General features: G+C 65.2%; 56 protein-coding genes and 2 tRNA genes (2 of these 58 only partly in view). 26 read left to right on the forward strand and 32 right to left on the reverse strand.

Features of this window, described 5'->3' with window-relative positions; genetic code table 11:
* A protein-coding gene (locus KOE53_RS01635) for a quaternary amine ABC transporter ATP-binding protein (protein ID WP_370566926.1) crosses the window boundary here: on the reverse strand, window positions 1–450 show its start. The gene continues 885 nt to the left of window position 1, outside the view; 450 of the gene's 1,335 nt are visible here — the first part of the coding sequence; the start codon lies at window positions 448–450; its stop codon lies off the left edge, out of view.
* Between the two features lie 495 nt (window positions 451–945).
* Here KOE53_RS01635 and KOE53_RS01640 point away from each other — a divergent pair, with 495 nt between their 5' ends.
* The 7 genes from KOE53_RS01640 (at window position 946) to KOE53_RS01670 (ending at window position 8,097) form a co-directional block, all read left to right on the forward strand.
* A complete protein-coding gene (locus tag KOE53_RS01640; protein ID WP_353055550.1) occupies window positions 946–1,770 on the forward strand; it encodes a phosphatase PAP2 family protein in 825 nt (274 codons plus the stop codon).
* Between the two features lie 5 nt (window positions 1,771–1,775).
* On the forward strand, window positions 1,776–4,172 hold the full coding sequence (locus tag KOE53_RS01645) for an ATP-binding cassette domain-containing protein (protein WP_188057141.1): 2,397 nt from the start codon (window positions 1,776–1,778) through the stop codon (window positions 4,170–4,172).
* A 106-nt stretch (window positions 4,173–4,278) separates the two neighbouring features.
* Window positions 4,279–5,256, forward strand: coding sequence for a thioredoxin-disulfide reductase (gene trxB / locus KOE53_RS01650; RefSeq protein ID WP_188057142.1), 978 nt, complete (start codon window positions 4,279–4,281; stop codon window positions 5,254–5,256).
* The gene (gene trxA, locus KOE53_RS01655) at window positions 5,253–5,576 is read left to right on the forward strand and encodes a thioredoxin (RefSeq protein ID WP_188046503.1); all 324 of its coding nucleotides are present in this window, start codon (window positions 5,253–5,255) and stop codon (window positions 5,574–5,576) included. Before trxB ends, trxA begins: the two co-directional genes overlap by 4 nt.
* A gap of 44 nt (window positions 5,577–5,620) precedes the next feature.
* Complete coding sequence (arsB, locus tag KOE53_RS01660; RefSeq protein ID WP_188057313.1) at window positions 5,621–6,673, forward strand: ACR3 family arsenite efflux transporter; 1,053 nt, start codon at window positions 5,621–5,623, stop codon at window positions 6,671–6,673.
* A complete protein-coding gene (locus KOE53_RS01665) occupies window positions 6,670–7,674 on the forward strand; it encodes a metalloregulator ArsR/SmtB family transcription factor (RefSeq protein WP_251364043.1) in 1,005 nt (334 codons plus the stop codon). The genes arsB and KOE53_RS01665 overlap by 4 nt, the downstream gene beginning before the upstream one ends.
* A 15-nt stretch (window positions 7,675–7,689) precedes the next feature.
* A complete protein-coding gene (locus tag KOE53_RS01670; protein WP_188057143.1) occupies window positions 7,690–8,097 on the forward strand; it encodes an arsenate reductase ArsC in 408 nt (135 codons plus the stop codon).
* Here KOE53_RS01670 and KOE53_RS01675 read toward each other — a convergent pair.
* Both KOE53_RS01675 and KOE53_RS01680 read right to left on the reverse strand, forming a co-directional pair.
* Window positions 8,051–9,169, reverse strand: a complete 1,119-nt coding sequence (locus KOE53_RS01675) for a flavin-containing monooxygenase (RefSeq protein WP_353055551.1) — start codon at window positions 9,167–9,169, stop codon at window positions 8,051–8,053. The genes KOE53_RS01670 and KOE53_RS01675 overlap by 47 nt on opposite strands.
* A complete protein-coding gene (locus tag KOE53_RS01680; protein WP_370566916.1) occupies window positions 9,157–10,470 on the reverse strand; it encodes an NAD(P)-binding domain-containing protein in 1,314 nt (437 codons plus the stop codon). Before KOE53_RS01680 ends, KOE53_RS01675 begins: the two co-directional genes overlap by 13 nt.
* A gap of 87 nt (window positions 10,471–10,557) precedes the next feature.
* On the opposite strand from KOE53_RS01680, the gene KOE53_RS01685 reads away from it, so the two are divergent.
* Window positions 10,558–10,908, forward strand: coding sequence for an ArsR/SmtB family transcription factor (locus tag KOE53_RS01685; RefSeq protein WP_215401646.1), 351 nt, complete (start codon window positions 10,558–10,560; stop codon window positions 10,906–10,908).
* 479 nt (window positions 10,909–11,387) lie between these two features.
* Here KOE53_RS01685 and KOE53_RS01690 read toward each other — a convergent pair whose 3' ends face one another.
* The 4 genes from KOE53_RS01690 to trpD form a co-directional block, all read right to left on the reverse strand.
* Window positions 11,388–11,627, reverse strand: a complete 240-nt coding sequence (locus tag KOE53_RS01690) for a VOC family protein (protein WP_251364044.1) — start codon at window positions 11,625–11,627, stop codon at window positions 11,388–11,390.
* 190 nt (window positions 11,628–11,817) lie between these two features.
* A complete protein-coding gene (locus KOE53_RS01695) occupies window positions 11,818–12,255 on the reverse strand; it encodes an SRPBCC family protein (RefSeq protein WP_188057147.1) in 438 nt (145 codons plus the stop codon).
* Between the two features lie 23 nt (window positions 12,256–12,278).
* Entirely contained in the window at window positions 12,279–12,704 is a 426-nt protein-coding gene (locus tag KOE53_RS01700) for a YbaK/EbsC family protein (protein WP_353055552.1), read from the reverse strand.
* Window positions 12,705–12,793: 89 nt separating this feature from the next.
* Window positions 12,794–13,861: an anthranilate phosphoribosyltransferase gene (gene trpD, locus KOE53_RS01705; RefSeq protein WP_188057316.1), complete on the reverse strand. Its 1,068-nt coding sequence runs from the start codon at window positions 13,859–13,861 to the stop codon at window positions 12,794–12,796.
* A gap of 173 nt (window positions 13,862–14,034) precedes the next feature.
* Between trpD and ctaE the strand changes: the two genes are divergently transcribed.
* The 5 genes from ctaE (at window position 14,035) to KOE53_RS01730 (ending at window position 18,781) form a co-directional block, all read left to right on the forward strand.
* A complete protein-coding gene (ctaE, locus tag KOE53_RS01710; RefSeq protein ID WP_188046520.1) occupies window positions 14,035–14,649 on the forward strand; it encodes an aa3-type cytochrome oxidase subunit III in 615 nt (204 codons plus the stop codon).
* Window positions 14,650–14,668: 19 nt separating this feature from the next.
* Window positions 14,669–15,469, forward strand: coding sequence for a cytochrome bc1 complex diheme cytochrome c subunit (qcrC, locus tag KOE53_RS01715; RefSeq protein WP_188046521.1), 801 nt, complete (start codon window positions 14,669–14,671; stop codon window positions 15,467–15,469).
* A gap of 47 nt (window positions 15,470–15,516) precedes the next feature.
* Window positions 15,517–16,590 (forward strand): cytochrome bc1 complex Rieske iron-sulfur subunit, encoded by a 1,074-nt coding sequence (qcrA, locus tag KOE53_RS01720; RefSeq protein ID WP_188046522.1) that lies wholly within the window; start codon window positions 15,517–15,519, stop codon window positions 16,588–16,590.
* Entirely contained in the window at window positions 16,587–18,194 is a 1,608-nt protein-coding gene (gene qcrB / locus KOE53_RS01725; protein ID WP_188046523.1) for a cytochrome bc1 complex cytochrome b subunit, read from the forward strand. The genes qcrA and qcrB overlap by 4 nt, the downstream gene beginning before the upstream one ends.
* A gap of 98 nt (window positions 18,195–18,292) precedes the next feature.
* The gene (locus KOE53_RS01730; protein WP_188057149.1) at window positions 18,293–18,781 is read left to right on the forward strand and encodes a GNAT family N-acetyltransferase; all 489 of its coding nucleotides are present in this window, start codon (window positions 18,293–18,295) and stop codon (window positions 18,779–18,781) included.
* A 252-nt stretch (window positions 18,782–19,033) separates the two neighbouring features.
* On the opposite strand, the gene KOE53_RS01735 is transcribed toward KOE53_RS01730, so the two are convergent.
* From KOE53_RS01735 to erpA, 5 genes are all read right to left on the reverse strand, one after another.
* On the reverse strand, window positions 19,034–19,477 hold the full coding sequence (locus tag KOE53_RS01735; protein WP_188046525.1) for a GNAT family N-acetyltransferase: 444 nt from the start codon (window positions 19,475–19,477) through the stop codon (window positions 19,034–19,036).
* A 4-nt stretch (window positions 19,478–19,481) separates the two neighbouring features.
* The gene (locus KOE53_RS01740; RefSeq protein ID WP_188046526.1) at window positions 19,482–19,904 is read right to left on the reverse strand and encodes a cytochrome c oxidase subunit 4; all 423 of its coding nucleotides are present in this window, start codon (window positions 19,902–19,904) and stop codon (window positions 19,482–19,484) included.
* Window positions 19,905–19,922: 18 nt separating this feature from the next.
* Entirely contained in the window at window positions 19,923–21,572 is a 1,650-nt protein-coding gene (gene ctaD / locus KOE53_RS01745; protein WP_188046527.1) for an aa3-type cytochrome oxidase subunit I, read from the reverse strand.
* A 7-nt stretch (window positions 21,573–21,579) separates the two neighbouring features.
* A complete protein-coding gene (gene ctaC, locus KOE53_RS01750) occupies window positions 21,580–22,431 on the reverse strand; it encodes an aa3-type cytochrome oxidase subunit II (protein ID WP_188046528.1) in 852 nt (283 codons plus the stop codon).
* Window positions 22,432–22,584: 153 nt separating this feature from the next.
* The gene (erpA, locus tag KOE53_RS01755) at window positions 22,585–22,950 is read right to left on the reverse strand and encodes an iron-sulfur cluster insertion protein ErpA (RefSeq protein WP_188046529.1); all 366 of its coding nucleotides are present in this window, start codon (window positions 22,948–22,950) and stop codon (window positions 22,585–22,587) included.
* A 174-nt stretch (window positions 22,951–23,124) separates the two neighbouring features.
* On the opposite strand from erpA, the gene KOE53_RS01760 reads away from it, so the two are divergent.
* Window positions 23,125–23,703 carry a DUF3043 domain-containing protein gene (locus KOE53_RS01760; protein ID WP_188046530.1) on the forward strand — a complete coding sequence of 193 codons (579 nt, stop codon included), beginning with the start codon at window positions 23,125–23,127 and terminating at the stop codon, window positions 23,701–23,703.
* A gap of 85 nt (window positions 23,704–23,788) precedes the next feature.
* Here KOE53_RS01760 and KOE53_RS01765 read toward each other — a convergent pair whose 3' ends face one another.
* Genes KOE53_RS01765 through KOE53_RS01780 form a run of 4 tightly spaced genes read right to left on the reverse strand, consistent with a single transcriptional unit; the run spans window position 23,789 to window position 28,325 of the window.
* Window positions 23,789–24,835 carry a quinone-dependent dihydroorotate dehydrogenase gene (locus KOE53_RS01765; protein WP_188057150.1) on the reverse strand — a complete coding sequence of 349 codons (1,047 nt, stop codon included), beginning with the start codon at window positions 24,833–24,835 and terminating at the stop codon, window positions 23,789–23,791.
* Between the two features lie 7 nt (window positions 24,836–24,842).
* The gene (nrdR, locus tag KOE53_RS01770) at window positions 24,843–25,328 is read right to left on the reverse strand and encodes a transcriptional regulator NrdR (protein ID WP_188046532.1); all 486 of its coding nucleotides are present in this window, start codon (window positions 25,326–25,328) and stop codon (window positions 24,843–24,845) included.
* Between the two features lie 12 nt (window positions 25,329–25,340).
* Entirely contained in the window at window positions 25,341–26,657 is a 1,317-nt protein-coding gene (gene hisD, locus KOE53_RS01775) for a histidinol dehydrogenase (RefSeq protein WP_188057151.1), read from the reverse strand.
* Between the two features lie 12 nt (window positions 26,658–26,669).
* Complete coding sequence (locus tag KOE53_RS01780; protein WP_188057152.1) at window positions 26,670–28,325, reverse strand: class I SAM-dependent methyltransferase; 1,656 nt, start codon at window positions 28,323–28,325, stop codon at window positions 26,670–26,672.
* Between the two features lie 77 nt (window positions 28,326–28,402).
* Between KOE53_RS01780 and KOE53_RS01785 the strand changes: the two genes are divergently transcribed.
* A complete protein-coding gene (locus tag KOE53_RS01785) occupies window positions 28,403–29,203 on the forward strand; it encodes a hydroxymethylpyrimidine/phosphomethylpyrimidine kinase (protein WP_188046535.1) in 801 nt (266 codons plus the stop codon).
* A 256-nt stretch (window positions 29,204–29,459) separates the two neighbouring features.
* A complete protein-coding gene (locus tag KOE53_RS01790) occupies window positions 29,460–30,077 on the forward strand; it encodes a DNA-3-methyladenine glycosylase I (RefSeq protein ID WP_188057153.1) in 618 nt (205 codons plus the stop codon).
* A 39-nt stretch (window positions 30,078–30,116) separates the two neighbouring features.
* Here the strand turns inward: KOE53_RS01790 and KOE53_RS01795 are convergent, their stop codons facing one another.
* Window positions 30,117–30,884 (reverse strand): SDR family oxidoreductase, encoded by a 768-nt coding sequence (locus KOE53_RS01795; protein ID WP_188046537.1) that lies wholly within the window; start codon window positions 30,882–30,884, stop codon window positions 30,117–30,119.
* Window positions 30,885–31,047: 163 nt separating this feature from the next.
* On the opposite strand from KOE53_RS01795, the gene KOE53_RS01800 reads away from it, so the two are divergent.
* Window positions 31,048–31,413: an RNA polymerase-binding protein RbpA gene (locus KOE53_RS01800; RefSeq protein ID WP_188046538.1), complete on the forward strand. Its 366-nt coding sequence runs from the start codon at window positions 31,048–31,050 to the stop codon at window positions 31,411–31,413.
* On the opposite strand, the gene lnt is transcribed toward KOE53_RS01800, so the two are convergent.
* From lnt to KOE53_RS01840, 8 genes are all read right to left on the reverse strand, one after another.
* A complete protein-coding gene (gene lnt / locus KOE53_RS01805) occupies window positions 31,370–32,995 on the reverse strand; it encodes an apolipoprotein N-acyltransferase (protein ID WP_188057154.1) in 1,626 nt (541 codons plus the stop codon). The two genes, KOE53_RS01800 and lnt, sit on opposite strands and share 44 nt — an antisense overlap.
* On the reverse strand, window positions 32,995–35,478 hold the full coding sequence (locus tag KOE53_RS01810; protein WP_188057155.1) for a DEAD/DEAH box helicase: 2,484 nt from the start codon (window positions 35,476–35,478) through the stop codon (window positions 32,995–32,997). Before KOE53_RS01810 ends, lnt begins: the two co-directional genes overlap by 1 nt.
* Window positions 35,475–36,260, reverse strand: coding sequence for a twin-arginine translocase subunit TatC (gene tatC / locus KOE53_RS01815; protein ID WP_188046541.1), 786 nt, complete (start codon window positions 36,258–36,260; stop codon window positions 35,475–35,477). The genes KOE53_RS01810 and tatC overlap by 4 nt, the downstream gene beginning before the upstream one ends.
* A gap of 172 nt (window positions 36,261–36,432) precedes the next feature.
* Window positions 36,433–37,437 carry a helix-turn-helix transcriptional regulator gene (locus KOE53_RS01820; protein WP_188057156.1) on the reverse strand — a complete coding sequence of 335 codons (1,005 nt, stop codon included), beginning with the start codon at window positions 37,435–37,437 and terminating at the stop codon, window positions 36,433–36,435.
* Entirely contained in the window at window positions 37,427–38,449 is a 1,023-nt protein-coding gene (locus tag KOE53_RS01825; protein ID WP_188057157.1) for a helix-turn-helix transcriptional regulator, read from the reverse strand. Before KOE53_RS01825 ends, KOE53_RS01820 begins: the two co-directional genes overlap by 11 nt.
* 55 nt (window positions 38,450–38,504) lie before the next feature.
* Complete coding sequence (locus KOE53_RS01830) at window positions 38,505–39,419, reverse strand: peptidylprolyl isomerase (RefSeq protein ID WP_188057158.1); 915 nt, start codon at window positions 39,417–39,419, stop codon at window positions 38,505–38,507.
* Window positions 39,420–39,481: 62 nt separating this feature from the next.
* On the reverse strand, window positions 39,482–40,537 hold the full coding sequence (locus tag KOE53_RS01835) for a tRNA (adenine-N1)-methyltransferase (RefSeq protein WP_188057159.1): 1,056 nt from the start codon (window positions 40,535–40,537) through the stop codon (window positions 39,482–39,484).
* Window positions 40,534–41,244, reverse strand: a complete 711-nt coding sequence (locus KOE53_RS01840; protein ID WP_188057160.1) for an HAD family hydrolase — start codon at window positions 41,242–41,244, stop codon at window positions 40,534–40,536. Before KOE53_RS01840 ends, KOE53_RS01835 begins: the two co-directional genes overlap by 4 nt.
* Before the next feature lie 86 nt (window positions 41,245–41,330).
* On the opposite strand from KOE53_RS01840, the gene KOE53_RS01845 reads away from it, so the two are divergent.
* Window positions 41,331–42,335 carry a PAC2 family protein gene (locus tag KOE53_RS01845; protein WP_353055553.1) on the forward strand — a complete coding sequence of 335 codons (1,005 nt, stop codon included), beginning with the start codon at window positions 41,331–41,333 and terminating at the stop codon, window positions 42,333–42,335.
* A gap of 7 nt (window positions 42,336–42,342) precedes the next feature.
* On the opposite strand, the gene mshC is transcribed toward KOE53_RS01845, so the two are convergent.
* The 3 genes from mshC to KOE53_RS01860 form a co-directional block, all read right to left on the reverse strand.
* The gene (gene mshC, locus KOE53_RS01850; RefSeq protein ID WP_188057161.1) at window positions 42,343–43,650 is read right to left on the reverse strand and encodes a cysteine--1-D-myo-inosityl 2-amino-2-deoxy-alpha-D-glucopyranoside ligase; all 1,308 of its coding nucleotides are present in this window, start codon (window positions 43,648–43,650) and stop codon (window positions 42,343–42,345) included.
* On the reverse strand, window positions 43,647–44,489 hold the full coding sequence (locus tag KOE53_RS01855; protein ID WP_188057162.1) for an undecaprenyl-diphosphate phosphatase: 843 nt from the start codon (window positions 44,487–44,489) through the stop codon (window positions 43,647–43,649). Before KOE53_RS01855 ends, mshC begins: the two co-directional genes overlap by 4 nt.
* A 119-nt stretch (window positions 44,490–44,608) precedes the next feature.
* Window positions 44,609–45,934 (reverse strand): M20/M25/M40 family metallo-hydrolase, encoded by a 1,326-nt coding sequence (locus KOE53_RS01860; protein WP_188057163.1) that lies wholly within the window; start codon window positions 45,932–45,934, stop codon window positions 44,609–44,611.
* A gap of 128 nt (window positions 45,935–46,062) precedes the next feature.
* Here KOE53_RS01860 and KOE53_RS01865 point away from each other — a divergent pair.
* Together KOE53_RS01865 and KOE53_RS01870 are read left to right on the forward strand one after the other, a co-directional pair.
* Window positions 46,063–46,145: transfer RNA gene (locus tag KOE53_RS01865), tRNA-Leu, on the forward strand.
* Between the two features lie 147 nt (window positions 46,146–46,292).
* Window positions 46,293–47,126: a class I SAM-dependent methyltransferase gene (locus KOE53_RS01870; RefSeq protein ID WP_188057164.1), complete on the forward strand. Its 834-nt coding sequence runs from the start codon at window positions 46,293–46,295 to the stop codon at window positions 47,124–47,126.
* On the opposite strand, the gene KOE53_RS01875 is transcribed toward KOE53_RS01870, so the two are convergent.
* A complete protein-coding gene (locus KOE53_RS01875) occupies window positions 47,127–48,569 on the reverse strand; it encodes a flavin monoamine oxidase family protein (protein WP_188057165.1) in 1,443 nt (480 codons plus the stop codon).
* Between the two features lie 214 nt (window positions 48,570–48,783).
* Window positions 48,784–50,583: a DEAD/DEAH box helicase gene (locus tag KOE53_RS01880; RefSeq protein ID WP_188057318.1), complete on the reverse strand. Its 1,800-nt coding sequence runs from the start codon at window positions 50,581–50,583 to the stop codon at window positions 48,784–48,786.
* Window positions 50,584–50,690: 107 nt separating this feature from the next.
* Between KOE53_RS01880 and KOE53_RS01885 the strand changes: the two genes are divergently transcribed.
* Window positions 50,691–51,479, forward strand: a complete 789-nt coding sequence (locus KOE53_RS01885; protein WP_188057319.1) for an SGNH/GDSL hydrolase family protein — start codon at window positions 50,691–50,693, stop codon at window positions 51,477–51,479.
* Window positions 51,480–51,579: 100 nt separating this feature from the next.
* Complete coding sequence (locus KOE53_RS01890) at window positions 51,580–52,191, forward strand: dihydrofolate reductase family protein (RefSeq protein WP_188057166.1); 612 nt, start codon at window positions 51,580–51,582, stop codon at window positions 52,189–52,191.
* On the opposite strand, the gene gluQRS is transcribed toward KOE53_RS01890, so the two are convergent.
* Window positions 52,140–53,093 (reverse strand): tRNA glutamyl-Q(34) synthetase GluQRS, encoded by a 954-nt coding sequence (gene gluQRS / locus KOE53_RS01895; protein WP_188057167.1) that lies wholly within the window; start codon window positions 53,091–53,093, stop codon window positions 52,140–52,142. The two genes, KOE53_RS01890 and gluQRS, sit on opposite strands and share 52 nt — an antisense overlap.
* A gap of 58 nt (window positions 53,094–53,151) precedes the next feature.
* Here gluQRS and KOE53_RS01900 point away from each other — a divergent pair, with 58 nt between their 5' ends.
* From KOE53_RS01900 to KOE53_RS01910, 3 genes are all read left to right on the forward strand, one after another.
* On the forward strand, window positions 53,152–53,484 hold the full coding sequence (locus KOE53_RS01900; RefSeq protein ID WP_188057168.1) for a hypothetical protein: 333 nt from the start codon (window positions 53,152–53,154) through the stop codon (window positions 53,482–53,484).
* A gap of 77 nt (window positions 53,485–53,561) precedes the next feature.
* Window positions 53,562–53,635 (forward strand) — tRNA-Val (locus tag KOE53_RS01905).
* Between the two features lie 92 nt (window positions 53,636–53,727).
* Window positions 53,728–53,913 (forward strand): LPXTG cell wall anchor domain-containing protein, encoded by a 186-nt coding sequence (locus tag KOE53_RS01910; protein ID WP_188046555.1) that lies wholly within the window; start codon window positions 53,728–53,730, stop codon window positions 53,911–53,913.
* Between the two features lie 74 nt (window positions 53,914–53,987).
* Here the strand turns inward: KOE53_RS01910 and KOE53_RS01915 are convergent, their stop codons facing one another.
* Window positions 53,988–54,452 (reverse strand): peroxiredoxin, encoded by a 465-nt coding sequence (locus KOE53_RS01915; protein ID WP_188057169.1) that lies wholly within the window; start codon window positions 54,450–54,452, stop codon window positions 53,988–53,990.
* Window positions 54,453–54,730: 278 nt separating this feature from the next.
* Between KOE53_RS01915 and aceE the strand changes: the two genes are divergently transcribed.
* Window positions 54,731–55,964: the start of a pyruvate dehydrogenase (acetyl-transferring), homodimeric type gene (gene aceE / locus KOE53_RS01920; protein WP_188057170.1), read on the forward strand. The gene runs 1,493 nt beyond the window's last position; 1,234 of the gene's 2,727 nt are visible here — the first part of the coding sequence; the start codon lies at window positions 54,731–54,733; its stop codon lies off the right edge, out of view.

Consider the following 55,964-nt stretch of genomic DNA (forward strand, 5'->3'; position numbering starts at 1 on the left):
GGCGAGCGCCACCCCTTGCACCTCGAGGGCGTATGCGGCGTTGTCGAGGACCGTGCGGTGGGGGAGCAGGGCGAAGTGTTGAAAGACCATCGAGACGCGCTGCTGGCGGAGTTCCCGCAGCTCGCGGGCGCCGAGGCCGACAACCTCGGTTCCGAACACTCGAATGGAACCAGCGCTCGATTCATTCAGCCCGTTCAGCGTTCGAATGAGGGTAGATTTCCCTGATCCGCTCAGACCCATCACGACGAATATCTCGCCCGGTTTGACGGAGAACGATGCGTCGATGACCGCGGCAGTACCGAGAGCGCCGAGATCCTCTCGGGCGACACCGGTGCGCAGGCGCCGGACCGCTTCCTTCGGGCGCTTCCCGAAGACTTTGAAGAGTCCGGTGACTGCTACGGCCGGAATCGGTTGACCGAGCTCATCGATTGGAGTGGGTGGTGCAGAAATGGCGGTACTTGTGCCCGCCTGGGCATGGGTATCCAGGGTCACGTGTTTTCCTTAGCAAGAACGCCAAACGAGGCCTTGCTGCAGTGTTTCGCCCGGGGAGCAACGGGAACTCGCTGTGCGGGTCATCCGGGATGCACGGATCTCGCGCATGGTCATCCGGATTCCACTTGCACGGCAGAACCGGCTATGGGAGCTGGTTCGTCCATTGCGCCCATACGACGCGTTCCGATGTCAACATCGGCGCAGTGTCGCGGACTGGTGGTGTGGCGGTGAAGCCACGCCCCACGCTAACAACTGGCCTGTCGGGGAGCAAAGCGAGAACTCCGGATTTCCGCGGAATTTTCGGAGAGACGACGCTCCGATCAGGGGTTTTCTGCGTAGCCAAATCGTTACCTGGGTGGTTCGGAGCGAGCTCCAAGTCCGCACTCAGGGCGAGAACATGCGCCAGCGCTACGCTCGAAACTCGATGACCACAGAACCTGAAGGGTGCCCCGAGTGAGCACAACGCTGGCGCCTTCGAGCAGCCGACGAGTTCGCGTACGCGCGATCGCCGTCGCGTTGGTTGCCGGCATCGGGGGAGCGGGCGCGTACGTGCTCGCGGTGCAGAGCACGATCGGCCAGGCAGCCGAGGCGAGCGCGCTCGGCGCCGCAACGTTCTCGACCGACCCGCCTGCGCCGCTGAACCTCGTGTCAGCGCCGGCTGCGCTGGTTGCGCTCATCCTCGTCGGTGGAGTCGCGCTGGCGGCACATGGCATGCGTCGCGCGGCACTCGCCACCCTTGCGCCGGGTGCGGCGATCCTCGCATCCCAGATCCTGAAGCTGCGCGTTCTCGACCGACCCGGCCTGTTTGAGCTCGACGCTCCGAATACATTCCCCAGCGGGCACATGACCGTTTTCGCGGCACTGCTCGGCGGGCTCATTCTCGCCGTGCCGACCCGCCTTCGGGGCCTAGTAGCCGTAATCGGGGCGTTCGTACTCTCAGCCGCCTCGTGGCAGTTGCTGGCCTATGGCTGGCACCGACCCAGCGATATTATCGGCGCACTCGCGCTGACAATCGCAGTGTTCGCCGTGGCAACGCTTCTCGCGCCCCGAGCGGCAGCCACCCGGCCGGCTTCTGGAGTCGCCAGCCTGTTCCTGGTCACGTTTGGCGGTCTCGCACTGCTGGGCGGTCTGCTCCTCGTCGGCATTGCCTTGTTTGTGACGCCATCAGGGCTCGAGCGTTCGCAATTGCTGCTGCTCGCGGGCGAGGTTGCTGGGGCCGGCGGCTCCCTCCTGGTGGCACGTTCCTTCCTCATGCTGGGACGCACAGCCGTAAGCTAGCCACTATGGCTACCACCGGCGCAGGCACCCCCGATTCCTCCCACGCAGCTGATCGGCACGACCTCATTCGGGTCGTCGGTGCACGGACGAACAACCTCAAGAACGTGAGCGTCCAGATCCCGAAGCGCCGGCTGACGGTGTTTACCGGAGTCTCTGGCTCGGGCAAGAGTTCGCTGGTGTTCGGAACCATCGCGGCGGAGTCTCAGCGCATGATCAACGAGACGTATAGCGCGTTCGTGCAAGGCTTCATGCCCACCCTGTCGCGGCCCGACGTCGACCTGCTTGAGGGGCTGACCACCGCGATTATCGTCGACCAAGAACGTATTGGCTCGAACCCGCGGTCGACTCTCGGAACAGTCACCGACGTCAACGCAATGCTCCGCATCATCTTTAGTCGTCTAGCGAAGCCGTCACTCGGGTCTGCCCAGGCCTATTCGTTCAATGTCCCCAGCGTGCGCGCCTCGGGGGCGATCACGGTCGACAAGGGCGAGGGAAAATCGCAGGCCGTCAAGACAACGTACAACCGCACCGGAGGCATGTGCCCGCGCTGTGAAGGCATGGGCTCGGTCACCGATTTCGACCTCACCGCGCTTTTCGACGACAGCAAGTCCCTCAGCGAGGGCGCGCTACGCATTCCCGGGTACAGCATGGATGGCTGGTACGGACGTATTTTCTCGGGATCAGGCTTTTTCCCGATGGACAGGCCCATTCGAGACTTCTCCAAGAAGCAGCTACACGACCTGCTCAACAAGGAGCCGTCCAAGATCAAGGTCGACGGGATCAACGTGACCTTCGAGGGCATCATCCCGAAGATGCAGAAGTCCATGCTGAGCAAGGACGTCGAGTCACTGCAACCGCACGTGCGCGCGTTCGTCGAGCGGGCAATCACCTTCACGACCTGCCCGGAGTGCGCCGGGACTCGACTCGCCGAGGCGACACGAAACTCCAAGATCGGGGAGGTCAGCATCGCTGACGCGTGCGCGATGCAGGTCAGCGACCTCGCGGGATGGATTCGCGGGCTCGATGAGCCGTCCGTCGCACCGCTACTTGAGGCACTGTCCGCGACCCTTGATTCGTTCGTAGAGATCGGCCTGGGCTACCTGAGCCTCGATCGCCCGTCGGGCACGCTGTCCGGGGGAGAAGCGCAGCGCACCAAGATGATCCGCCACCTGGGATCGTCGCTCACCGACGTGACGTACGTCTTTGACGAACCGACGATTGGCCTACACCCGCACGATATCTCGCGCATGAACGGCCTCCTCCTGCGGCTTCGTGACAAGGGCAATACGGTGATCGTCGTCGAGCACAAGCCCGAAGTGATCGTGATTGCGGATCATGTCGTCGACCTGGGGCCACGGGCCGGCACCGCCGGGGGAGAGATCGTTTACGAAGGAAGCGTCGATGGACTCCGCTCAAGCGGAACCCTCACCGGCCGCCATCTCGATGATCGAGCGACCCTCAAGACCGTGACCCGCACGCCAGTCGGTGCCCTGGAAGTCCGCGGCGCAGACACGCACAACCTCAAGGATGTGGACGTCGATATTCCACTCGGCATCCTGACCGTACTCACCGGCGTCGCGGGCTCGGGAAAGAGCTCATTGATCAATGGATCGATCGCCGGCCGAGACGATGTCGTGCTGATTGACCAGAGTGCGATCAAGGGCTCCCGGCGGAGCAACCCGGCGACGTACACTGGCATGCTCGAGCCCATCCGCAAGGCCTTCGCAAAGGCAAATAGCGTGCGTCCGGCACTCTTTAGCGCGAACTCGGAGGGTGCGTGCCCGGCGTGTTCCGGCGCCGGCGTCATCTACACCGACCTCGCCATGATGGCCGGCGTCGCGTCGGTCTGCGAGGAGTGCGGCGGGAAGCGGTTCCAGGCCGAGGTGCTCGACTATCGGCTGGGGGAGCTCAACATCAGTGAGGTGCTGTCACTGTCTGTCGCAGACGCGGAGAAGTTTTTCGCTGAGGGGGAGTCGCGCATTCCCGCCGCCCACAAGGTCCTCGCCAGGCTCGCCGACGTCGGGCTCGGATATCTGACGATCGGGCAGCCGCTCACGACGTTGTCCGGCGGTGAACGTCAGCGCTTAAAGCTCGCGACCCACCTCGGTGAGGCCGGCGGGATCTTCGTGCTCGACGAGCCAACGACCGGCCTGCACCTCGCTGATGTCGAACAATTGCTCGGCGTGCTGGACCGCCTCGTGGAATCCGGCAAGAGCGTCATCGTCGTCGAACACCACCAGGCGGTCATGGCGCACGCCGACTGGATCATCGACCTGGGGCCGGGGGCCGGCCACGACGGCGGCAACATCGTGTTTTCTGGGACGCCACAGGAGCTCGTGCGCGAGCAGGAAACGCTGACGGCGCAACACCTCGCGGCGTACGTCGGCGCTGACGTACAGTAGCCCACCCGCAGGAACCCGCCGCTGCAACCGGAGCGGGCCGCTCCCCGGCAGAGGCGTCGCGAACTGTTCATTTGCAATCTGCATCGATGATTGTCAATATAGACACATGTCGATACAAAATGTTGAACTCGTCATCGTTGGGTCCGGACCTGCCGGCTACACCGCTGCGGTGTATGCCGCCCGTGCAGGACTCGCTCCGGTCGTTCTCGCTGGATCAGTGACCGCCGGCGGTGCGTTGATGACGACCACGGAGGTGGAGAACTTCCCCGGTTTCGTCGACGGCGTGCAAGGACCGGACCTCATGGAATCGATGCGCGCGCAGGCCGAGCGCTTCGGCGCACGAATCTTCTACGACGACGCTACGAGCCTTGAACTCAACGAGCCGGTGAAGACGATTCGCACCGGCGGCGGGGACGTGTTTCAAGCTCCTGCGGTCGTCCTCGCAATGGGCTCGGCCTATCGAAAGCTCGGGCTCCCCAATGAGGATCGACTGTCGGGTCATGGCGTTTCCTGGTGCGCAACCTGCGATGGCTTCTTCTTCCGTGACAAGCACGTCGCAGTCATCGGCGGTGGCGACTCGGCGATGGAAGAGGCACTGTTCTTGACGCGCTTCGCCGCGAAGGTCACGCTCGTGCACCGGCGCGACGAGTTCCGTGCCTCGAAGATCATGGCCGAGCGAGTGCTCGCAGAACCCAAGATTGACGTCGCCTGGAATAGCGAAGTTGCCGCCATCATCGGTGAGGAATCAGTCACCGGCCTGAAGCTACGCGACACTGTTACCGGTGCAGATCGGACGCTCGAAGTCACTGGCCTATTCGTGGCAATTGGCCACGACCCCCGCTCTGAGCTTGTAGCCGAGCAAGTCGACATTGATCCGGATGGTTACGTCCTTGTCGCCCACCCCTCAACTCGCACCAACCTGCCCGGCGTGTTCGCTGCGGGTGACTTGGTAGACCACACCTACCGGCAGGCGATTACCGCGGCGGGCACCGGTTGCGCCGCAGCGCAAGATGCGCAGCACTATCTCTCAAACCTCACGACGGCCGACCGTGCCGCGTCATTGATCTTGGAGGCCTCCGCATGAGCATCATCCACGTCACCGATGCCACATTCAGAAGGGAGGTGCTCGAGTCTGCGCTGCCCGTCATCGTAGACATTTGGGCCGCATGGTGCGGGCCCTGCAAAGCGATCGCCCCAATCCTGGATCAGCTGGCCGAGGAATACGCCGGCCGAATCAAGATCGTGAAGGTCGACGCCGACACGAACCCCGCGACAGTAACAGCGGCTGGCGTGAGCTCGATTCCGACACTCGGTTTCTATCGCGCTGGGGAGCGGGTCGACGTGCTGATTGGCGCGCATCCCAAGCCGGTTTACGCCGCCAAGATCGAGGAGCTGCTTTCGTGAACACGGCACTGAAATCCTCCCCGGTTCGGTTCGCCCCGAAGCGGATGTCCACGCTCGACAAATGGCTGCCCCTCTGGATCGGCCTCGCGATGGTCTCAGGGATCCTGCTGGGCCGCTTCGTGCCTGCGCTCTCCGGGATCCTCGCAAGTCTTGAGGTCGGTGGTATCTCGATACCGATCGGGCTCGGCCTGCTCGTCATGATGTACCCGGTCCTGGCAAAGGTCCGATATGACAAGGTCGCGGCCGTAACGGGAGACAAGCGCCTGCTTATCTCGTCATTGCTGCTGAACTGGGTGGCCGGCCCTGCAGTGATGTTCGCGCTCGCCTGGCTGTTCCTGCCAGATCTCCCCGAGTACCGTACCGGTCTCATCATCGTGGGGCTCGCTCGCTGCATCGCGATGGTCGTCATCTGGAACGACCTCGCCTGCGGCGACCGTGAGGCGACAGCGGTGCTGATCGCGATCAACTCGGTGTTCCAGGTATTCGCGTTCGCGCTGCTCGGCTGGTTCTATCTCACGGTGCTTCCCGGCTGGCTCGGACTCGACACTCAAGGCCTCGAAGTGTCGGTCTGGCAGATCGCGCTCAACGTGCTGGTATTCCTTGGTGTGCCACTTGTCGCGGGTTTCGCCTCCCGCTGGATCGGCGAGAAGCGTAAGGGCCGCGACTGGTATGAGGGCACCTTCCTCCCGAAGATCGGCCCCTGGGCACTCTACGGACTGCTCTTCACGATCGTGCTGCTGTTCGCCTTGCAGGGAAACGCAATCGTTGCGAACCCTCTCGACGTCGCACGGATCGCGCTTCCGTTGCTGGTCTACTTCGCTCTGATGTGGTTCGCCGGTCTCCTCCTTGGGAAAGGCCTCGGACTCGGCTATGCCCGTTCTACGGCACTTGCCTTCACCGCCGCCGGCAACAACTTTGAGCTGGCGATCGCGGTCGCCATCGGTACCTTCGGCGCGGCAAGTGGACAAGCTCTCGCCGGTGTTGTGGGGCCGCTGATTGAGGTACCGATCTTGGTGGGACTTGTCTACGTTTCACTCTGGGCAGCGCGTGCGTGGTTCCACACCGATCCGTACGCCACTGAATCGAGGACATCATGACGACACCGTTCGCTGAAACCGTTGAAGAAGTGTGCGCGCCAGCGGTCGAGCATGCGATGGGCCTCACCGCGGCAACCGCTGTTGCCGGGACACTGAAGGCGATCGCTGACCCGTTGCGCTTGAGGATGCTCTCGGCCATCGCGACTGACCCTCGCGGCGAGTCGTGTGTCTGCGACCTGGCCGAGCTCACCGACGTATCTCAACCGACCGTCTCCCACCACTTGAAAACACTCAGAGACGCCGGACTGCTGCTGTCCGAGCGGCGCGGAACCTGGGTGTGGTACCGGATCACGCCGGCGCGAAAGAGCGCGGTGACGTCGCTGCTCGATTCGTTTACGCCGGATGCGCCGCAGGTCGATGAGGAGGATCCTGCCGTCCGGGCAGAGGCGCTCCGCACGATGGACGCTCGAGTGACTCGTCTCGCCGCCGAGCTCGCAAACGAGCTCACTGGGCTTGGCCGCGATCTCGTTGTCGCGATCGTCCGCGAGTCGTACGCCGGACTTGTCCGCTCGGCCAAACTCACGCAGCACATGATCCCATTGACCGAACGGTTCGCGCGGCAGCGCCTGGCGGACCTGGCTCGAGACCCTGCATCCTCCGTGCCGCAGGTGCTGTTTGTGTGTGTCGCGAATGCGGGTCGGTCGCAGCTCGCGGCCGCCCTCGTCAATCAGTACGCGAAGGGGAGAGTCGTCGCACGCTCGGCAGGATCCGCGCCGGCGGCCGACGTGCACCCGCACGTTCGTTCGCTCCTCGCCGAGATCGATAGTGGCAATCCCGCGGATGAAGCATTTCCAAAGCCACTCACCGATGATGCGGTCCGCGCGGCGGACGTCGTGATCACGATGGGATGTGGCGACGTGTGTCCGGTCATTCCGGGCGTGCGCTACGAAGACTGGGTCGTGGGAGATCCCGCGCTCGCCTCACGTGACGGCGCCGAAGCGATCCGCGACGACATCGCCGCCCGCGTGAAGCACCTTCTCACCACTCTGGCCATCGACTAACAAGAGAGCCCCATTATGACTACTTCCCAACCGTCCGTCCTGTTCGTCTGCGTCCACAATGCTGGTCGCTCCCAGATGGCCGCCGGGTATCTCCGGCACCTCGCCGGCGATGCCATTGAGGTTCGCTCCGCCGGGTCAATGCCCGCCGAACACATCAACCCCACCGCGGTTGAAGCGATGCTCGAGGAAGGCATCGACATCACGACCGAGCAGCCCAAGGTGCTGACGACCGAGGCAGTGCAAGCTTCAGACGTCGTCATCACGATGGGTTGCGGGGACGCCTGCCCCTTCTTCCCCGGGAAACGGTACGAGGACTGGGTACTCGAGGATCCTGCGGGCCAGGGGATCGAATCCGTACGCCCGATCCGCGACGAGATCAAGACGAGGATCGAAGCACTGATAGCCTCATTGCTTCCTGAATGACTAGACCGCTGGGCCGATGCGTTCCCCGGCCCAGCGCGCTCACCACATACTCCGCATCGCGGTGCACCCCTCGAATCGTGTTCGAGGAGAATGATCGCTGCAGTTCGAGACCGAGATACGCCAAGCGGGGATGAGTGGTTGAAATGCCATGGCGTTCGCGCGGGCGGCCAATGTCATCGAGAGCGCCCATCTGCTGCAGATAGGGGAGGTGCGGCCGATAACCAGTGGCAAAGATCACCGTGTCCACCTGCTCGCGGCTGCCGTCCGCCCAGATCACCCCGTCAGGAGTGAACGCGGTAAACATCGCGCGATGGCTGAGCTCGTTCGAGTCCAATGCGGCACGGTACGTTCCCCGATCAATGACAGGTGTGCCGCGCAGCACTCGTTTCAGCAGGGCCTTCGGCAACAGGTCAAACCGGAGTCCGAGCAGCCAGAAATGTAGGTCCCGACCAGCGATGACCTGCGGGAGAAACCGGAACTTGTCTCGTGTCGCGACAGTGACTCGAGCATGTTGCGTGAGTTCATGGCCGACCTGTACAGCCGAGTTGCCCGCGCCTACGACAATGACGCGCTGACCTGCAAAGGCCTCTGGCACCCGGTACTCGGAAACATGCAACAAGCTGCCTTCGAACAACTCGCTTCCGGGAAGAGTCGGAATGGACGGGTTCGAGAAGGAGCCGCTGGCCGCGACGAGTGCGTCTCCAGCGATCGTGCTGCCATCCGTCAGCGTGACGGTGAACCCATCGGTATCCGCCGAGACTGTGGCGACACGGGAACTGGTTCGGATGTCGACATCGAGCCAAGACGCGTAATCCTTGAGGAACTGAACAACCTCGTCCCGACGGGGATAGCGAGTGGAATCGCCGGGAAAGGGGAACCCGGGAAACCCGCTGTATTGGGCGGGCGAGAACAACGTGAGCCCGTCATAGTAAGCCGGCCATGATCCGACCGGCGAAGCGCCGGCCTCGAGGACAACTGGCTCCCAACCCTGTTCACGACCGACGCGGGCAGCGCTGAGTCCGGACTGGCCGCCGCCGACGATGAGCAGGCGCCCCCGACTCAATTGCTGCACGCGTTCGTCAGCACGGCGGGAGAGGGGGCGCAACAGGAATCCGCCGTGCTCGTGTTCTCCGGGGCATCAAACACGCCTGCGCCGCCACACACACCGGTGTCGGGGAGGACAAGGTCGACGCGCCGCGCCGCTTCATGGTCGCCGGCGAGCTCCGCCGCGACACTGCGTACTTGCTCAAACCCGGTCAGCGCCAGGAACGTCGGTGCGCGTCCGTAGGATTTTGCTCCGACGATGAACAGTCCCGCCTCCGGGTGCGCGAGGTCGGCAGCTCCGGTCGCGCGAACCGAGCCGCAGGAGTGCAAGTTGGGGTCCACTTCTTCGGCAACCTTCGCGGGTGCCTCGAGCCGAAGGTCAAGTCCGAGTCGAACTTCGGACAGGAAGGAGAGATCCGGACGGAAACCGGTGAGGACGACGACCTGGTCTGCAGGGTCAAGCGTTCTGCCATCCTCGGCTACGAGAGTGGCTCGCGCATCGTCGACGAGCACCGATTCGGTGCGGAATCCGGTGACGAGCGTCACCTGACCGGCGGTGACCGCTTGTTGCGCAAGCTCGCCAAGCGCACCGCGTTCGGGGAGTTCGTCCGCTGCCCCTCCGCCAAAGGTGTTACCGACGACACCGCGCCGAAGCACCCAGCTCACGCGTGTGGACGGCTCCTGCTTCACCACACGGGCGAGCTGGGTGATCGCCGTCTTTGCCGATGCGCCATTTCCCACGACAACGACATGGCGCCCCGCAAGGGCCCGAACACGCTCCATCGTCGGGATCTGATAGCTGAGCATGCCTCGTGCAGCGGCCTGCCGCTCACCGCGCGACGACAGGCCGTCCGCACCTGCGGGGCTTGGCGTGCCCCACGTCCCGGAGGCGTCGATAACTGAGCCTGCCTCGAGTCGCTCACCCGTTCCGTCGGCATGCTCAAGGTGAACGGTGAACGGCTGATCCGCACGGCCGGCATCTACCGAACGATCGCGTCCCTTCCGGCTAATACCCACCACGCGCGCGCCATAGTGCACGCGATCACCCAGCGCTGCAGCGAGCGGCGCCAGGTACTCGGAGATCCACTGCGCGCCCGTCGGGTAGCCCTCGGTCGGGGCTTTCCAACCAGACCGAGCCAAGAGGCGCTGGCTGGCAGCATCAATGAGCTCGGGCCACGGCGAGAAGAGACGCACATGGGCCCACTCCGACACCGCGAAGGCGGGCCCGCTCCCTGCCTCAAATACGAGCGGCTCGATCCCGCGCTCGAGAAGGTGTGCGGCGGCGGCCAGTCCCTGCGGTCCGGCACCGATCACGACTACTGGGTGCATCCCAATCTCCATCTATCGACGTTTATCAATGTGCCAATTCTGCCCGTCGTATCGACAACTGTCAATATAGGGTGCAGAATGGAAGCCATGAGCCTCACGAGCACCGCTACCACAGACGCCGCGAATGCGAGCTACTGCGCACCCCAGTTCGACCGGGTTGTCGACGATGCAACCGCACACCAGCTCGCAAAGGTATTCAAGGCGCTCGGCGACCCAACACGCGTGAAGCTACTTTCATTGATCTCCGCGAGCGCCATGGGGGAGATGTGCGTCTGCGATCTCACGGAACCAGTGGGCCTCTCGCAGCCAACGGTTTCTCACCACATGAAACAACTCGTGGAGGCAGGACTGGTGACGCGCGAACAGCGAGGTCGGTGGGCGTATTTTCGGCCAGTCGAGTCGGTACTCGTGCAGGCGACGAGAGCACTCGTCGGTTAGCGACTGGCCCATAGCTTCACCTCGTGAACGAAACCGACTGGCCTCAGGTCGAATTGATCTCTTGAGCTGAAGTTGCAACGGCCTGTCGTCGCCATCGTGACGGCCCACGTGAAGGTGTTCCGAGAGCACTACAAGTGCTTGCGTGATTGCGGAATCGCACGCAGAACCCGAGCTCTTGCCTTCAACACACCCGCAACCTCATTACGCTGATAATCTATATTATGTCAGTTTGAGACTTTCGCGCCGCTTCCCGACCCAGCAACCGGCGCTGACATTGTGCAACCGAGGCCACTCGTTCACATACGCGGAAGTGCCGCTTGGTCGAATCCAACTGTCACGCAAGAGGACCCACTGCACGCGAAGACCTTGCGCTGTCGCGACCCCCGGCTCTGCGGCGAGCCTTTATAGCTTTTATAACTAGCGAACTCACTGAGCCGGTTGCCCCGCCGACCAACCCTCCGCAGGCTCACCCATCTCCCCTAGGCAGGAGCGGCAGTCGGCGGCTCCCACAGCTCAATCGGCAGGCCTTCCGGGTCATGAATGCGCGCAAAATTGCCGTATTCGGCAGTGTTCCATTCCTCGCGGCGCTCAACGGGAATGCCCGAACCCTCAAGTCGCGCCGCCATCTCTTCCAGGCCAGTCACGCGGAGATTGAGCATGAATGCTTGATCGGGCGCGAAGTAGTCAGAGTTGTTAGGGAACGGTGCGAACACAGTCATCCCCGCCTCCTGCTGCCAGATCCCGCCATGACCCGCGTCAATTCCCAGATGTGTGCGATACCAAGCAGTCCGAGCCTCAGGATCCGCACTCCGGAAGAAAATGCCGCCAATTCCCGCTACGCCCACGATGCGCCTCCTGCCACTCGATGGAGACCCAGACTACTTCGGCCCGGTCGCAAGCACGAGAGGATCAGCCGCTGGCGAGCATTCGGTCCATTGTTTCGAGGAATGAGCCGTACCCGGCGATCGTCCGCTCGACCTGCTCGTCCGAAAACCCGCCACGATCCTGCACGATCGTGAGGCGAGTGCCTCCAACAACCGTGTCCAACGAGAACTCGATGGGCACGCCCAGGTCGTCGTCCGGTTGGTCACTGAGCCCCATGGAGAGAAACTCCGGCGCACGCACCTCCACGTACACTCCCCGCCACCGGATCTCACCGCCACCCGGAAGTCGCATCGTCGCTCGCATCTTCCCACCGGGGCGAACGTCCATCTCGAGCTCATCAAGCGGAACCGCGACCTGGTCAGTGCCGAACCAGACCGCAAACTGCTCCGGCTCGGTGAGCAGTTGCCACACGCGCTCGGCGGACGCCGGCAGTGTGCGAGATGCACTGAAAGTCAACCTCACGAGGTCCTCCACTCCCCCACCACTCAGACAGGATCGTCCGTGTCCCCCATCGTAATTGCGGCGACGACGGCGGAACAGCCTGACACCAGATCAGCACTTCGAAGCTCGATGTCGACTCCTCGTCGGCCGCCCGAGACAAACACCGTCTCAGCGTCGAGTACCGAGGCGTCGACCACCATCGGCAACTTCGAACGCTGCCCGAAGGGACTCATCCCGCCCAGTACATACCCAGTCCGACGCTCAGCAACGACCGGGTCCGCAAGCTCCGCCTGCTTCGCCCCGAGTGCGAGCGCAACCTTTCGCGGCTGCATCCTGCGCGGCACCGGCAGGATCGCAACGGCCTGTCGTCCATCGACCTGCACGATCAGCGTCTTAAACAGTCGCTGCGCGGGCACGCCGAGAGCGGCGATCGCTTCGTCACCGTAGTTGCGGACCCGAGGATCGTGCACAAAGGTGTGAACTGTATACGGGTACCCGAGCTGGTCGAGGGCGCGGGTCGCCGGAGTTGTGGGTGACTTCTGCCGCGCCTTCGCCATGGCTAGTGCGCGGCGGCGGCGCGCTGAGTCGACGTGGACCAGAGCGCAAGCTTCGCAGCAGCCTTCCCCGAGTCAATCGCGTCAGCGGCTACGCTGAGCTTCTCCTGCAGGCGCTCAAGGATCCCGCGCTCAGCGGACGCGGGATCAGCCACAAGATCGAAGGCCACGAGACCTGCGGCGGCATTCAGCAGGACAATGTCGCGCACGGGGCCGAGCTCCCCCGCGAACACGCGGTGCACCACCGCAGCGTTCTCTTCGGGCGTTCCTCCCAGGAGGTCTTGCATCTTGGCTCGCTTCAACCCCAGGTCGCGCGGGTCAAGATCATGCTCAGTCATCGCGCCGCGACTGACCTCCCAAATGTGCGAGTGACCCGTCGTCGTGAGTTCATCGAGGCCGTCGTCGCCCCGGAACACGAGGGCCGCCGCGCCGCGAAGCTGAAACACGCCGGCGATCAATGGAGCACGCTCTGCATCAGCCACGCCCACCGCCGACGCTTCGGGCCGGACGGGATTGCAAAGCGGGCCGAGGAAGTTGAACACGGTCGGGATGCCCAACTCAGCGCGCGCCGGCCCTGCGTGCCGGAAGCCGGGCAGGAACCGCGCGGCGTGCACAAACGCGATGCCGGTCTCGCGGTAGACCTGCAGCAGAGACGCCGCGTCCAGACCCAAGTCGATCCCCAGCGCCGTCAAGACATCCGACGAACCAGACTGTGAGCTTGCGGCACGATTGCCGTGCTTCACGACCGGTGCGCCCGCCGCTGCCGCGATAATCGAAGCCATCGTTGAGATGTTCACCGTGCCAAACCGGTCGCCACCGGTCCCGACAATATCGAGCGCCACCGGATCCAGGCCGATCGGCTCGGCCTCCTCGAGAATGGCATCGCGGAATCCGACGATCTCGTTGACCGTCACTCCCTTTGCATTCAGCGCGGTGAGGAACCCACCGATCTGGGCGCCGGATGCCTGGCCCGTCATGATCTCAGACATCGCCCACTCCGCCTGCGCCACACTCAGGTCTGCACCCTCAAGCAAGGTGGTGAGCACAACAGGCCAAGTCAGTTCCGAAATCATAATCGCCATCATATCGAGCCTTCCGCACCACGCCGGGGCGCGAGGCGGACGCCCAAAGTCGCGAAGCACGGTAGTCTGGTGAGGTTCTCAGGGATGAAGTTCGGCCACGCCGCGCTCGGGTGCGAAACACACACCGAACTTTCAGCCATAATGGAAGGGTGTCAACGACCACTATGAATACCAAGTCAGCCGTGCCTTCGGTCAAGCGGCCCAACATCGTCGCTGTCGGCACGATCGTTTGGCTGGGTAGCGAAGTCATGTTCTTCGCCGGCCTGTTCGCCATTTACTTCACACTGCGGGCCATGGCGCCTGAGCTCTGGGCAGTCCAGACTGAGAAGCACAACTTCACGTTTGCGCTGATCAACACGCTCATCCTGGTCTCGTCGTCATTCGCCTGCCAGGCAGGCGTGTTCGCTGCCGAGCGGAACCAGCCGCATGCCACGGGTCGTGGCATGCGCAACTGGGGAACCGTCGAGTGGTTCTACCTCACCTTCGTGCTGGGTGCGATCTTCGTCGCCGGCCAGGCGTGGGAGTACGCAACCTTCGTGTCGGAGGGCATCACGCTGAACTCCGACGCCTACGGCTCCGCGTTCTACATGACCACCGGCTTCCACGGCATTCACGTGTCGCTGGGTCTGATCGCCTTCCTCTTGGTGATCGGTCGCCTGTACGCGGTCAAGAACTTCACTCACAAGGAGGCCACCAGCGCCGTCGTCGTGTCCTACTACTGGCACTTCGTCGACATCGTGTGGATCGGCCTGTTCATCGTCATCTACATGATCAAGTAGCGTCAGGAGTATCGACATCATGGCTCGCGCCAAGAAGAACCTCCGGAAGTCGGGTCGCCGGCATCCTCTCGCAACCGTCGCGCTCGTCGCGGTCGGCCTCCTGGTCACCGGAGCTGCATATGCAGGCTTCAGCCAGACGTCAGCTACGGCTGAGATCGACCTCAACGCACAGTCGACGATCGACGAGGGCCAGAAGCTCTTCGCTGCAAACTGCGCTACCTGCCACGGCATGGGCGCAGCGGGCACCGAAGAGGGCCCCTCGCTGATTGGTGCTGGCGCCGCATCGGTGCACTTCCAGGTGGGCACCGGCCGCATGCCGCTCGCCTTCCAGGGCCCGCAGGGCATGGTCAAGCCGAAGCAGTTCACCGAGGACCAGACGCTGCAGCTCGCAGCGTACGTCGCCTCGCTGGCTCCCGGACCCGGCCTTCCCGAAACCCAGTACCTGCAGGGAGACGGCAATGCCGCTGCCGGTGGCGAACTGTTCCGCATCAACTGCGCGATGTGCCACAACGTTGCTGCTGCCGGTGGCGCACTGACGCAGGGCAAATTTGCTCCGTCGCTGCAGGGCGTTGCTCCGACGCACGTCTACGAGGCCATGGTCACCGGCCCGCAGAACATGCCGGTGTTCAACGACGCGAACCTCACGCCGCAGGACAAGTCCGACATCATCACGTACCTCCAGTACATCGAGCAGAAGCCGTCCGTCGGCGGCCTCACTCTTGGATCTCTTGGCCCCGTCTCTGAGGGTCTCTTTATCTGGGTCATCGGTATGGGCATCATCATCGCGTTCACCGTTTGGGTGACCGCGAAGTCCAACTAGCGCCGATCACGTACGCACGACGACAGAGTCAGTAACCAAGGAGAAACATGGCAGAGGAAGCGAAAAACGGTAGCGAAGGCGCCGTTGTCGCCGCTCAGCGCCACGGTGGGAGTGACAGCGCGGTTGGTACCGCGGTCATCTCCCCCGATGCCGCAGTCAACCCGGGGCTGCCCCCGCACCGTAAGCGTGTAACGGACCTCGATCCGAAGAAAGACAAGAGCGCCGAGCGCGTTGTCTACACGCTGTTCTACGTCTCGATCGTGGGTAGCTTGGCCGCCGTTCTGGCGTACATGTTCATCCCGATTGAGACCGGTGAGCTTGAGGCGATTCGCCTGCACACCATGCTGGTCGGTACCGGCATGACCCTCGCGCTGCTCGCCCTCGGCGTCGGCGCGGTGCACTGGGGTAAGGCCGTGATGGCGGACCACGAGTCCGTCGACGAGCGTCACCCCGTGCCGAGCTCCCCCGAGGTCCGCGCGGAGGCCGCTGAGGTCTTCACGCTTGCGAACGAAGAGTCCGGCTTCAGCCGTCGCTCGCTCGTGCGCAACAGCCTCATCGGTGCGCTCCTGGCGTTCCCCATTCCGGGCGTCGTTCTCCTGCGCGGCCTTGCCCCGCAGGACATCGATCCGGTCGAGGTCCTCAAGCACACGATGTGGGACAAGGGTGTACGCCTTGCCCGCGACCCCTCCGGTATCGCCATCAAGGCGGCGGACGTCACCATCGGCTCGGTGTTTCACGTCATCCCGGAGAACCTGAACGAGGGTGGCCACATCCTCGACGAGAAGGCGAAAGCCATCGTTCTCCTGATGCGTCTGGATCCCGAGGATCTCAACGAGCCCGAGGACAAGAAGAGCTGGTCCTACAACGGCATCGTCGCGTACTCCAAGGTCTGCACCCACGTCGGCTGCCCGGTAGCGCTCTACGAGCAGCACACGCACCACCTGCTGTGCCCGTGCCACCAGTCGCAGTTCGACGTGTCGGACGGCGCGAAGGTCGTTTTCGGCCCCGCCAAGCGTCCGCTGCCGCAGCTGCCCATCACGGTGGATGACGAGGGCTACCTCGTCGCGCAGAGCGATTTCCACGAACCCGTCGGCCCGAGCTACTGGGAGCGTCTCAAGTGAGCACCGATACCACCACCACCCAGGCAAGCGGCACTTCCCGCTTCACCTCGGCAGCCGCAAACTACATTGACGAGCGCACCAAGATCGGCGTAGCTGTCAAGGAGTTCGGCCGCAAGGTCTTCCCCGACCACTGGTCCTTCCTCCTCGGCGAGGTCGCACTGTACAGCTTCGTCGTGATCCTGCTTTCGGGCACCTTCCTGACGCTGTTCTTCCAGGCGACCATGATCGAGACGGTCTACAACGGTCCGTACGTCCCGATGAAGGGCATCGTGATGTCCGGCGCCATGGCGTCGACGCTCGATATTTCGTTCTCGGTGCGTGGCGGCCTGCTCATGCGTCAGGTCCACCACTGGGCTGCGCTGCTCTTCGTCGCCTCCATCGGCCTGCACATGCTCCGGATCTTCTTCACCGGCGCATTCCGCAAGCCCCGCGAGCTGAACTGGGTCATCGGATTCGTCCTCTTCGTCCTCGCGATGGCTGAAGGCTTCACCGGCTACTCACTTCCTGATGACGTGCTCTCGGGCAACGGCCTCCGAATCATCGACGGCATCATCAAGTCGATGCCGGTCGTCGGCACCTGGCTCTCGTTCCTCTTCTTCGGCGGCGAGTTCCCGGGCACTGACATCGTCGGTCGCCTATACATGCTGCACATCATGCTGCTGCCCGCCATGGTGATCCTGTTCGTGGCGCTGCACCTTGTGTTCGTGGTCATCCACAAGCACACGCAGTACCCTGGCCCCGGAAAGACGCAGCAGAACGTTGTCGGTTTCCCGGTCCTTCCGGTCTACGCTGCGAAGGCGGGTGGGTTCTTCTTCATCGTCTTCGGTGTGATCATGCTGATCGCCTCGTTCGTGAGCATCAACGCGATCTGGGCATACGGACCGTACGACCCCTCACCGGTCTCGGCCGGCACTCAGCCTGACTGGTACATCGGCTTCGCCGATGGCATGCTCCGCCTGATTCCGCCGGGGCTCGAGACCGAGTGGTTCGGCTACACCTGGTCGTGGAACATGCTGATCCCGCTGATCATCATCGGTCTCTTCCTGGTCGTCGTCGCCGCCTACCCCTTCATTGAGGCGTGGGTCACGGGAGACAAGCGCGAGCACCACCTGCTCGATCGCCCGCGCAACGCTCCCACCCGCACCGCGATCGGCGCTGCAGGCGTGACGTTCTACGCAGTAATGTGGGCCGGCGCAAGCTCGGACCTCATGGCGACCCACTTCCAGCTCTCGATGGAAGGCGTGATCCACGGTCTGCAGTTCCTGCTGATCTTCGGCCCGATCATCGCGTACTTGATCACGAAGCGCATCTGCCTCGGCCTGCAGAAGAAGGATCGTTCGATCGCTCTGCACGGCTACGAGTCGGGTCGGATCGTTCGCCTCCCCGGTGGCGAGTTCGTTGAGGTGCACAAGAAGCTCGACGAGTACGAGAACTGGCGTCTCGTGAGCTACAACGATTACGCACCGCTGATGCTCCGCCCGAACCAGGACGGCCGCATCCCCTTCTCGAAGCGACTCCGCGCAGGCATGAGCCGCTGGTTCTTCGAAGATCGGATCGCTCCGGTTACGCCGAAGGAAATCGAGCAGGAGGGCCACGGACACTAGTCCGCTCCCCCGCGTCAACGGATCGGGCCTCGCAGGAAATACTTCCTGCGAGGCCCGATCCGTTTTTACGTCTTGCCTCGCGCTGCGAGAATGAATCTATGCCCGTCAGACAAGACCAGACCTCAACGATTCGTCCGTGCCGCGGCCCATCGGAGTTCCCCGCACTCCGAGAGATTTGGCGAAGCTCCGTTCGTGCGACGCACGACTTCCTCGACGACGCCGACTTCGCGCGCATCGACGCCGACCTCGTCCCGACCTACCTGCCAGCCGTGACGCTCATCGTCTTGGAGCGCGGCGGGGCGCCGCAGGGGTTCGCCGGGATATCGCCGGGCACCCTCGAAATGCTCTTCGTCGCTGCCGTGGCGAGAGGCTCAGGCGTCGGAACGGCTCTCCTCTCCGAAGCCACGAGTCAGTATGGCGTGACCCGGGTCGACGTGAACGAGCAGAACCTCGGCGCGCTCAACTTCTATCTCGGGCAGGGCTTCGTGCGCTCCGGCCGCAGCGAAGTCGACGGAGACGGACGCCCCTACCCGATCCTGCACCTGAGCAAGGATCCAAAGCCCGGGAGTGCCTCTCTCGCCGAGTAGCTCGAGGCACCACCACTCACACCGGCCCGATCGCCGTTCCGCCGCATTCGAATTGGCGCGCGCCGCGGAGTGGGCCGGGTTCCGAGCTCAATCACTCCCCCGTGCTGCTCGTCAGGCTGGCTCTGTCAGGGTCTACGACGACACACTGCCGCAAGCTGCAACGGGAGAGGTCGGAGTGATTGCGGGAGGAAACACGAAGGCCCCGATCCGCGCAGTGGGCGCGAGCCGGGGCCTTCGTAGAGATCTTGCGTACTAGCCGAGGTCGAGGACCTTGCGGTAGTGCTCTCCCACCGGGGCAAAGCCTCGGTGGTTGTAGAACGAGCCCATGCGGGCGGTGGACGCCGACAGCTGACGCACCCCGCGACCCATGCAGTAATGCTCGTTCGCCTGAATCAGCCGATCGCCGATCCCGTGCCCTCGAGCGGCCTCGTTGACCACGATCTCCTGCAGGTGACCGGCGAGGCCTGACGCGTGCAAGAGACGTGAGACGGTCAGAAGCGAGTAGCCTACGACCTCCTCACCATCAACGGCGACAAACAGCACGTTCGTCTCTTGATCACGGTGGCGCAGCACGTTGTCGAGCGCGACGACAAACTCATCGCGCCCGATCGGCTCGCGCCCCGAGTGATACTGGCGAGCCAGCTCGAAGAGCGCCTTGGCGTCTTCGAGCTGGCCGCGTCGAATTGAGATTCCCATATGCCTAGCGGGCGAAGTGTCCGCGGTAGTACTCGTAGATCCAGCCGACAACCGACACGATCACGAGCGGGAGGGCCAGGAAGGCAAGCCAGAACTGGAACCCGATGGCAATGCCGAGGAACACCAGTGCTGCAGCGAATGCCAGCGAAATCGGCCACCAGCTCCAGGGGCTGAACTCACCGAGCTCAGGGTCCCCGTCGTCGATGTCGGAGTCAACACGGTCCTCAACGAGGTCCCACTTCTCCTTCTTCTGACCGAGCATGAGGTAGCCCGCGATGAAGGCGGTCAGTGCGCCAGAGAGGAAGATCGCCGTGCTGCCTGCCCACTCGGTGTGGCCGGTGGCGAGGATGCTCCAGACCGTGTACACCGCTCCGATGAGGACGAAGTACGCGGTGAGGATCAGAAGGATACCGATATTAGACTTCATGACTCGATCTCCGTTGCCTTACTTCTGACCGGCGAGCGTGTGCTCGCTCTCTTCGTGACCGACCTGCTTGATGCCACTGACCTCGGGGTGGTTGAGGTCGAACGCCGGCGATTCCGTGCGAATGCGCGGGATCGAGGTGAAGTTGTGACGAGGCGGCGGGCAAGACGTTGCCCATTCGAGCGAGCGGCCAAAGCCCCACGGGTCGTTGACCGTGACCTTCGTTCCGTTGCGGTGCGTCAAGTACACATTCAGCAGGAACGGGATCATCGAAGCGCCGAGAATCATCGCACCGACGGTCGAGAGCTGGTTCATCCAGGTCACGTTGTCCTCGGGGAGGTACGTGTAGTAGCGGCGAGGCATCGCAATGACGCCGAGCCAGTGCTGCACGAGGAACGTGGTGTGGAAGCCGACAAACAGCAGCCAGAAGTGAATCGTGCCGAGGCGCTCGTTGAGCATCTTGCCCGTCCACTTCGGCCACCAGAAGTAGAAGCCGGCGAACATTGCGAACACGACCGTGCCGAACACCACGTAGTGGAAGTGCGCCACCACGAAGTACGTGTCGGAGATGTGGAAGTCAAGCACCGGCGAAGCCAGGATGACACCGGTCAAGCCGCCGAATACGAAGGTGACCAGGAATCCGATCGACCAGAGCATCGGGGTTTCGAACGTGAGCGAGCCGCGCCACATCGTTCCCAGCCAGTTGAAGATCTTCACGCCGGTCGGAACCGCGATCAGCATCGTCATCAGCGAGAAGAAGGGCAACAGGACGGATCCGGTGACGTACATGTGGTGTGCCCACACCGTCATCGACAGCGCAGCAATCGAGATCGTTGCGTAGATCAGCGTCTTGTAGCCGAAGATCGGCTTGCGGCTGAACACTGGGAAAATCTCGGACACAATGCCGAAGAACGGCAGCGCGATGATGTAGACCTCGGGGTGTCCGAAGAACCAGAACAAGTGTTGCCACAGGATTGGTCCACCGGTTTCAATGCCGTAGTTATGGGCACCGAAGATTCGGTCCGCAGCCAGAGCGAAGAACGCTGCGGCGAGCACGGGGAACACGAGAATGACGAGGATCGAGGTGACCAGGGTGTTCCAGGTGAACACCGACATACGCCACATGGTCATGCCCGGGGCGCGCATCGTAATGATGGTGGTGATGAAGTTCACGCCACCGAGGATCGTACCGAAACCGCCCAGGCCGAGGCCGAGCACCCAGAGGTTGCCGCCCACACCGGGCGAGAACGTCGCTCCGGACAGCGGGGTGTAGGCGAACCAACCGAAGGAGGCCGCGCCCTGCGGGGTGAGGAAGCCGCCGATCGCAATCAGCGAACCGAAGCTGTAGAGCCAGTAGGCGAACGCGTTCAGTCGCGGGAAGGCGACGTCGGGAGCACCAATCTGCAGCGGCATGATCACGTTCGCGAAGCCCGCAAACAGCGGCGTCGCAAACATCAGCAGCATGATGGTGCCGTGCATGGTGAACAGCTGGTTGTACTGTTCCTTCGTTGCAACGACCTCAAGACCCGGGGCAAACAGCTGCGCCCGGATGATCAGGGCCATGAGGCCACCGATCAGGAAGTAGATGAACGAGCTGATCAGATACATGTATCCGATCACCTTGTGGTCCGTGGAGGTGATCCACGAAACGAGAACGTTACCCTTCTTCATTTCTCTACTATCCCTCGTGGCTTTCAGTCTCCGACACAATGGCGCCGGTCAGGTTCTGGTTGGGGTTCAAGTCCGCGCCCATCTGACCTTCGTTGCCTGCATCGCGGAGGCTCTTGATATAGGCGTCGTACTCGTCCTGCTCAACAACCTTGACTTCGAAGAGCATCATCGAGTGGTACTCGCCACACAGCTCGGCACACTTACCCATGTAGGTGCCGGTCTTCGTCGGCGTGAACGACATGTAGTTCGTCTTACCGGGAACCATGTCCTTCTTGTAGAGGAACTCCACCACCCAGAAGGAGTGAATGACATCGCGCGACTCAAGACGGATCTCGGTGGTCTTGTCTACGGGGAGGTAAAGGACGGGCATGGTGTCGGCCTCAGCCGAACCCGCCTCGTCAGTCTGGACCTGAACACCCGAGAAGAACACATCGTCGTTCACGTAGTTGAAGTCCCAGGCCCAACGCTTGCCGAATACCTCGACGACGTTCTCCGGAGCGGGGTTACGCGCCTCGATCTTCACCTGCTCCTGCACGGTGAAGGCAAAGAAGCCCAACACCAGGATGACGGGGACGACCGTAAAGAAGGTCTCGATCGGCATGTTGTAGCGCAGCTGGACCGGGAGTCCGGTCTGGCCCTTGCGCCGCCGGTAGGCGATTGTTGCCCAGATGATCAGGCTCCAGGTGATCACACCCACCAGGAGCAGCACGATCCATGACGTAACCCAGAGGCCGGTGATGCCATCAGTTAGGTTCGTCACACCCTCAGAGCCGGGGAGGAATCCCCGCTGCTGTTCGGGGGTGCAGCCCGCGAGCACGAGCGCTGCTGAGAGCGCTACAGGTGCCGCGACCCATTTCATTCGACGATTGGAACGCACCGCATACCTTTCGAAACGTATCTTCTTGAGAAATGCCATCAAGAACAAAGCTGATGACTCCCTGATAGCTTAGCGCGAACCCGACAGCCCGCCGGACACTGTCCGGTGTGCCGTCGAATCAACGCAGGACAAAGATTAACTAAAGCTGTCGCCGCAGGCACAGCTGCCCGCAGCGTTGGGGTTGTCGATTGTGAAGCCCTGCTTCTCAATCGTGTCTTCGAAGTCAATGGTGGCGCCGCTGAGATAGGGGACGCTCATGTTGTCTACGATGACCTCGACGTCGTCGAACTCCACGACCGCGTCGTTCTCGAGGTAGCGCTCATCAAAGAAGAGTTGGTAAATCAGGCCTGAGCAGCCACCCGGCTGCACGGCGATTCGCAGGCGGAGATCGTCGCGCCCCTCCTGGTCGAGCAGGCTGCGCACCTTGCTCTTCGCGGCATCGCTCAGCGAGACATTGTGCTCGGCTTGAGTCTGATCGCTCTCGATCGTGTCGGTGCTCATCTGCACTCCCCTCATTCCCGTGCGCGATGGAGATTTCGTCCAGCTGGAACAATTCCACGGTTCGCACACTTCCCATTAATCTTACGCGCCCCTCGCAGATTCCGGGCACGGGACGCGGTACCCTGGACGTTGCGCCGAACTCGCGGCGCGAAATCTCGACGCAAAGGACTTGGTTTGGCGCGCAACACCAGCTCAGCACCGGAGAATGACCGGCCCGAGGAAATCGACCCGGCCGCTGGCAAGGGACGCCCCACGCCGAGCCGCAAAGAGGCAGAGGCAGCGAATCAGCGCCCCCTCGTCGCCGGGCGCGGCGACAAGGCCGCCACGAAGGCGCAGCGCGATCGCCAGCGCACCGAGCGCGAACGCGCACGCGTCGGCATGATGCAGGGCGACGAGCGATACCTCACGCCCAGGGACAAGGGTCCGCAGCGGCGCTACGTGCGCGACTTCGTCGACGCACGCACGACGCTCGGCGAGTTCCTGATCCCGATGATGGGTATCGTGCTCGTCCTCACCTTCATTCCCGATCGCACCGTTCAGCTCATGAGCGTGTTCGTGATCTGGGGCTTCCTCATCGTTGCCGTGCTCGATGCGGTGTTCCTCGGAATGCAGCTGAAGAAGCGCCTGAGCAAGAAGTTTGGCGAAGAGAATCTGCAGCCAGGCTACCGCTGGTACGCGGCAATGCGCGGAATGCAGATGCGCGTACTGCGCATGCCGAAGCCGATGGTCAAGCGCGGGAAGTTCCCCGCGTAAGACAGACTCCGCAGGAAGCAGAGAAGGCCCCGATCCGATTGGATTGGGGCCTTCTCTGCACTCGGGGCAGGATCCTGCCGAAGAGCTATGCGTCGCCGCGCCAGCCGAGGCGCACGAGGCCACGGTTGATAGCCCGCGCCCACAGGGGCCCCTCGTACAGGAATGCGGTGTAGCCCTGCACCAGTGTCGCGCCGGCCTCGAGACGATCACGGACGTCCTCTGGCGTTGTCACGCCACCCACGGCGATGACGCAGAGACTCTGGGGCGCACGCGATCGAATACGTCGCAGCACGGCGAGTGAGCGGTCAGCGAGCGGCTGGCCAGACAGGCCCCCGGCGCCGATGCGTTCGATCTCAGCGGCGGATGCGTGCAGACCTTCGCGCGCGATCGTCGTGTTCGTCGCGATGATTCCGTCGAGACCCAGTTCCACCACGAGATCGACGATGCCGTCGATCTGTTCGTCGTCGAGGTCGGGGGCAATCTTGACGAGCAGCGGCGTGTCGCCGATGGCCGCGCGAACGGCGGAGAGCAGCGGCGAAAGCAGCGCCTCGTCCTGGAGTCCACGCAGCCCGGGCGTGTTGGGTGAGCTCACGTTCACCGCCAGGTAGTCCGCGATCGGCGCAAGCCTGCCGGCGCTCGTCACGTAGTCCCCCACGGCGTCCTCGACGGAGGTCACGCGGCTCTTGCCGATGTTCACGCCGATAATTGGCCGACGGCGCACAAGCCGTGCACGCTCAATACGGGGCGCTGCGGTGGCTGATCCGCCGTTGTTGAAGCCCATCCGGTTGATGACAGCGCGATCCTCTACCAGCCGGAACAGCCGCGGGGCCGGATTTCCGTCCTGTGCGTGAGCCGTGAGCGTACCGACCTCGACGTGCCCGAAGCCAATATCACCGAGTCCGATGATGCCGTCCGCGTTCTTGTCAAACCCTGCTGCGAGGCCGAACGGGCTCGGAAAGACCTGGCCGAGCGCGTGGACGCGCAGCGACCGATCCGGCGCGCAGAAGCGATGCACGAGGCCGCCGAGGCCGAGCTTGGGAGCCGCTTTGATGAACGCGAACGCGAGATGATGCGCACGTTCAGGATCCATCCGGCGAAACACGGTCTGAAACACGATGGGATATACGCGCATGCGCAGCTCACTCTCCGTCTGCGTTGGTGGCGATATCGGCGGCGGCGCCGTGGGCGCTGCGCAGGTCTGCGATGGCGTCCTCAAAATCGGACAGCGATTCGAACGCCTGATAGACGCTCGCGAAGCGCAGGTAGGCGATCTCATCAAGTTCGCGCAACGGCGGCAGGATGGCGAGCCCGATGTCGTTCGCGTCGCACTGCGAGGCTCCCGACAGCCGGATCGACTCTTCGACCTGCTGTGCGAGCAGCGCGAGGTTCGAGTCGGTCACGGGGCGTCCCTGGCAGGCCTTGCGCACGCCGCTCATCACCTTCTCTCGACTGAACGGCTCAACGACGCCGCTGCGCTTAATGACCGTGAGGCTCGCGGTCTCGGTCGTGCTAAATCGACGACCGCACTCGGGGCACTGTCGGCGGCGTCGAATCGACTGACCGTCGTCGGAAGTGCGCGAGTCGATCACCCGAGAGTCGGGGTGACGGCAGAAAGGACAGTGCATAGCGTGAAGCTCCTAGCGGTCTGCGACGGGCGCGAAACGGGCGCTGACCGCTTCGCCGTGCGCGGGCAAGCCTTCGGCGCGGGCGAGCGCGAGCAGCGGCTCGTGCACCTCGCTCAGCGCGGCGCGGTCGTACGAGATGATCTGTTGCGGACGCAGGAAGGTGTGCGCCCCGAGGCCGGACGCGAATCGCGCCGTGCCGCCGGTGGGCAGCACGTGGTTGGATCCTGCGAGGTAGTCGCCCAGGCTCACCGGCGTGTATGACCCGACAAATATCGCGCCGGCGTTGGTGATCTGGGCGAGCAACGCTGCATCATCGGAACTGTGGAGCTCGAGGTGTTCGGGGCCGTAGGCGTCGCTCAATTGCGCGGCCTGGGACATCGAGTCGACCAGGATGACCGCCGACTGCGGGCCGCTCAGGGCCTCGCGCACCCGATCGGCGTGCATCGTCCGCGGGGCGCGTAGCGCGATCTCGCTCAGCACCTCTGCCGCCAGCGCCTCGGAATCGGTCACGAGCACCGATGCGGCTGCCTCGTCGTGCTCAGCCTGACTGATCAAATCGGCAGCGACAAATCCCGCGTTCGCCTGCTCATCGGCGATCACCAGGATCTCGGTCGTCCCCGCCTCGGCGTCGATCCCGACGAGCCCGTTGACCACCCGCTTTGCCGCAGCAACGAAGATATTGCCGGGGCCAGTCACCACGTCGACCGGCACGAGGCCGATCTCGGGCACGCCATGGGCGAAGGCTGCGATCGCGCCTGCGCCCCCGATGGCGTAGACCTCCGTGACTCCGAGTAGCCCCGCAGCCGCGAGGATCGTCGGGTGGACTCCCCCGCTTTCGCGCTGGGCCGGCGAGGCAATGGCGAGGCTTGCGACCCCCGCGACCTGCGCCGAGACCGCGTTCATCACCACGCTCGAGGGGTACACGGCCTTGCCGCCGGGCACGTACAGCCCGACGCGTCCCACGGGCTGCCAGCGCTGGGTGATGGTCGCTCCATCGCCAAAGGTCGTCACCTGGGTCGCGGGGACCTGAGCGGCTGAGGCGCGGCGCAGTCGGGCAATCAGCTGCTCGAGGGCGTCCCGCACCGCAGGATCGCACTCGAGGAGTGCACGCTCGATGTCGGCCGCGGGCACGCGCAACGCGTGACCCTCGACGCCGTCAAAGTTCTTGGCCTGCTCGCGCAGGGCCGCTTCACCACGCGCCGCAACATCGGCGATCAGCGGGCGAACGGTATCGACCGCTGACTCGATATCGATCGCAGCGCGAGGGACGAGTCGCAAAAGTTCGGCCGGATCCGGATCCGTGCCTCGGAGATCAATCGTTCGCATCATGACCTTCCTATTCTAGTTCGACGGGACTGCGGAATCATGCGCGTCGGGGGTTCCCCCTGACGCCGCCGACGCCGGAACGAGCATGCCGTACCAGATGAGCTCACGGAGGCCCGCATGCAAGGCATCGCGCAGGGCGATCGGATCGGCATCCAGGAGTCCCGTCAGCGCGGTGCCGATCTCGTCGACCGTCAGGCCCCCATCGCACGCGCCGACCGCGGCGGCCAGCACGGTATCAGCGTGAACGCGCCGCGCGATGCCCTCGTCACTCGCCAGCACAATCGACATCGGGTGTTCTGCGCCAGGCTCGTACACGCGCTCCTCGCGCACGGACGCATCCCGCTCGAGCACGAGTTCCCCAAACGCGACCGAGTCGACCGGGTCGACGGCGCAGTTCGTGGCGAACACCGATGACCAGCGATCGCCGAGGCGGTCTTGGCCGCCAATCGCCCCGTCGGCTCGCTCCGCACGGCGCGGGGCCGGCTGAGGATCGCCCGGAAGTCCGCGCCGGAACCCAATCAGGCCGAGTCCGATCGCCACCACGCGGCGTGCGGCAAAGTCCGCCAGCCATGCCGCCACGAGGCCGTCAAACGCCTCGGTGCCGGGGCGTGCGCCCCCGTCGCGGGCCCAGAGCTCGGCGTAGCCCTCCGGCCGTTGACGGTCTCGTTCAATGACCCAGGCCGCGTCCACGGGACGCGATCCCGGCGCCTCTTCGATCCAAGAGAGCACCCGCGCAAGCCCATCGGCACCCCAACGCACCTCCCAGTTCCCGAGGCACTGCAGCGTGCCACCCGGCTCGAGGTGGTCGGGCGCCGCCTGCAACACCTGTGCAATGAGATCGTCGCCAGATCGTCCGCCGTCGCGATACTCGTAGTCAGGCACGGAACCGTCGCGCGGGGTGATGACGAAGGGCGGGTTGCTGAGAATGAGGTCGAAGCGCTCCCCAGCAACCGGCGCGAAGAGGTCGCCGCGGCGGAAATCAATGCCGCTCACCGCGTTGATCCTCGCGTTCGCCTGCGCGAACTCGAGCGCACGCGCCGAGATGTCGATGGCCACTACTCGACGCGCACGGGCCGCAAGGTGCAGGGCAATCACCCCGCACCCGGTCCCCAGGTCGAGCGCCGAGTCCACCGTGCCCGGCGCCGCGAAGCCGAGCAGGGATCGAGTCGCCCCGCCCACCCCCATGACATGGTCGGTCCGAGCGGGGCCGCGCCGAATGTGGTCGTCGAGATCAGAGAGCAGCCACCAGTCAGTTCCTTCTTCTGGAAGCCCGGGCCCGATGGCGTGAAATGGTGAGAGCGCGAGTGCGGCACGTAATCCGACGTCATCAGAGGTGACGAGACCCAGTGCCGTCGCGCCTACCGCACCGAGCGTGGGGAACGCCAATGAGAACGCCGTCTCAGTGACCGGGTCGCCGACCAGGAAAAGCTGCACCAGCGTGCGCAGCGCGGCACCGGTCGAGGCCAAACCCGCAGCATTCGACTCGCCCAAAGGCTGATTTCCCGCCTCGGCACGGGCTGCAAAACCGTGCAGCGCGATCCTGGCAGGCGCGCGCACACCACGCAGCCGTGCAGCATCAGCGGCCTCGCCAAGCAGGGTGCGCACCGTGGCCTCGGTGTACTCGGCACGTGAAAGGTCGGTTCGCAGCTGGTCAAGCAACACAGGATCCATCCCATAAGCGTAGAACCCTGGGAGCGCGGCGCCCACCTGAATTGGTGCGGCGCGCCCTGCTGCGCGAGAATGTCCTCATGCCAAAACTCGCACTCACGATTGCAGGCTCGGAAGCCACCGGCGGCGCCGGCGCGCAGGCGGACCTCAAGACCTTCCAAGCACGCGGCGTCTACGGGATCGCCGCACTCACGTGCATCGTCTCGTTCAACCCATCCAACAACTGGTCGCACCGATTCGTTCCGGTCGACGCGAATGTCATCGATGACCAGCTCGACGCGATCACCGGCGCCTACGGGCCCGAGGCGCTCGACACCGTCAAGATCGGAATGCTGGGCACGCCGGCGACAATCACGACGGTCGCGAAGGCGCTGTCGGCTCGTCCGTTCACGAACGTCGTGCTCGACCCCGTGCTGATCTGCAAGGGCCAGGAGCCGGGGGCGGCGCTGGACACCGACAACGCACTGAAGGCCGAGATCCTTCCCCTCGCGACCGTCGTGACCCCGAATCACTTTGAGTCGCTGTCGCTCTCGGGAATGGACGCGATCGACACCGAGGACGACCTGATCGAGGCCGCGAAGCGCATCCACGAGCGCTACGGCGTCACGGTCATCGCCAAGGGTGGCGTCCGGATCGCCGGCCCCGAGGCCGTCGACGTCTACTTCGACGGCGTGAGCCTCGAGGTCCTGCGCGCGCCCAAGGTCGGCGAGGTCGCCGTGAGCGGCGCCGGTTGCTCGCTGGCCGCGGCCATCGCAGCCGAGATTGCCAAGGGCGCAACCACGCTGGAGGCGGCGCGCACCGCGAAAGCATTCGTGACCGAGGCGATCACGCTCCGCGTGGCCTCGAACGCGCCGTTTGACGCGGTGTGGCAGGGCGACTAGTCGAGCTGTATCTTGCACCGGGCGGGCGCCGTGGGGAATTTCCCGCGGCGCCCGCCCGGTCTGTGTCAGGATCCTGCCGACCCTGACCCGCCGATCGACCAGGGCCGCGCGCGTGCCGCCCGCCTTTCGGGGATCGGAGCCTCACCCCTCCGTTCACCGGGGCTGCCGGACGACACTTATCCACAATTCGCCACGCAGGGACGCGGTCCCGTTCGTCCCCGGATAGCCTCGAGAGGACGAACCGAACGGAGCAGCCATGGCACCCCCAACGATCCCAGAGCCGATCAGGACCGACTGGGCGAACGGCGACCCCCTGCTCACGCGTTACTACGACACCGAGTGGGGCATGCCCGTGACCGACGAGCAGGGGCTCTTTGAACGGGTCTCGCTCGAGGCGTTCCAGGCGGGGCTCTCGTGGCTCACGATCCTGCGCAAGCGGGAGGCGTTCCGGGCGGCCTTTCACGACTTCGATCCCGACCGCGTCGCCGCCTACGGGGAGAAAGATATTGAGCGGCTGCTCGCCAACGCGGCGATTGTCAGGAACGTCGCGAAAATTCAGGCAACCGTAACGAACGCCCGGGCGGTCCTCGCGCTCCGCGAGTCGGGCGGTCTCGCGAGCCTCATCTGGGCGCATCAGCCAAAGACCACTCCTCGTCCCGAACACCCCTCGGAAGTGCCGACACGCTCTGCGGAGTCCGAGGCGCTCGCCGCGGACCTCAAAGCGCACGGCTTCACGTTCATCGGCCCCACCACCGCGCACGCGCTCATGGAGGCAGTGGGTGTCGTCGACACGCATATCCTGGCGAGTCACCGCCGTGGATGCTCGGGACTCTGGAATCCTGACGGCAGCAGAAAGCAGAAACCCGCGCACTGACCGAGGCCAGTGCGCGGGTTCGCGCCCGAGCGAAGTGTCCTAGGCAGTAGCGGTGAAACCCGAGACGTCGCCCACGTACCGGGTGTTGTCGGCCGGAACAGCGTCAACGGCAGCTTGCGCGACCTCTGCGGCGAACTCTGACACGTTGTACAGGCGGCCCGCGGCTTCCTTACGGTCGGAGATCGCGCCGGGGTTCAGGCGCTCAAGCAGGGTCGCCGTAATCGTTCCCTCGATCATGTCGCCCGACACCACGACGAACTCTACGCCGCGCTCGGCCAGCTCAGGGATGCGCGCCCGGAGCGCGTCTTCGCCGGCGCGCTTGCTCTCTGCGACCGGCACATACTCCGGCATCGTCGGTGTCGTGCGGATGAAGTGGGCCTGGTGGCTCGTGACGAACACGACTCGCGCGCCCTCGCTCAGCAGCGGCAGTGCCTGGTCGAGCACGTTCAGCTGCGCGTCGCGGTTCAGCTTGAGCGCGTAGTCCTCCGCCATGCCGCCTTCCATGCCGCCGGAGGCGTTCAGCACCAGAACGTCAAGACCGCCCAGCTGTTCTTGAATGTCAGCCATCATCTCAGCAACCGACTCCGGGCTCGTGAGGTCTGCCGCCTCAACGAGGACGCGCCCGCCATGCGCGCTCAGCTCAGTCGCAAGCTTCTCCGCACGTGCCGCCTTGTTGCGGTAGTTGATCACGACGTCCGCGCCGGCCTCGGCAAAGTAGCGCACCGTGTCGGCGCCAATTCCGCGCGAGGAGCCGGTAACCAGGGCACGGCGGCCAGCAAGCGCGTTCGGGGCGAGGGGGTTAGTCACGAGTGTCTCCTTCGAGGCGAAAATGAGGCGGCGCCGGAAGGCGCGGGTAATTCGATGATTCCAGCGTACTGGAGGTCATATCCCTGAACCCGCGCAATCCAATTGGGGACTATCCCCAGCGGGGTCAGCGTTGTACTCTGCAAGCAATGGGGAAGGACGCAACATGGCAGACAGAACCTTACGCGGAGCACGAATCGGCTCGACCAGCCTGCAGGGCGACCAAAACGTCGAGCTCGCTCCCCGTCAAACCGTGCAGTACCTGACCGAGAGTGGCCGCACGTTCCGCGTCATGTTTGACGCGGACGCCGAGCCGCCGGTCGAGTGGACCGATCAGCGCAGTGGCGAGATCGGCTTTCTCGATGACGAAGCCGGCAGGGCGGCCCGAGCGGAGTTCGAGGTGCGTGGCGCCCCGGGTAGAACGCCCTGGGACATGCTGCTCGAGCGTCGCAGCGTGGAGGAACTCGAAGAACTCCTTGAGGAGCGGCTTACGCTGATGCGCGCTCGTCGCGGGACCGAAAAGTCCAGCTAGCTAGCGACAACAGCACGCCGGCGGCACCGAGCGAGAGCCACAGCGCAGCAGCCGAGGCGCCCCACAGGATCGCGGGTGTCTCGCCGCTGAAGGTCGGAATGTCCGCGACCATAACCCCGGCCGTGTAGGGCTCGATCGCGTCAATGGCGCGGCCATCCGGACCGATCATCTCGCTGATCCCGACCGTCGAGATGTTCACCACCACCCGGCCGGTTTCCATGGCACGCAGACGAGCAATCTCGAGTTGCTGCGCGTTCTCGTCGGTGCGGCCAAAATCAGCGTTGTTCGTCTGCGCGAGGATCACTTCCGCCCCGTCGTCGATCATCGCGACCGCCTGCTCGTCAAAGATAATGTCGAAACAGATCGCGATGCCCGCGAGGAGCGGATCCCGCCCCACACCTGGCACAGAGATCGGCATCGCCGCGGGCAGCGTCCCAGGCAGGTAGTCGAGCTGCACCAGGTCGACGAGGTCGGGGGCGAGCGCGCGATAGAACTCGCGGTGCGGCATGTACTCGGCAAACGGCACCGGGTAGCGCTTGTCGTATCGCGCGGCCACCCCCGCCTCGGGCTGCCACACCAGCGAGGAGTTGGTGTACGTGTCCGGTTCGTCAGCCGGAAGAATTGAGCCCAGCACGATGGGGGCGTTGGCGCGCCTCGCGAGACCATCAACGAGTCCCCGAGCGTACGCGCTGCCCGGCAGGTTGAACTCCGCGCTGTTCTCCGGCCAAACGATGAGTTCCGGCGGATCGCCGGCGGTGCCCGCCTCGACCGCGTCAAGGTACTCGGCCGTGGTCTGCACGTGGTCGCGCAGCACGTCACCCGACTCTCGATCGTCGAAAATTCCCGCGTCGGAGTTGCCCTGCACCGCGGCAATACGGACAGTTCCGGTCTGTTGTGTCGGCGCGACCGGCACCAACGACAGCAGGATCAGCCCGACGATCGAGAAACCTGCCGCTCGCGCCGTGCGACGCCCCGAGCGCGGCAACCGCGCGAACCAGACGGCCGCGGGCACCGCGCAGGCTGCTGCAATCAGTCCGCTGAGGCCCGCGAAGCCGACCCAGGATACGAGCTCGGCGAGGGGCCCCTGCGACTGGGTGTGGGCGAGGCGCCCCCACGCGAAGCCCCCATACGGCCAACTCGACTGAGCGAGTTCGCGGGCCGTCCAGATCCCGGCTGCGGCAAGCACCTGCGCCGACAAGATGACGCCGATAGGAAGCGGTAACCGAGCGAGTCCCCGCGTCACGGGCCCGATGACTGCCCCCATGGCGGCGAACCAGAGCGTCATGAGCGTTCCGAGCGCGAGCCACGGGATCGGGCCGAGATAGAGCGTCAGCCAGGAGATCTGGGGAAACCAGAAGGCGGCGCCGGCAATCGCGCCGATGGCGAGACCACCCCACGGGAGCTGTTTCCACAGTGCACACAGAATGAGGGTGGCGCCGAGCAGACCCGCGGGCCACCACGCGATGCCGGGAGAGGCCACGTCGAGCAGGAAGCCGCCGAGCGCCGCGGCGCCGGCCGCCTGCCACCAGCGGAGTCCGCGCTCTGGATCCCGGCCCTGTTGCGGTTCTCGAGGGGTATGCATTAGCTGGTACTCGACGCCTCGACAATGCCGCGCCGCACGAGCAATTTCGCATCGCGGGCGAGCGCGGCCATAGGTGAGGCCGCATCGACGCTCAGCGATGCCTGGGCGATCTGATCGAGCAGGTCGATGGTTTGCTTGCTCCACCGGACAAAGTCTCCGACCCCCAGGTCCGAGCGCTCGAGTGTCGTGGCGAGGCTGTCTCCCTTTGCCCAGCCATGCATCGCGAGCGCCAGGCCAGCGTGCGGAAGCTGTGTGCGGGGCAGCCGGTGGCGCTCTTCGAGGTCGTCGAGCTCAGCCCAGATCGTCAGGGTCTGCGCAAACGCTTCGCGGAACGATCCGCGAGGCAGCTCCGGGTCAGCGTTCTCGTCATCTCTGCGCGGCTCGTACGTCAGCGCGCAACTGAGCGCGGCCAGGCCCGCCGCATCGATCCCGTTCCAGGAGGCGCGACGAAGGCACTCTGCGACCAGCAGGTCACGCTCGCCGTACACTCGCCGCAGCACGGCACCCCAGGGCTCGACTGTAATGGACTCAGACTCCCCCGACGCGGTGACGGCACGGCTGAGGTAGCCGCGTTCGAGCAGGAGGTCGACCACACGGTCGAAGGTCCGCGCGATCGTCCCGGTGCGCGACCGAATCTCGCGTACCTGTTGCTCGGTCGTCCGCTTGAGTCCGAACCAGCGCCCAGCCCAGCGCTCGTGGGCACGAAGATCGGGACAAGAGGCGCAGGGGTGCTGCTGGAGCTGTCGGCGCAACTGGGACACCCGCTCGCGCCGATCAGACCCGCTTCCGCGACGTCCACCCGCGCCCCTGACTGCGGTTTCTCCGCGCTCGATCGACTCGAGATCGCGCCGCAGTTTCGCGTACTCCAGGAAGTCACCGAGCTCGCAGTGCATCGAGGACTCGTACCCGGCCAGCGATTCTTCTGCGGCCCGCACCTGGCGGGCAATATCGACAACCGAGCGGTCTGCTTGGAACTGGGCGAACGATTGTTCGAGCAAGCTGCGCGCGGCGGTGATCCCGACACGATCGAGCAGGTTCACCGACATGTTGTAGGTCGGGCGAAAGCTCGACTTCATCGGGGTACTGCGTTTGGAGGCGAGGTGCGCCAATGCCTCGGGATCCACCGCGTCGCTCCACACCACGACGGCGTGGCCTTCGGTGTCGATGCCGCGACGGCCGGCCCGGCCGGTGAGTTGCGTGTATTCACCAGTCGTGAGCGGCGCACGCCGCTCACCGTTGAACTTCTCGAGCTGTTCGATGACGACCGAGCGCGCAGGCATGTTGATCCCGAGCGCGAGGGTCTCCGTCGCAAACACCGCCTTGACGAGGCGCCGCTGGAACAGCGTCTCCACGACACTCTTGAACACCGGGATCAGCCCCGCGTGGTGTGCCGCGATACCCCGCTCTAGTCCGGACAGCCACTCGTGGTAACCGAGCACCGCGAGATCTTCGTCCGAGAGCTCAGCGACCGCGGCCTGGGCGACGTCACGAATCTCGTCGCGTTCCTCGCGAGTCGTGAGGCGAATCCCTTCATAGAGCGCCTGCCGAACCGCCTGATCGCAACCGTTGCGGCTGAAGATAAAGACAATCGCGGGCGTCAGCTCGGTCTCGTCCAGCGCACGCACAATGTCGGCACGCGAGATTCGCCCGGTTGAGTGCCGCTGAGGCGCGTGTCCACGCTGCCTGCCGCCCCGCCCGCGCCGGCCACGATCGTCGAAGCCGCCTCTTCCGCCTCGCTCAGAGGAGCCACCGTGCCCGCCCAGCCGGATCACCTCAGGGTTCAGCCGGCCGTGCGTGCTGAGCTCACCCTCACGGTCGACGATGAGCGGAAGCAGCGCTCGCTTGGTGAGCACGTGCTGGTAGAGCGGGACGGGGCGATGTTCGGACACGATGACGTCGGTATCGCCACGAATCGCATGCATCCAGTCACCGAACTCCTCGGCGTTTGACACGGTCGCCGAGAGCGACACAAGCCGCACGTGGCACGGCAGATGCAAGATGATCTCTTCCCACACGGCACCGCGGAAACGGTCCCCCAGGAAGTGCACCTCGTCGAGAATGACGAAGGCGAGGTCGGCGAGTGCCGTGGAATCCGCGTAGATCATGTTGCGGAGGACCTCGGTCGTCATCACGACAATGGGTGCGTCACCACGAATGTTCACGTCGCCCGTGAGTAGCCCCACCTGGTCCTCGCCGTATTCCTGAGCAAGCTCGTGGAACTTCTGGTTCGAGAGCGCCTTGATCGGCGCCGTGTAAAACACCCGAGCATCTCGCTCGCGCCGGGCGAGGGCCACCGAGAACTCGGCAATCGCCGTCTTGCCAGCCCCGGTGGGGGCGGCAACGAGCACGCTACGCCCCTCTTCCAGGGACTCGCATGCGGCGCGCTGGAACGCGTCGAGGGGAAACCGGATCCGTGCTTCGTATGCGGCAAGCGCCGGGTGTTCGACGGGGTCCGGCTCGCTGTCCGTCACGGAGTCAGTCACGCGTTCGCCTCGGAAGCCGGCGAGTCGCTGTCCAGGTCGTACTCGGCGAACTCGGCGGCACGTCGCTTGGCCAGTCGACTGTCGTGAATCCAGGCGATGCCGCCCGCGAGGAAATACAGGACGATCATGGGGCCAGCCAGCAAGAACATGCTCATCACGTCGGCCGCAGGGGTGGTGATTGCCGCAAACAAAGTGATGCACAGGATCGCGATGCGCCAACCCTGAAAAATGGCCTTCGCGCTGAGAATGCCCACGAAGTTCAGCAGCACGATGAACACCGGAATGACGAACCCGACACCGACCGCCAGGAGGAGTTTGGTCGAGAAATCGAGGTAGCCGCGGGCGCTCAGCAGCAACGCATCCTCGTCCGACCCAAAGCTCGTCAGCACGCGGACGATATTGGGAATGATGCTCCACCCCACGTAGGCCCCGAACAGGAAGAGCGGAAGCGCCGAACCCAGGAACGCGACCCCCCAACGCTTCTCCTTGCCGCTCAGGCCCGGGGAGAGGAACGCCCAGATCTGGTAGAGCCACACCGGGCTCGCGAGGAAGACGGCGATGAACATGGAGATCTTCAACTTGAGATCAAACGCACCGGTGACGTCGTCGTAATTGATCTGCGCGTTACGCCCGCGCTCCTCCGCGATAATCTCGATCGGCTGGCGCAGCATGTCCCACACCCAGTCCGAGAGGAACCAGCCAGCCACCATCGCCAGCACAATGGCGATGGCAGAGATCATCAGCCGCTTGCGTAACTCGACGAGATGCTCGCCGAGGCTCATGCGCCCCTCTTTGCTGCGAGGCGCCTTCTGCTCGCGCGCCACTATGCGAAGCGCCCGGATGACACGGCGTGAAAATCACCGAAGATACGGGGCATGAGGGTGCGGTTCCTTTCGCAGCGATTTGATGGCAAGTCTATCTCACCGGGCTCGGGATCCCCGGATGCGCAGCGGCTCAATAGTCGTACTGTGCGAGCGCTTGCTCGGCCCACGACTCCACCGCCGCACGCGCCGCTGCGGGCGCCTCGACAATCACGTCTCCCGGTGCCGTCGCTGCGATGCGCGCCGCCGTGTCCACGTGCGCGAGCTCCACCTGCACCCGGACCCAACTCTCGTCGATTGCCCGGTCAGAGCTGCCGTCGAGTGGCTCGTCGGCGCCCGCGGCAATCACCTCGGCACCATACCCAGCGAGGCTCGGGAGCGCGCGCTCACGGACGCAAAGCGTCACCGTTGTCCCCGACCAGACAGAGGCACTTGGCGACTCGTCGGCCTGCCCCGGCGTGGCTCGACGGAGTGACCGTTCCGGCAGCGCATGCGCGTGCGACATACGGTCCAGCCGAAACGAGCGTTCTTCGCCGCGGTCGAGGCAATACCCGCGAAGGTACCAATACACCCCGCGCTGCTGCAACAGCAGCGGCTCAACCGAGCGGGCGGTCTCTCCCCCACGCGCGTCGCGATAGGCAAAACTGACCCGCATGCCAGCCGCAATGGCGCCGGCGAGTACCGCTACTTGGGGGTCAGTGGACTCGTCAGAGACCGAGATCACCGCATGTTCACCCCCGGACTCGCCGCCCAGCTTGAGCGCCGCACTGCGCGCCGCGGCGCCGTCGTCCGGAGGAAGCATGGGGGCAAGCACGTGCAATCCCGCAAGCAGCACGGCGACCTCTGACGCGGCGAATCGAGGGGTATCGTCAATCGCGACCAAGCGCACCAGACTCAACACGTCGTCATGCTCAAGCGCGTGCCAATCAATGTCAAACAGGTCCTCATGCTGATACGTCTGCGTCTCCCCCGGCACGCCGGCGGTGCCCAGAAATTCCGCGAGCGCGCGCAGCACTTTCGGTTCGACATCAAACGTTTCAGCCAGCTCGAGAATCGGCGTCGGTCCGCGATCCTGCAGGTAGGCGACCAGCGACAGGAGCAAGATGACGCGGTTCGGCGCCGTCAGATTAGCGCGCATCGCGACCTCCTTTGGCCTGAGTAACCACTGGTGAGGGCGCGTGAGCTGCGCCAATCTTCTGCAGGCGAGCGATGACGGCGCCGCGCAGCTCGTCCGGGCCGACGACCGCCGCATCTGCGCCGTAGCTGGTGACTTCGTCCGCGAGGACGTGCGGGTCGAGCATGCCAACGGTGAGACGCATCCAGCCCGCCGCTGCCGGGTGTGCCGTCGTCGCGCGCGGCGTGAGGCGCGCGGCTGCCTGCGAACCCACGCGCACATCAATCCCCGCGATGCGCTCCCGCAGGAGACGCTCGATGTCCGAGACGACCGCCTCGACACCCGCAAACCGTGTGCGATCGAACTCTTCTCGCTCGAGCCGGACAGCGCCCTCGATCCGGGAAAGCAGGAACACGCGATCGTCGGAGCGCTCGAGGTCCCATGCGATGAGGTGCCACCGGCCGTCAGCGCGATGCAAGCGGAGCGGCGCAACGCGCCTGGCGAGCGGCTCCGGATGTTCGGGGTGGTGGTAGGCAAAGCTCACCACACGTGTCTCGTCGATCGCGCGTTGCAGCTCAGGCGCCGCGGGCTCCGGGATCCCGATCCGTGGGGCGACCCCCAGGTGCTGCACGTCGAGCGCCGCACCGAGCGCCTCGAGTTTCATTGTCGCGCGCCTCGCCTCCGCAGATAGGCTGCCGTCGCGCCAAGCAAGGGCGGCCAGACGCAACATCGTGAGTTCCGAGGCGGTGAAGCGCAGCGATTCCGGAATCTGTAGGCGTTCCTTGGAGATCCGGTACCGCAGGAGCTGGTTATTTCCCGGCTCCTCGGGAGAGTCGAGCGTTTCGAGCGGAATGCCCAATCGTCGCAGCTCGCCCTTGTCGCGCTCAAATTTCCGCTCGAGCGCGGCGGTGTCGCCGCCGGTGGAGAAGTCGTCGGCGTAGCCGTGCACGCTACTCAGCAACTCGCGCTTCGTCGCGCCGATCGGACTCGAAACCAGCGCCAAGATCAGGCTGAACACCCGCTGTTCAGCGGGCACCGGCGGCCGCTTGTGACCGCCCGCCTGTCTCGTCTCTGAGCCCGCCACGCGTGCGCTATCCGACGGAAAGAATGTCGACGACGCTCACCTGAGCGCCACCCTCGCCGGGGGTCATCACCACAATCTGCGACCCCACGGTCTTCCCGGTGAGTTGGTCGCGGAACGTCGCCCCAGGGGTCTCTTCGTTGCCGAGAGACTTCGGCCCCGACTCCCAGGTGTTCTCCACGACGTCACGGTTCCAGGTGACGGTGAGCACCTGAGCAATCACGACATCCTCCGCGCGTATCTTTGTGCCGTCACCCACGATGCGGGCGGCCGACTTGACCTTGGTGGGCTCAGCGCCGGGAGGAATAACGATTCCGGGGCGGTGGTTCTCGTCGACCGCAATTCCGGGGAACCCGGAGGGAAGCGAGCGCACCTTGCCATCGGCCGCCAGACCGGCGACGCCCTGTACGTCTGCCACCGCCACGATCGGGGTGCCCGGCATGACGCCGTAGCCCTGTGCGAACGCAACGCTGTCCTTCGGCGAGAGCGCGACGACGACACGATCGCCTGCGGCAGCGCACCGGAACGCGGTCGTGAACGACGAAATTTCGGTATCGGCGACGTCCTGCACGATGTACCCGCCGGTGTCCGATCCGAAGCCGGGGGTTGCGAACACCTGCTCGCCGCTCAGTCCGTCGAAGAAGGCAAAATTGACGGTGACGAGGTCGCCCTCGGTCACTACCCGATCGCGGTTCTCTGCCTGCTGCACCAGGGTGCGCTGGGACACAGTCGGAACCGCGTCCTTCGGGATGCTCACCTGGGGCGGTGTGCCAGCCTCGCCCAACACCACGACGCTGTCGCTGACTGGGCCCGACTCGAGCACTGGGGCACACGACGCAGCGGTCCCCGCCTGGCTGCAGGCGGACAGGCCGCCTGCGAGTACCAGGGCTACAGCGGTGACAAGGGGGGCGGTGCGAACGCGCATGGGGTCCTTCCGGCACGGATTGGGGAGCGACGTCATCCTATCGAAAGAACGACGGGGAAAAATCAGCGCTCGGGCTGGTCGGTCAGCTCAGCGGCCTCAGACGCAGCGTCGGCGGTTCCCTCGCGCGCGCGGTCTGCGAGCAACTGCGCGGTGCGCACCTTCTTGCGGAGCACCTTGTCGCTCTTCACGAGCTCGCCGACCAGGTCGGGCGTCCACGCCGCGACGTCCTCGTCCGAGAAGTCTGACTTCGACGCACGGCGCTTCAGCTGCGGGAGTTCGGTCCCCGGTGCGAGGCGACGCGCGGTGATGAGGAAGCCGGTGTGGGCGACCATCCGGTGATCGGGGCGCACCGCGAGACCCTCGACGTGCCAGCCGCGCACCATCGTCTCGGACGACTTCGGGTGCGTGAACAGCCCTGAGCGGCGCAGCTCTTCGGCGACGCGCGACAGCTGGGTGACGGTGGCAACGTAGCAAATGATCACGCCGCCCGGCTTCAGCGCGTCCGCGGCAACGTCGACGCACTCCCAGGGGGCGAGCATGTCCAGCACGACTCGGTCTACCGTCCCTACGGGGAACTTTTCCGGAAGGACGTCCTGCAAATCGCCCACCGTGACCGACCAGTTCTCGGGATCGCGACCGAGGTAGCCCGCGACGTTCGCGCGGGCAATGTCCGCGAACTCGTCGCGGCGCTCGAACGAGGCGAGCTCGCCCGTCGCGCCGACCGCGCGCAACAGGTGCAGCGAGAGCGACCCTGAGCCGACGCCGGCCTCGACGACGCGAGCCCCGGGGAAGATGTCGGCGAGCGACAGGATCTGCGCGGCGTCCTTTGGGTAGACGATTGCCGCGCCACGCGGCATCGACATCACGAAGTCGGCAAGCAGGGGGCGCAGCGCCAGATACTGCTCCCCAGTGCTGTTCGCGACAACCGAGGCGTCCGGCAGGCCGACGATGTCCGCGTGCTTGAGCACGCCGCGGTGGCTGTGGAACTCGCCGCCCGTGATCAAGGTGGTCGTGTTCATCTTGCCCTTGGGGCCGGTGAGCTGCACGCGATCGCCGTAGCGGAATGGGCCGCTCAGCGCAGGGGTTGCAGGGTCAATGTGGTGGGTTGCCTCGGTCATGTAAGCAGCGCCGCCCTTTCGGTTTCGGTCGTAACGGTGGTGGGCCGCAGGCGCCCAAAGAGTGCGGACACTCCCCCGGCGTCGAGGCCCGAAAGCGTGGGAATCAGCGCGTGCGCCGGAGCGTCCGCGAGATCTACGAGGTTGGGAATCCCGACGGCGACCGCGCCCGAGGCACTCGCCGAACGCAGTCCGGTGACCGAGTCCTCAAACGCGAGACAATCCTCGATCGAAACGCCCAAGCGGCGTGCCGCGGTCAGGTACGCCTCGGGGTGCGGCTTTTCTTCGCTCACCTCGTCGCCTCCGACGATGAACTGGAAGGATCCTGCCGGAAGCAAATCAACGACCTGCCGCGCGAGCGAACGAATGGACATCGTCACGAGCGCACAGGGCACCCCGGCCGCTGCAAGGTCGGCGAGCAACTCGCGCGCGCCCGGGCGCCAGTCGACCTCGCCGGCGGCCATGCGCGCCGCAACAACGGCGCACAATTCCGCGACAATCTCGTCGGCCGACAGGTCGACTCCGCGGCTGCGCATCAACTCGGCGCAGTCCCAGAGGCCCGTGCCCACGAGCGACAGCTCCTCTTCCGGGGTCAGCGAGGCACCGAAGCGCGCAAGGAGCGCGTGCTCCGCGTCGACCCAGAGTGGCTCCGAGTCGATCAGCGTGCCGTCCATGTCCCAGAGCACGGCGGCGGGGGTCTCTGCAGTCATCCTGACAAGCTTACCGGGCGCACGCGCCTAGACTGGCCGGGAAAGGAGTCGCCCTGAACGAGCAGAAGAAGCACACTGAGGGCCGCGTGTTGATCGCGGCCTTTGAAGGTTGGAGCGACGCCGGGGCGGCGACCAGCACGGCGTTGGAGTACCTCGGCGATCTCATCGATGCCGAGATGATCCACACCATCGGTTCCGAAGGGTACGTCGACTACCAGGTGCATCGCCCCAAGGTGATGATTGAAGATGACGGCACCCGCACGATCGATTGGCCCGACACGCGGCTCTACGCGACCGTGCAGCGGCCGGGCGCCGAGGTACCGCCGGGCGCGGCCGGCGCGGACGCGGTGTCCGCTGCGCCGACCGCCGTCCCCGGGGAACTCACGGCTACGGTAGACGAGGCGGGAAAGAAGCCGGACCGCATTACGCGCCTCGACGGCACGATCGTCAACGATCTCTTCCTCCTCGCCGGGGTCGAACCCGCCCGAAACTGGCAGGCCTACGCGGACGAGCTCCTCGAGCTAGTCGATACCTGGGGCATCACCACGGTGATCTTCCTCGGATCATTCTTCTCGGATGCCCCGCACACGCGGCCCATCGTGACGAGCCTGTCGAGCGAGAGCTCGGCCGCCCGTGCCCGGTTCGACGCGAGCCGCGGCGACTACGAGGGGCCCGCAGGCATCACCACGATCGTCGAGATGGCGCTGCACGGCGCCGGCATCGAGACCATCGCGCTCTGGGCGCAGGTGCCCCACTACGTGCACAGCATGCCGTCACCGAAGGCAACCCTCGCGCTGCTCGACAAGCTCGAGGAACTGCTCGACGCAGTCATTCCCCGCGGCGACCTGCTCGACCAGGCCACCCAGTGGGAGCGCAATATCGACCAGGTCGCCTCCGTCGACGACGAGATGCAGCGCTACATCCGCCGGCTCGAGGCTGCCCGCGACACCGTCGAGGCGCCCGAGGCGACCGGCGACGCGATCGCGTACGAGTTCGAGAAATTCCTCAGGATCGACCCGGATCAGGCGACCACCGACGACTCGGGTCAGCAGTCGCCGGAGCCGCCCGCCGACGAGACACCGGCGGGCTAACGGCGCGCTACTCCGATTCGTTCGGGCGCAGCGCCACGCCCAACAGTGCCTGCACCGCGTCAGCGAGCAGCTCAGGGTCGTCGACACCGCGGTCCCACGCCTCATCGAGGGTCGCGAGCATCACTGGAGTGTCGAGGTCGTTTGCCATCGCTGCACGCAGTCGCTCGACGATCGCCACGGCCACCATCGGCTGCCCGGACCCGGCAAATTCTGCGGAATCGCCGAACTGTGCGGCCTCAGCGCGCGGCCGAGTCAGCCCGTCGCGCCAGGCGGTGAGACGCCGGCTGGCGACGTCGATGTCCGCGTCTTCCCACTCCCACTCCTCGCGATAGTGGTGCGCGAGCAACCCCAGGCGGACGGCCGACGGGTCGAATCCGGCGTCGAGGACCTTGTGCACGAAGACGAGGTTCCCTCGCGACTTGGACATCTTGTGCCCCTGGTATCCCACGAGGCCGGCGTGGGCGTAAATGTGTGCCAACGGCGTACCTGAGAGCGCGGTCGCGTGCGCCGCAGTGAACTCGTGGTGCGGGAAGACCAGGTCGTGGCCGCCGCCTTGCACAGTGAAGGCGTTCCCGAGGGCCTGGACGGCGATCGCCGCGCACTCAATGTGCCATCCCGGACGTCCAAGACCGAGGACGGTCCCCCAGCTCGGCTCGCCCTCGCGGGCGGCCCGCCAGAGCAGCGGGTCGAGCGGGTCGCGCTTGCCCGCGCGGTCGGGGTCGCCGCCGCGCTCGGCGCTCAGTAGCTCCATCACCGATCGGTCGTACGGGGCCACGTCGCCGAGGCGCCACTGCGTGTCCGCCTCGGCGCGAACGGTGTCGAAGTAGATGTCGTCGCCCGCGGCGTCGGCCGTCGGGACCGCGTACGCCAAACCGCGCTCGCGCAGATCCTGCACGGCCTGCGCGATGGGCTCAATCGCCTCGGTCACGGCGACGTAGTGCTCGGGAGGGATCATGCCCAGCCGAAACATGTCCGAGCGGAAGAGGGCGATCTGCCCGTCGGCGAGCTCGCGCCAGTCGACGCCCGTGTCGCTCGCGCGTTCGAGCAGCGGGTCGTCGACATCGGTGATGTTCTGCGCGTAGACGGTCTCGATCCCGGCGTCGCGCCAGGCGCGCAGCATGAGGTCGAACGCCAGGTAGGTGAAGGCATGGCCGAGGTGCGTCGCGTCGTACGGCGTGATGCCGCAGACGTACAGCGTGGCACGGTCCTCGTGGATCGGCGGGTGCTCGAGGCGACCCGTCGCCGTGTTGAACAGGCGAAGCGCGGGCGCCTTTCCAGGCAGCTCGGGGATGACCGGCGGGGTCCAGGTTCTCACAGGTGTGCTCCACTCTCTGGCGAGATGACGCCGGTTGCCAGCAGGACCAAGAGGACGCCGCCCAGCATGACGCGGTAGACCACGAACGGCATGAAGCTGCCCCGCGAGATGTACCGCATGAATAGCCCGATCACGACGATCGCGACGAGGAAGGCGATGACGGTTGCGAGCAGGGTGGGCATGAGCGCCACCGAGGTCGGGTCGCCGAACGACTTCACGAGTTTGTAGCCACCCGAGCCGAACACTGCCGGAATCGCGAGCAGGAAGGAGTATCTGGCCGCGGCTTCGCGGGAATACCCCATCAACAGGCCGGCGGTGATCGTGCCGCCCGACCGCGAGACCCCGGGAATCAGCGCCATCGCCTGCGCGAAGCCATAGATCAGGCCGTGCGGCGCGGTCATCCCATCGAGCTCGCGGACCTTCTTGCCGATCCGGTCGGCGACGCCGAGCAGCACGCCGAACACGATGAGCGCGATCGCCACGAACCAGAGTGAGCGGAGGGTCGATCCGATTGCGTCCTCGAACAGGAGGCCCAGCACGACGATCGGAACGCTGCCCAGGATAATCCACCAACCGAGACGCGCGTCCGGGTCGCTCCGCCGCACGCGGCCGGTCAGCGATCCCCACCAACGCCCGATGATGCGCACGATGTCGCGCCAGAAGAAGACCACGACAGCGGCCTCGGTTCCGAGCTGCGTGATGGCGGTGAACGCAGCGCCCGGATCACCCGCGCCCGGCAGCAGCTCTCCGGCGAGCCGGAGGTGCGCGCTTGATGAGATCGGCAGGAACTCGGTGAGCCCCTGCACGATTCCCAGAATGATCGCCTCGAAGATTCCCATGCTGTCTGCGCCGTGCCCCGTGTCGTCAGTTCTCAATCAAGATTCGGTGTCCGCGAGAACGCAGACCGGGATCCAGCGTAGTACGGACTGGGCCGCACACCCTGGACTCGTCGCTCGCGCTAGTAGCTGCGCAGCAGGTCGACCAGTACTCGGTGCCCAAAGTCGAGCGCGTCGAGCGGCACGCGTTCGTCGACCCCGTGGAACATCCCGGGGAAATCGAGATCGGCGGGCAGCCGCAGCGGCGCGAAGCCGTATCCGACGATGCCGAGCCTGCTCAGCGCTTTGTTGTCGGTGCCGCCCGAGAGCAGGTAGGGCAGGACAACCGCCTCGGGGTCTTCTCGGAGCAGGCTGGCGGTCATCGCGTCGACCAACTCACCGGAGAACGGCGTTTCCAGGCCGATGTCCGAGTGAACGGTTTCGATCTCAATATCGTCGCCAACCAACTCGCGGATCTTGGCCAGCACGGCGTCGCGCTCGGCGGGCAGCGAGCGCACGTCGACCAGCGCCTCGGCCGAGTCGGGGATGACATTGTGCTTGTACCCGGCCTGCAACACGGTCGCGTTGCTCGTGCTGCGCAGGCTCGCCTGGATGAAGCCGGCTCCCTTGCCCGCACGCACAAACATCTGTTCAGCGTCTACCTGGGTCGGGTCGACGCCGTAAATCTTCGCGACGCGCTCGATGAGGTCGCGCGTCGTGTCGCACAGCGCGATCGGCCACTCGTGGCGCCCGAGAGCGGCGATCGCCTCGGCCAAACGCACGAGCGCGTTGTCGTGCGCGATGCGCGAGCCGTGTTCCGCGGTGCCGCGCGCCCGCAGGCGGATCCAATCGAGCGCCTTCTCCCCCGTCTGCACGAGGTACGCGCGGGTGTCCTCGAACTGCACCGAGTAGCCGCCGACCTCGCTAATCGCAGTGCCCGCGCCCGCGAAGAGCTCGGGGTGATGTTCTACGAGCCAGTGCGAACCAAACACGCCGCCGTTCTCCTCGTCCGAGAAGAAGGCAATGATGACGTCGCGGCGGGGGCGATCCCCCGCGCGCAGAATCTCCGCGATGGCAGTCAGGATCATGGCGTCCATGTCCTTCATGTCGACCGCTCCGCGACCCCAGAGCATGCCGTCGCGGATCTCCCCGGCAAACGGATCGACCGACCAGTTCGTGGCGTCGGCGGGAACCACATCGAGGTGCCCGTGCAGGACGAGCGCGGGCAACTCCGGCTGGGACCCGGTGACGCGGGCCACGACGCTCGCGCGACCCGGCGCCGAGAGAAACGTCTCAGGCGCGAGTCCGAGGCTCCGCAGGAAGTCAGAGACGTACTTCGCGGCTTCCACTTCTCCGACGGAATCTCCTCCGCCGCGGTTGGTGGTGTCGATGCGAATGAGGTCCCGTGCAACCCGCACCGTCTCTGATAGTGAGGGTTCGGCCAGCGTCGGCATGCTCTCATGACTCATGACTCCAGCGTATCGAACGCGCGACACACGCGGCGGACTGGGTCGATTTCGTCGGTCACAAACTTCCGTGATAAGTTATTTCCTGTTCGGCCGGAAGCGCAAAACGCAAACAGCTGAGTAACGTGCAAGCGCGAGTGGCGGAATGGCAGACGCGCTAGCTTGAGGTGCTAGTGCCCGAAAGGGCGTGGGGGTTCAAGTCCCCCTTCGCGCACGTGATGGAAATGGCCCCCGGGTCGGAGAGCAATCTCCGAGCGGGGGTCATTTTGTTTGCCCGGGCCTCGATCACGACACGGTCTTCGGTGGTGCGGCAACATCTCCCTCGCCGACCACACGAAGCGTCGCTAGGCTCGGAGGCACTATGGACAACGCAATCGATTCATTCGCTACCAACCGCGAAAACTGGGACGAGCGTGCGCCCATTCACGCCGCGGCGAGCAGCTACGCCGTGGCACAATTCCTGTCGGACCCCGAGTTCCTCAGCGACGTCGTGCGCTTTGACCGCGACCAACTCGGCGATCTGACCGGCCTGCGCGCACTGCATCTCCAATGCCACATTGGCACCGATACGCTCTCCCTCGCGCGTCTCGGAGCGACTGCTACGGGGCTCGACTTCTCGGCCGCTTCCCTCCACGAGGCACGACTGCTCGCCGACGCCGCCGGTGAGGCCATTCACTATGTCGAATCCAACGTGTACGACGCCCCGAGCGCCCTCAAGCACGGGCAGTTCGATCTCGTCTACACCGGCATCGGTGCGCTGTGCTGGCTGCCGAGCATTGAACGGTGGGCCGAGGTGGTAGCGGAGCTCCTTGCACCGGGCGGCAGACTCTTCCTCCGCGAGGCGCACCCCATGCTGTACACAATCGACGAGGAACGTCTCGACGACTTGGTGGTCACGTACCCGTACTTTGAGACGCAGGATCCCGTCGTCTGGGTCGATTCCTCGACGTACGCGGACCCGGCGGCGCACATCTCAGCGGCAACGACTCACGAGTGGAACCACGGCATCGGCGAGGTGATTTCCGCGCTGCTCGGTCAGGGTCTCACCCTGACCTCGTTTGTGGAACACCAGAGCGTGCCGTGGGAGGCGCTCCCCGGGCGCATGACGCTCCGCGACGATGGCGAGTACGTCGTGAATGATCACCCGGGGCGCCTCCCCCTGACCTATACGCTGACCGCCGAACGGCGCAACTAATCAGTCCTGGCGGAGGCCTCCCCATCGGCGGATTCGCTGAAGCTCGTTCGCGGCACCGGTCTCAACGGAGACCGGCTTCGTGGGGGCGATCGGCCCTGCGGGCTCCGTAGCCCCCAGCGCGGCAAGGACGGCCTGCGCAGCCACAACGCCGGAGTCACGCGAGCGGTGAATCGTGCTCGTGACCATGCCGGCCCAGAACAGCACGCCCGCGATCGGGTCGGTCAGCCCCTGCCGCCGCGAGAACGGGCCGGGGTATGCACCCAGGGTGAACGGGTCCTGCGACCAGTCGTAGGTTGACGCGTGCACCGGCGCGAGGTTCGGGTCCCCCACGGTCGCCCGAATGCTCTGCAGCGCCTGGTCGAGCCGCGCATCCTCCGGCATGTCCAGGAGTTGCTGCGCTCGAGCCCCCGTCATCCACGCGACCACCAGTTCGCCCCCGAAACCCGGTGTGCCGGAGGAGGCGTTCCAGAGGCTCGGCGGATTCTGTGAGAACGTGGTGGCGATGTCCCAGGTCGGTTGCGCGGGAAGGCCCGCGGGCAGGATCGGCTGGGCAAACTCGAAGATGGCCTTGAACACGGAGAGATAGCTGATCTCCTGAATCGCCGCGAGCCGATCGGCGGGAAGTGGCGGATCAAAGGTGACCGCCCCGCTCTTGAGCACTCCGCCGGGGAGCGCCACGATCACGGTTCTGGCACGGAACGAACCATCGCTCGTGTGGACGTCGACGCGATTGGCGCGATATTCGATCGTGTCCACAACGCGTTCGAGTAGCACCGGCACCCCATCCATCAGCGGGGCGAGGACCTGCCTGTAGCCGCCGATGACGCGGTAGTCGCCGTACTCTTCCGGAGGAAGCGGCCCGGTGAGGCCCTCGGACTCTACGTAGAGGCAGTATTCGACCAGGTCGGTGACGAATCCGGCCGGCAGCACATCAAGCTGCTCGCTATCGACCTCGACCGCCGCCAGCGCTGCCGGGTAGTTGTCCGGGAGGATGCCCATGCGATTCAGCCAATCGAGGGCGGTCTCCCCCAGCTCCGGCTGCGGCATTTCGCCACCCGGAAACGCGGGTGCGCCCAACGGGAACCGGAGTCCCTCATAGTCAAAGGCACTGATCCAGGGCGTCGTGGCCGTGAGGCGAGACTGAATGCTGGTCTGGCGGTGCGTCTCCAGCCCCAAGTCGTTGATGAGGCCCCACGTTGAGACGTCGGATCCGTGCACGAGTTCGGCGCCCCGCTCGAAGGGGATCGACATTCCCGTCGTATCCGTCCACATGCGGCCACCGACCCGATCACGCGCTTCGAGCACCAACACGCGCTTACCGGCATCGGCGAGCACACGGGCGGCCCCCAAACCCGACGCCCCGGCGCCGACCACAATTGTGTCCCAGACGTCCGTCGGAGAGATCACCATCCGTGACGGCGGGGACGCTGCCGTGAGCAGCATCCCCGCGGCTCCGGCAGCGCCCAGGCTGAGCAGGGTGCGGCGCGTGAGTCCTCCGGCGCGTGCAGCCCCTGCCTCATGCGATTTGGCGGGAAAGTCAGAATGATGGCCCACAGGATCTCCAGACGTCGTTGTCAGCGTTGAGGTCTCACGCTAGAGATTCGCAGGAAGCTTGTCAACGGTGATGACAAGTTCATTTCGCCTGTCAAGCAGGCCGCTAGGAGCGCAGACGCCGCCGCAAGACGTCAATGCGATCTTGCAGCTGGGTGACGCTCGCCTGCGCAACCGGCGGTCCCCCGCAGCTGCGCCGCAGCTCGGTATGGATCATCGGGTGCGGCTCGCCCGAGACCTTGGCGTACATGCCGACCAGGCTGCTCAGCAGCTTGCGCTGCTCCCCGAGGGTCCGGAATAGTGCCCCTGGCGCCTCCGCCTTCTCGGGCGCGTGCTCGAGGATGCCCTGACTCTGGGCGCTGCGCTTTGCCTGGCGCGACTGTCGTTGTATGAGCAGCGCGCGAACCTCGGTCGGCTCGAGCAGCCCGGGGAACCCGAGGAATTCGAGCTCCTCCTCGCTCTCGACCTCCGCATATCCCCCGAACTCGGTGCCGTCGAACACCGCACGGTCGAAGTGGGCGTCAGAGCCGAGGGCCTGGTACACAAAGCCCTCGCCCTCCATCTCTTCCGATGCCCGGTCCTCGCGGTTCGCCTCGGCGAGCAGGGCAGCCTCGGCGTCCCACATGTCCTCCGCGCTCCCCGGCATTTCGAGGACGTGGTCGCGCTCTTTCTCGAGCTCTTGCGCGAGCTGCATGAGTGCGGGGACGTTGGGGATGAAGACGGTCGCGACCTCGCCACGGCGACGGCTCCGCACAAACCGGCCAATCGCCTGAGCAAAGAACAGCGGGGTTGAAGAACTCGTGGCATACACCCCGACCGCGAGGCGCGGCACGTCGACTCCTTCCGACACCATGCGCACGGCGACCATCCAGCGTGAGGTTCCCGCCGAAAACGACTCGATCTGATCGCTCGCGGTCGAGTCGTCCGACAAGATCAGCGCGACCGACTCCCCGGTGATCTCACTCAGCTGTGACGCGTACGCCCGCGCGGAGGCGTGGTCGGTCGCGATGACAAGGCCCCCGGCGTCGGGGATGTGCTCGCGCACCTCGCTGAGACGGCGATTCGCGGCGCGCAAGACCTTGGCAATCCAATCGCCGGCAGGATCCAGCGCGGTGCGCCACGCCTGCGAGGTGATGTCCTTAGTGTTGCCCTCGCCGAGACGGGCTTCCATCTCCTCGCCGGTAGAGGTCTGCCAGCGCATCTTCCCGGCGTACACCATGAAGACGACGGGGCGAACGATGCCGTCGGCTAGCGCGCGGCCGTAACCGTAGCCATAGTCGGTCAGCGACACGCGCGTGCCGTCCGGCTGCGGCGCGTATCGCACGAACGGAATTTCGGCATCGTCCGAGCGGAACGGGGTACCCGTCAGCGAGAGACGACGGCGCGCGCCGCCGTAGGCTTCGCGAATCGCGTCACCCCAGCTCAGCGCGTCGCCGCCGTGGTGAATCTCGTCCAAAATGACGAGTGTCGACGATTGTTCGGTCAAGAGCTTGTGCAGGACCGGCTTCATCGATACCTGCGCGTACGTCACGACGATGCCGTGATAGTGGCGACCGTAGGCCAGGCCGTCGGCATTCGAATATGACGGGTTCAGCCTGATCCCCGCGCGGAATGCCGCCTCAGCCCACTGCTTCTTCAGGTGCTCGGTCGGGGCCACCACGATGACCTGTTCCACGGAGCCGCGACCGCGCAATTCGGCGGCGAGGCGCAGCGCGAATGTGGTCTTCCCCGCGCCCGGCGTAGCCGACGCGAGGAAGTCGCGCGGTTCAGTCTCGAAGTACTGACCGATCGCTTCTGCCTGCCAGGCCCGCAGCCTTCCGGCGGTACCCCAGGCGGCGCGCTCGGGGTACGCGGGCGAGAGCTGCTCAGCGGCACTCGTGCCCGGCGCATGCTCAATCGGGCCCATCTCCGTCACGAGGTCCTAGACTACCGTTTACTGCGACATCGGGGGCTGGACGGAGGGTGGATACTGTGACGAACATCAGTGCAGGCGCGGACTTCGCGCCCGAAAACATGGCGCTGCCGTGGTCTCGTTTTGTCGCTATCGGCGATTCGTTCACCGAGGGTGTCGGCGATCCTGAGCCAGAGAGCCCCGGGGGCCTGCGCGGCTGGGCCGACCGATTCGCCGAGGTGCTCGGCGCTTTTGATCCTGACTTTGCGTATGCGAACCTCGCCGTCCGCGGGAAGCTGATCCGCCAGATCGCCGAGGAACAGGTCGAGAACGCACTGGATTTGCGTCCGGATCTCATCAGCCTCTGCGCGGGCGGCAACGACGTGATTCGACCGGGCTCGGACCCCGACGAGGTCGCCGCGGAGCTCGATCGCGTCGTCGCTCGGCTATGCCAGGGCGGCGCTACCGTCCTGCTCTTCACCTCTACCGACATCGGGTTCTCCTCTGTGTTTCGCCCCATCCGCGGCAAAGTAGCGATCTACAACGAGAACGTTCGCAAGGTTGCGCTCCGTCACGACTGCATCGTGATCGATTTGTGGGCCGTGGAGGAACTCCAGGACAGCCGCTACTGGGCCGACGACCGGCTGCACTACAACGCGCTGGGCCACCACACGGTAGCCCGGGCCGCACTCAGAGCACTCAACGTTCCGAACGACCTCGAGCCTCACGACCCGCTGCCACTTCCGGCGCACAACTGGCGTCAGGCGCGTCGCGAAGATCTGGTGTGGGCGCGCGAGCACCTCGTGCCATGGGTCATCCGCCGCATCAAGCACGTCTCGTCAGGTGACAACGTGCAGGCGAAGCGACCCGAAGCTGCCGTGATGGCGCCCCGCCACGGAGACCACGACTAGGCCATTGCCGTTCGCCCCCGGCTGTGTCAGCCTGGACTGAGTCCCGTCGCCGCAGCGACGCCGTCGCATCCACGACGTCGGGCCACGAGCGGAGCACGGCATGGGACGCATCTGTATCGACCTCTTCACTTCCCTGGACGGCGTCGCGCAGGCCCCTGGTGGCCCCGAGGAGGACGAGGAGGACGGATTCGCCTTCGGGGGCTGGCAGGCGCCACTGATCGACGAGGTTGTCGGCGAGCAGGTACTCTCGGGCATGAGCGGCATGGACGCACTCCTCCTGGGCAGAAAGACCTACGACATTTTCGCGGGCTACTGGCCGGAGCAACAGGGCGAGATTGCCGACCTGTTCAATCGCATTCCCAAGTATGTGGCGACGCGCCAGAATATGCCCCTCCCGTGGGCTGACAGCGTTCCGCTCGGAAGCAACACCGCCGCCGGCGTGCAGGATCTCCGCCGCCGCCACGAACGAATCCATGTGATCGGCAGCCTGGACTTCGTCCAGACGCTGCTGGCGGAGCAGCTCTTCGACCAGCTCACCCTCTGGGTACACCCGATCCTGCTGGGCCCCGGGAAACGAGTATTTGCCGACGGCGCGGTTCCCACGAACCTGCAACTGCTCGAACCTGCGGTGACCTCGCCGCGGGGAGTCGTCAGATTGCGCTACGAACTCGTGGGTGGCGTCCCCGCAACCGGAGACATGTCCGCCCAATAGACCGGTTCGGCGGTGAGGCCACCCACGTCAAAGCGTTCGAGCAGGGACGCCATCTCGATCGATTGCCCCGGCGCTGCAAGGCCGAGTGATTCGGCCATCCATCTGCGGACGTCGACCGCATCGACCCCGTCGGCCGCGAGGTCCTCGAGCGTGACCGCCCCGTCACGCTTCGCGAGTCGCGCCCCATTCGCGCCTAACACGAGCGGGACATGGGCATACTCTGGCTCGGGCAGCCCCAGCAGACGCTGCAACAAGATCTGGCGCGAGGTAGACGAGGCGAGGTCGTCGCCGCGCACGACCTGGTCGACCCCCATGTCGGCATCGTCCACCACGACGGCGAGGTTATAGGCGATCGTTCCGTCACCTCGTCGCAGCACGAAGTCGTCGACCACACCCGGCACCTGTCCCAGGATGCGGTCGGTGATAGTCGGGGCGACGGTGCCCTCGGGCACTTTCAGGCGCAACGCGGGCAGGCGCGGCGCGATCGCGGTGCGCGCACGAGAACGCTCCTCCGCCGTGCGGTCGCGGCAGGTTCCCGGGTAGGCGCCAGGAGGCGCGTGCGGCGCCGTGGGCGCTGCCAGGATGTCGGCGCGCGAGCACGTGCATTCGTACACCAGACCAGCTGATGCCAGGCGCCGAATAGCGGCGGCGTGCGCCGCACCACGCTCGGTTTGCAGCACCACTTCGCCGTCCCAGTCGATGCCGATCGCCGCGAGCTCGGCAAGCTGCTCGCTCGCGGCGCCGGCGTCACGCCCCCGATCAAGGTCTTCAACCCGCACGAGGAACGCCCGGCCGGTCGAACGGGCGCACAGCCACGCGACCAAGGCAGTCCGCAGATTGCCGACGTGGAGTCGCCCCGAGGGGCTCGGCGCATATCTTCCGGCGCCGACGAGATCATTCATACTGCCAGCCTACGGCCGCAGCCTTTCGGTGGCCGCGCGTGGGGCGTAGTCTGGCGGCATGCCCAACCTCACTGAGAAAATCACCGGCGCACTGTCCACGCTTGGCGTCGAGCGTTCCTTCGGCGACCCGATCGAGCTCGGCGACGAGACGATCGTTCCCGTCGCTGCCGTCTGGATGGGCCTCGGGGGCGGCGCGTCGACCGACGACGCAGCCGGGGAAGGCGCCGGCGGCGGCGGCGTTTCGCTCCCGTTCGGCGCGTATGTCAGCTCGGGCGGGCGAACGACGTTCCGCCCCAACACGATTGTCCTCATGGCGGTTTCTGTCCCGCTCGTCTGCGTGGCAGGCAAGGCAATTTCGCGCATCGTGCGGGCCGGAAAGCGCCGCCGCTAGACCCGACACGGTGTGTCGCGTGCACCGATCACCGTCCACTCTCCCCTATGCTGGTACAGGTCCGCTTCGGCGGGTGCGCGCCTGTAGCTCAGTTGGTTAGAGCGCCACGTTTACACCGTGGATGTCGGGGGTTCGAGTCCCTCCGGGCGCACTTCACACATTTACTTCACGCAACACATCCGGCGTCACCCCGCGTTTGACCCTCTCGATTCCGCGTCACCGCCACATCAGATGGGAATACTCATGTTTGGCACGACTTCGACTCTCGCGGCCACCGGCAGCGACAGCCTCGTTCTGTACTTCGTCATCGGAGGGATCCTCCTCGCCGCAGGCCTTGGCCTCATTGTCCTTCGTGCGTTGCGAAAGCGGCCCACCTCGACCAAGCCTGACAGCGCTGACTCCGCAGGCGACGACGACCTCCAGTCTTAGCTGCACCAAAAACGCCCCGATCCTCCGCCGTGCTGGCGAGGGATCGGGGCGTTTTGCGTTGAACGCCTGGAAGGCTAGGCCGTCACCAGGCTGAGCGCCTCGGTGTAGGCCGCGAAGTCACGAGCCTCGCCCGGCTCCTTCACGAATGCCGCACGAACCACTCGCTCCTGATCGATCAGGAAGGTGCCGCGCTTGGCGATTCCGGCTTCTTCAATGAAGACGCCGAACTGCTGCGCGACCGCACCGTGGGGCCAGAAGTCCGAAAGAATCGGGAAATCATACCCCTCAGCCTCGGCCCACGCGCGCTGCGTGAATGAGGAGTCGACAGAAATACCGACAACCTGCACGTTCTCGCCGTCAAACACTGCGAGGTTGTCGCGCAGCTCGCAGAGCTCGGTGGTGCAGATGCCCGAGAACGCGAGCGGGAAGAATACGAGCACAACGGGCTTGTCTGCGACGAGCTCAGAAAGCACGACTTCCTCGCCGAGGTGGGTGGTGAGCGTGAAATCGGGGGCGATTTCTCCGACAGCAATCGACACGAGTTGCGTCCTTTCCGGCTCGCAAGCGCGCGCCGATGCGGGGTGATGGATTTCCAGCCTACCGGCGCCCACCGCAGGAAACCGTGATCTCGGAACCGGGTGGATCCGGCTCGCCGTCTCCTAACATACGAATTCCACGAAAGTGCGCAAATAGGCGTGCGTGAATCGCAGAACTTTCGCCGTTCTTCGCTAGTCTGGGAACTGGTCCGCGCACCCGCGGTCCATGCTCGTGCGCGTGCACATCTGTTTCGCGCCGGCCCACCGTTAGGAGAGCTCTCGTGGTTGTGAACACCCAGGATCCATACGCACCCAATCGGGATGACCAGGACCCCCAGGAGACGGCGGAGTGGCGCGAGTCGCTCCAGCAGCTGGTAACGGCACACGGGCCAGCCCGTGCACGCGAGATCATGACGAGCCTCCTCGCCCAGTCGCGCGAGCTGCACCTCAACGTTCCGCAGGTCCCGACCACGGACTACGTCAACACGATCGCCTCCGAGAACGAGCCGAGCTTCCCCGGGGACGAGGACCTCGAGCGTCAGTACCGCTCGTGGATTCGCTGGAACGCAGCCATGACCGTGCACCGCGCGCAGCGCCCCGGCGTGGGCGTCGGTGGCCACCTCTCGAGCTACGCCTCAGCCGCCTCGCTGTATGAGGTCGGCTTCAACCACTTCTTCCGCGGGCAGGATCACCCCGGCGGCGGCGACCAGATCTTCTTCCAGGGTCACGCCTCCCCCGGCATCTACGCTCGCGCCTTCCTCGAGGGGCGCCTGAGCGCCGACCAGCTCGATGGCTTCCGTCAGGAAAAGTCGCATGCGACCGGCGGCCTGCCCAGCTACCCGCACCCCCGTCTGCTTCCCAGCTTCTGGCAGTTCCCGACCGTATCGATGGGCTTAGGCCCGATCAACGCGATCTACCAGGCACAGCTCAACAAGTACGTCACGAACCGGGGCATCAAGGACGCCTCGGATCAGCACGTTTGGGCGTTCTTGGGCGATGGCGAGATGGACGAGGTCGAGAGCCGCGGCCAGTTGCAGGTCGCCGCCAACGAGGGCCTCGACAACCTCACCTTCGTAGTCAACTGCAACCTGCAGCGCCTCGACGGCCCGGTCCGCGGCAACGGAAAGATCATCCAGGAGCTCGAGAGCTACTTCCGCGGCGCCGGATGGAACGTCATCAAGGTCGTCTGGGGACGCGAATGGGACGACCTCCTCAACCGCGACAGCTCGGGAGCGTTGCTCAACCTCATGAACGTCACCCCCGACGGTGACTACCAGACGTACAAGTCCGAGAACGGCGCCTACGTCCGCGAGCACTTCTTCGGGCGCGACGAGCGCGCACTCGCGCTCGTTGAGGGCTACACCGACGACCAGGTGTGGGGCCTGCGCCGCGGCGGCCACGACTACCGCAAGGTACACGCCGCCTACCAGCAGGCGATGAACCACAAGGGCCAGCCGACGGTCATCCTGGCGAAGACCATCAAGGGCTACGGCCTCGGTCCGCACTTCGAGGCGC

Source organism: Leucobacter sp. CX87 (genome assembly GCF_018682295.1).
Classification (GTDB): domain Bacteria; phylum Actinomycetota; class Actinomycetes; order Actinomycetales; family Microbacteriaceae; genus Cx-87.

Excerpts from the sequence above, each read along its gene's own strand:
- arsB (WP_188057313.1), top strand. The coding sequence starts at position 5,621 with ATGTCCACGCTCGACAAATGGCTGCCCCTCTGGATCGGCCTCGCGATG.
- trpD (WP_188057316.1), bottom strand. The coding sequence starts at position 13,861 with ATGATTTCGGAACTGACTTGGCCTGTTGTGCTCACCACCTTGCTTGAG.
- KOE53_RS01855 (WP_188057162.1), bottom strand. The coding sequence starts at position 44,489 with ATGGGAATCTTCGAGGCGATCATTCTGGGAATCGTGCAGGGGCTCACC.
- KOE53_RS01670 (WP_188057143.1), top strand. The coding sequence starts at position 7,690 with ATGACTACTTCCCAACCGTCCGTCCTGTTCGTCTGCGTCCACAATGCT.
- KOE53_RS01875 (WP_188057165.1), bottom strand. The coding sequence starts at position 48,569 with ATGCTGCTCACGGCAGCGTCCCCGCCGTCACGGATGGTGATCTCTCCG.
- trxB (WP_188057142.1), top strand. The coding sequence starts at position 4,279 with ATGTCGATACAAAATGTTGAACTCGTCATCGTTGGGTCCGGACCTGCC.
- tatC (WP_188046541.1), bottom strand. The coding sequence starts at position 36,260 with ATGAGCCTCGGCGAGCATCTCGTCGAGTTACGCAAGCGGCTGATGATC.
- gluQRS (WP_188057167.1), bottom strand. The coding sequence starts at position 53,093 with ATGAATGATCTCGTCGGCGCCGGAAGATATGCGCCGAGCCCCTCGGGG.
- ctaC (WP_188046528.1), bottom strand. The coding sequence starts at position 22,431 with ATGAAATGGGTCGCGGCACCTGTAGCGCTCTCAGCAGCGCTCGTGCTC.
- nrdR (WP_188046532.1), bottom strand. The coding sequence starts at position 25,328 with ATGCACTGTCCTTTCTGCCGTCACCCCGACTCTCGGGTGATCGACTCG.
- KOE53_RS01830 (WP_188057158.1), bottom strand. The coding sequence starts at position 39,419 with ATGCGCGTTCGCACCGCCCCCCTTGTCACCGCTGTAGCCCTGGTACTC.
- lnt (WP_188057154.1), bottom strand. The coding sequence starts at position 32,995 with ATGCATACCCCTCGAGAACCGCAACAGGGCCGGGATCCAGAGCGCGGA.
- KOE53_RS01870 (WP_188057164.1), top strand. The coding sequence starts at position 46,293 with ATGGACAACGCAATCGATTCATTCGCTACCAACCGCGAAAACTGGGAC.
- qcrC (WP_188046521.1), top strand. The coding sequence starts at position 14,669 with ATGGCTCGCGCCAAGAAGAACCTCCGGAAGTCGGGTCGCCGGCATCCT.
- trxA (WP_188046503.1), top strand. The coding sequence starts at position 5,253 with ATGAGCATCATCCACGTCACCGATGCCACATTCAGAAGGGAGGTGCTC.
- KOE53_RS01860 (WP_188057163.1), bottom strand. The coding sequence starts at position 45,934 with ATGAGTCATGAGAGCATGCCGACGCTGGCCGAACCCTCACTATCAGAG.
- KOE53_RS01730 (WP_188057149.1), top strand. The coding sequence starts at position 18,293 with ATGCCCGTCAGACAAGACCAGACCTCAACGATTCGTCCGTGCCGCGGC.
- KOE53_RS01820 (WP_188057156.1), bottom strand. The coding sequence starts at position 37,437 with ATGCGCGCTAATCTGACGGCGCCGAACCGCGTCATCTTGCTCCTGTCG.
- KOE53_RS01765 (WP_188057150.1), bottom strand. The coding sequence starts at position 24,835 with ATGCGCGTATATCCCATCGTGTTTCAGACCGTGTTTCGCCGGATGGAT.
- KOE53_RS01880 (WP_188057318.1), bottom strand. The coding sequence starts at position 50,583 with ATGGGCCCGATTGAGCATGCGCCGGGCACGAGTGCCGCTGAGCAGCTC.
- ctaE (WP_188046520.1), top strand. The coding sequence starts at position 14,035 with ATGAATACCAAGTCAGCCGTGCCTTCGGTCAAGCGGCCCAACATCGTC.
- KOE53_RS01785 (WP_188046535.1), top strand. The coding sequence starts at position 28,403 with ATGCCAAAACTCGCACTCACGATTGCAGGCTCGGAAGCCACCGGCGGC.
- KOE53_RS01780 (WP_188057152.1), bottom strand. The coding sequence starts at position 28,325 with ATGGATCCTGTGTTGCTTGACCAGCTGCGAACCGACCTTTCACGTGCC.
- KOE53_RS01740 (WP_188046526.1), bottom strand. The coding sequence starts at position 19,904 with ATGAAGTCTAATATCGGTATCCTTCTGATCCTCACCGCGTACTTCGTC.
- KOE53_RS01685 (WP_215401646.1), top strand. The coding sequence starts at position 10,558 with ATGAGCCTCACGAGCACCGCTACCACAGACGCCGCGAATGCGAGCTAC.
- KOE53_RS01790 (WP_188057153.1), top strand. The coding sequence starts at position 29,460 with ATGGCACCCCCAACGATCCCAGAGCCGATCAGGACCGACTGGGCGAAC.
- KOE53_RS01665 (WP_251364043.1), top strand. The coding sequence starts at position 6,670 with ATGACGACACCGTTCGCTGAAACCGTTGAAGAAGTGTGCGCGCCAGCG.
- KOE53_RS01840 (WP_188057160.1), bottom strand. The coding sequence starts at position 41,244 with ATGACTGCAGAGACCCCCGCCGCCGTGCTCTGGGACATGGACGGCACG.
- KOE53_RS01910 (WP_188046555.1), top strand. The coding sequence starts at position 53,728 with ATGTTTGGCACGACTTCGACTCTCGCGGCCACCGGCAGCGACAGCCTC.
- qcrA (WP_188046522.1), top strand. The coding sequence starts at position 15,517 with ATGGCAGAGGAAGCGAAAAACGGTAGCGAAGGCGCCGTTGTCGCCGCT.
- KOE53_RS01690 (WP_251364044.1), bottom strand. The coding sequence starts at position 11,627 with ATGACTGTGTTCGCACCGTTCCCTAACAACTCTGACTACTTCGCGCCC.
- KOE53_RS01890 (WP_188057166.1), top strand. The coding sequence starts at position 51,580 with ATGGGACGCATCTGTATCGACCTCTTCACTTCCCTGGACGGCGTCGCG.
- KOE53_RS01645 (WP_188057141.1), top strand. The coding sequence starts at position 1,776 with ATGGCTACCACCGGCGCAGGCACCCCCGATTCCTCCCACGCAGCTGAT.
- erpA (WP_188046529.1), bottom strand. The coding sequence starts at position 22,950 with ATGAGCACCGACACGATCGAGAGCGATCAGACTCAAGCCGAGCACAAT.
- ctaD (WP_188046527.1), bottom strand. The coding sequence starts at position 21,572 with ATGAAGAAGGGTAACGTTCTCGTTTCGTGGATCACCTCCACGGACCAC.
- KOE53_RS01735 (WP_188046525.1), bottom strand. The coding sequence starts at position 19,477 with ATGGGAATCTCAATTCGACGCGGCCAGCTCGAAGACGCCAAGGCGCTC.
- KOE53_RS01900 (WP_188057168.1), top strand. The coding sequence starts at position 53,152 with ATGCCCAACCTCACTGAGAAAATCACCGGCGCACTGTCCACGCTTGGC.
- KOE53_RS01885 (WP_188057319.1), top strand. The coding sequence starts at position 50,691 with ATGGCGCTGCCGTGGTCTCGTTTTGTCGCTATCGGCGATTCGTTCACC.
- KOE53_RS01800 (WP_188046538.1), top strand. The coding sequence starts at position 31,048 with ATGGCAGACAGAACCTTACGCGGAGCACGAATCGGCTCGACCAGCCTG.
- hisD (WP_188057151.1), bottom strand. The coding sequence starts at position 26,657 with ATGATGCGAACGATTGATCTCCGAGGCACGGATCCGGATCCGGCCGAA.
- KOE53_RS01835 (WP_188057159.1), bottom strand. The coding sequence starts at position 40,537 with ATGACCGAGGCAACCCACCACATTGACCCTGCAACCCCTGCGCTGAGC.
- KOE53_RS01680 (WP_370566916.1), bottom strand. The coding sequence starts at position 10,470 with ATGCACCCAGTAGTCGTGATCGGTGCCGGACCGCAGGGACTGGCCGCC.